This is a genomic window from Paracoccus sphaerophysae, assembly GCF_000763805.1.
GTDB classification, from domain to species: domain Bacteria; phylum Pseudomonadota; class Alphaproteobacteria; order Rhodobacterales; family Rhodobacteraceae; genus Paracoccus; species Paracoccus sphaerophysae.
This window is the reverse complement of record NZ_JRKS01000023.1, coordinates 1-41375: the sequence shown is the minus strand read 5'-3', so window position 1 is coordinate 41375 and position 41375 is coordinate 1. Positions and strand designations below refer to the sequence as shown.

Below are 41375 nucleotides of genomic sequence, written 5' to 3'. Positions count from 1 at the left end.
CATTGCGCCGGGCAAGCCGATGCAGAACGGGTTCGTCGAAAGCTTCAACGGCAGGATGCGGGACGAGCTTCTGAACGAGGCCCTGTTCCGCAACATCGCCCATGCCCGTGACCTGATCGCTGCCTGGTCACCGACCATAACACCGAAAGGCCCCACTCGGCCTTGATCGGGCTGAACAACTCCAAGGCCGCGATGGCCTATGGCGGGCTGATGGGCACCACGAGCGGCGTCGCCGGCGGTCTGGCCGCGACCGACAAGCGACTAGTGCCTTACGGAGCGATGACCGCGACATTCTATACCGGGCTGGGCTGCCTGCTGGGACCGTCGCTGATCTATATCATCATCCGCGCGATCATGGGGGGCTGAGGGGGCGGTGGTGCCTCCCAAGGCCATGGTCCGCCACCGGACCGAACACGGGGACCGCACGCGCGGGGGCCAAGGCGGCAGCCTTGGCCCCCGCTGCCTCAAACGGCGTCGGCAGGTCCAGACCTGCGCCTTCGCCCGCCCGCGCCTGTCGCGGCCAAGGCGAACGGCGTCACCGCGATCCGGTCCCGCTTAGCCAGCCACGTGTCCCCGGACCTTACCCCCCAAGAACGCCCGGCGAAATCTCGTCCCAGAATCCCGCGATCCGGTCGGCGTTCAGCGGCGACAGCCAGCCGTGTTTCTCGAAATCCGCCCGCAGCGCGCCGTCCGTCAGCTGCGACAGAAACAGCCGTCGGTCGGCGTCACGCTGCGTCGGCGTGCGCGATTTCACCGCCTCCAGCACCCGGCCCAGACGCGCCCCGCGGGGGGTGGGGGCGGTCGCCGCCTCCCCTGCCCCAGCTTCGGCAAACCCGCCCTCAAGTGCCGCAGCCAGATAGCCGACCTTGCTTTTGACGTTCTTGCGCCCCTCGACATAGTCCAACCTTGCGCGCACCTGATCCTCGCCATGAGAGGCCAGCCATTGCCGCGCCAGCCGGTCGCTGACCCCCAGATCGCGCAGCCGGGCATAGACCGGGCCGTGCCGCACGCCCTCGCCGTCATCCATGTCCAGGATCGCCAACTGCGGGTTTTCGCGAATGCGAAAGCGGATCTCGACCACGGCGCGGCCCTGCTTGCGCGTCTCGGGGGTCAGGATGATGTTGCTGGTCCGGTTGATCTCATCCACCGCGGGCTTGATGATCTTGGCGTTCAGATGCTTGAACGTCTCGTAATAGGCCGACTGATCGACCCCCATCAGCCGCCGGAACAGGTCCAGCGCCCACCACCCGGTCGATCCCGTCCGCACAAAGCGGTAACAATTTTCATAAAGCGCCAGCGCGTGACCCGAGGTGAACCGCCGCTGGATATTCAGGTTGATCAACGCGAAGACCTTGGGATCATGCAGTTTTTCCGCCAGCGCCGGGGAATAGGCGTATTCGCACACCCCGCCTTTCAGCTTGGCATAGCTCAGCAGGCTGCTGACGCCCCATTCCTGCTGGCCCTTTTCATCCAGCATGTCCCATTCGGCCACCGTCTCGGCCAGACCGCGCAGCGACTGCTTCAGCGTGTCCATGTCGTTCGAGTTATAGCCGATCATCATGCACAGCGTCCGCGCGTCGATCTGGTGACGCGACCGGCTGACAAGGGTGTCATACGCGTTCAGCAGCAGCACGTTCGACAGCTTGCGCTGCAACAGCGTCAGCTTGCCGGACACATGGATCGCGGCCACATGTTTTTTCACCGCGCCGCGTCGCAATGCGCCCGACAACTGGTCCTTGGGGATCACGTCCACTGTATGCCTGCTCTCGTTCTTCCGACGATGATTGGGCCAATTATCGTCCGAAAGGCACCCTCCCGCAATGTCTTTCAAGGTTCCGTTGACGGCCGCTCATCCCGCATTGCTGCGTCCCGCAAACGGGTTCCTTTGGCGGCAAGACCACCTGAAAGGTACCCCTTTACGGGAGTCGGAGTGCCGGGTTTGCAGGCACATCCCCCCTGCCCCACCCTTTCCGCCCCGATCCCGCACCCGGATACCCCAATTCCCGCGAATCGGCCCCCTTCGTCCCGAATCAGGGCACCCTTCATCCCGTAAACCGGCACCCTTCATCCCGCAGGTGGGTGCCAACGGCCTCCTACAGCATTGATATTGAATGACTAATCAGCGACAAAGATTCTAAAGACTCTTAAAGATTCTCAACTTGTTGCTGTCAGAAATCCGGCTTTTTGAGGGTTTCGCTGCGAAACGTCGCAAGGGTGATTCACAGACACTCTTTCATGTGCGATGATTCCGCCAAAAAACGCAGAGCAACAGCACATCCCAGAGATTGTGACATGTCATCAGGCAAGACCGATACCCCGCCCTATTTCAACATCGACCCCGCCCGCGCGGCCAAGCGCCTGCACCAGCCCGTCGATACCGCCCGATTCGCCAAGGCCGCCGCATTCGCTGCCCGCGGTCGGCAGGATCTGGCCGAACGCGGATATGCCCCCGACGGCCGCAAGAGGCTGCGCCGTTTTTCGACGTGGGAGGTCTGCCGCTATCTGATCCCCGTCGCGCCCGCCCATTTTCGCCGCGTCCTGCTGAAGAACCCCGACCTTCCCCAAGGGACCGGCGAAGGCAACAGCAAGTGGTTCAGTCTGGAAGACGTCCTTCGCCTGCGCGACCATTTCGCGACCGAAGGCGCCGCCGGGCGCGAATACCGCCCCTGGCGGCCCGAAGGCTTGCCCGCCAAGATCATCGCGGTCGCCAATTTCAAGGGCGGCGTCGGCAAGACATCGACCGCCGCGCATATCGCCATGTCGGCGGCACTGGACGGCTATAAAGTGCTGGTCGTCGATCTGGACAGTCAGGGCAGCATGACCTCGATCATGGGGGGGCAGGTCGCCGACGAATGGTCGACCGCCTTCCCGCTGCTGGCCAAGGATTACGCGCTGGCGCTGCAAGACGAAAACAGGGTGCGACAGGCAGGGGGTCAAGCCCCCCTGCCCTTCGACGAGACCCTGACCGAGGCGCTGAAGATCAACGCCCGCGATCTGATCCAGCCGACCCACTGGCCCAATATCGACCTGCTGGGCGCGCAGCTGAACCTGTACTGGGCCGAGTTTCAGATCCCTGTCTGGCGCATGGGCCTGCGCGGCTGGCCACTGTGGGATGCGCTGAACAATGGCTTTCAGGCCGACGGAATCACGGATAATTACGACATCATCATCCTCGATACCCCGCCGGCACTGGGGTATCTGACGATCAACGCCTTGGCCGCGGCCGATATTCTGCTGGTCCCCTTGGGCGCATCGTTCCTCGAGTTCGATTCGACCGGCCGCTTTTTCGATATGCTGTACTCGACCTTCGCCAGCATCGAGGACGGCGAAAACGCCGCCCGCCGGCGTGAGGGATTGCCCGAGATGCGTTTTGAATGGGACGCGGTCCGCGCCATCATCACCCGGTTCGATGCCGGCCAGCAGGCCGATCTGGCTAATGTCATTCAGGCTTATTTCGGCGATTTCATGACCACCTACCGGCAGGAACTGACCGCCATGATCGGGCAGGCCGGCGAACAGGTGAACGGCATCTACGAGGCCGATTATCGTGAATTCAACCGCGACACCTATGTCCGCGGGCGCGAGACCTTCGACCGGACGTGGGCCGAGGTCAAAGAGCTGGTTCTGGGGTCGTGGTGGCGCGATCTTGAAATGGACAAGGACGAAGAGGATCAGGAAAATGGCTAAGCGGCGGCGTCTGGAAACGCCCTCCAGCACCGATCTGAACCGGATCGAGGCCGAGTTTCGCAGCGAAACCGTTGGCCGCCCGCAGGCCGCCCGCGGCCTTGCGCCCATCGCCCAGATCGCCGCCGATGCGGCAACGCAGTCCGATCCGGGTGACGCCGCCACGCGAGAAGCGCGGGCCAGGGCAGATGCCGACGCCGCGCGGTTGCAGGAGGCTGATGCCCGCGGCCTGCTGATCGTCGAGATCCCCATCGATCAGATCGACGAAGGCGCCATGGTCCGCGATCGGATGGCCATGGACGAGGAGCAGATGCAGGAGCTGCGGCTCTCTATCGCGGCTCACGGCCTGCGGCTGCCGATCGAGGTCTTTCGAATGGACGAGCCCGAGGGGCAGGGGCCGCGCTTTGGGCTGTTGTCCGGCTATCGGCGGCTGCAGGCGGTGCGGGCGCTTTTCAACCTGACGCAGGCCGAGAAACACAGCCATATCCGCGCCCTGATCCGTCCCCAGACTACGGCCGACGCAGCCTTCGTCGCGATGATCGAGGAAAACGAGGTCCGCGAGGAGCTGAGCCATTTCGAGAGGGGCCGCATCGCCGTCATCGCCGCCGATCAGGGCGCGTTTACCAATACCGAGGAGGCCGTGAACACGCTGTTCGCCACCGGGTCGAAAGCTAAACGGTCCAAGGTGCGGTCCTTCGCCCTGATCTTCGAAGAGCTGGGCGATATGCTGATTTTCCCTCAGTCGTTGTCTGAACGGCGGGGCCTGCGGCTTGCGGGGGCGCTTCGCAACGGGGCCGAGGCCGCCTTGCGCGCGGCCTTGTCCGACATCCGCCCCGAAGATGCCGAGGAGGAGTGGGCGGCGATCGAGGCGGCGCTGACAGCCGTGGAATCGCAGCCTCGGGTGCCGTCCAGCCGTGGCGGGCGGCCCAGGATGAAGCCGGCCGTGGGGTGGCTGGATAACGACACTATTCGCACGTCCAGCGGGATCAGCATCCGGCGGGGCAGGGATGGTCGTGCCCATATCCTGCGGCTGGAGGGTGAGGCGCTGCATCCCGAACTGATGGACAGCCTGATGAGCCATATCCAGTCGCTTCTCGAACGCTGAGGTTTCGCAGCGAAACCGCCCGCGCGGGCGGCGGATATTGTCTCCCGTTGCCGCTGTTGAGGCGGGGCGTTTGTCTTGCGATTGCCGACGTATGGCGAAGAATGGACGTATATATAGTATGGAATATAATCAATTATACTATATATGGTTGTGCTGCCATTCTGTATTGCGCACTCTGGTTCGGCGAATCCTTCCACGAAGAAGCTGGGACCGCGTGAGATTCCGCATGTCGCACCGGCGGGACGTCTTGCGGCGCAACCCGTTGCTGCCGCGATTTCGCCCGCCTCACGCGTGGCCGCGAAGGCGAAAGCAGCATGATGATCGCCGCTGTCCGGGACGGTTTAGCATAGGCTGCGCGCGGCATCCGCGACATGGAGAGGGCAGGGGGTTCTGCGAAGAAGGCCCCGTTCGGCAGGACCAGCGATGGCCGGAATTTGACGGAAGGGCAGGGGGCCTTCCAAGCGCGGCCTCGATCCGCGCCAGACGGCGGCCGATGGTGGTTTCGTCCAGATGCAGCGCCTGCGCCGCGCGCGCGAAAGAGCCGGCTTTGTAGATCGCCGAAACCACGCGAAGATCATCCCAGTTCATCGTTCCCGTGGCCATGATGCGACCTTTTTCACCTTTCGGTCAGAACGTCGTCGAATGTTTCGATCACGATTTCCGCGCGGAGAACGCCATGCAGTCTGCGGTTGCGCGTGAGCCAGATGGGCGGTCCGGCGCTGATGGTGGCTGCGGCTACCACAGGAAGCGCAGCACCCGCAGCACCTCGAACCAGTCGTCGCGCTGAAAGCGCAGGCGGCGGGCCTCGGGATAATCCACGCCGGGGAAGAAGCTGCCGCGATAGGCCTCGACCGGGTTCGCAAACTCCAGCTCGACGTCCCAACTTTCGGCCAGGGGGGCATGCCGTGGGGTGCCGCCAAGCGCGCGTTCGACGCCCTCGCGGATCAGGGCGCGGGCCATCGCCGGGGCAAGCGCGGCGCTGGCCGGCCCGAACCCTTGGCTGACAGGCACCGCGGTGATCCCCGGCACCAGTTTCCCGGCCGCCGCGCAGATCCCCGCATCGCCCGAGATGAACGCGGCCGGCACCCCCAAAAAGGCGGCGGTGGTGGCGTTCACCGTGAATTCGGACGCCAGCGCCCCGTTGATCGTCAGCCGCATGATCCGGCCGGTAAAGCTGTGGGCCAGCGGGTTGCTGTCGGTGCCGGCCGCGTCGTGATAGCCGGTAAAGATCGCCGCCGCGCAGTCCGCGTCCAGTCCGAACATCGTCGAATGCGGGTGGCCCGACCAGTCGCGGATGATCCGGGCCTGCCGTGGCAGGCGGTCAACCAGCAGGTTGCGCCCGGTGTGATGCGCGTCCTTGATGACGATTTCCGTCGCGCCGGCCGCCAGGGCGCCGTCACAGGCGGCAACGACCTCGGCGGTCATAAGAGCCTGGAACTGGGCATAGTCGGGCTTGTCCTGTTCGGTTTCGGCCCAGGTGGTGACGCCGGCCGTGCCCTCCATATCGGCGCTGATGAAGATCTTCATGGATGTGATCGCCTTTTTCGCGTGTCCGGCGACGCTGGGCCGCGGCGGGCGCAAAGGCAAGAGAGGGGGGGTATGCCTTTGGCGCCCGCGGTGCGGGCAGCCGGGCAGGGCGGCAGCGGACGCGACAGGCGGGCAGATGAACGATAATTGCTGAGCCGGCGGGGCTGGGGCGGACTGGCAGCGGCCAGCCTTACCCCACCACTGCCACGCCCTCGGCCTTGGCCGCGGCGCGCAATTTGCCGTCGAGCGTCGCAAGCGTCGCGCCGTGGCGCAGCGCAAGCTCCAGATACAGCGCGTCATAGCCCGTCAGCCCGTGGCGGCGGGCGAGGTCCATCACCACCGGGCTCGAGGCGGCCGTATCCAGCGTCACCCCCAGCGCATCGACGCTGTCGGCGATCTGGTCGGCCATGCCCGCAGGCAGCCTGCCGCGGCGTTCGCTGACGATCAGGATGTTGCGCAGCTCGATCCACATCAGCCATGGCGCGAGCAACGGCTCGCCCCCCGCGATCACGGCGTCGAGGTCGATCCCGGTTTCGTCGGGCATGATCCAGCCCACGACCGCCGAGGCGTCCAGCACCATCATGCGGCGTGTCTTATGGTTTGGAGGTGTGATGCGTCTGGCGCAAAGCGGACGAGGCCCGGTTCAGATGCCGACATTCAGCGCCGCCCCTGATCGCGCGCGGACAGAATTTCGTCGCGGGTCAGGGTGGCGCGGCCGTCTGCCAGCCGGTCGCCCAGCCTGCGCCGCAGCGCGGCGATGCGGGTCAGCGCGGCGCTGCGGTCCTCGCGCTCCGCCGCAGGCACCAGCCGCGCCACGGGCGCGCCGCGGCGGGTGATGGTGATCGATTCCCCCGCCTCGGCCGCGGCGAGCAGCTCGGATAGGCGGGTCTTTGCCTCGAAGGCACCGATTTCGCGCATGGGGTTCCTCGTCAACTGGTTTGCAGACTAGTTGGGTCGAGGGCTGTGCGCAAGGGGGCAGGGGGCTCGGTGAGGCCAGGCGAGAGAACGGGCCGCAGCCTTATCCGCCCCCCACATCACCCCGAAACCAAAAACCGGAGGCCGCGGCGGCCTCCGGTCGTTGCCTGGACGTGTCCCCGATCAGAACGGGCTGTCGGGGAAGTAATACTGTTCCGCGTTTTCGGGCGTAATCAGCTGGCTGCCGATGATGTAACGCCCCGCCATCGGCGCGTTCGACACGAAGCGCAGCGCGGTCATCTCGATCGCGGACGAGATCAGCGCCGGCGGATAGGTCACGTTCACGGGCAGTTGCGGATCCTTGTCCATGATGCGCTTGATCATGTCTTTCATGCCCGCGCCGCCGACGACGATCATCTGGTCCTGACGGCCGGCCTGCGCGATGGCTTTCCAGCACGCCCACCGCCATGTCGTCATCGGCCGCCCAGACCGCGTCGATTTCCGGGTATTTCGCCAGATAATCCTGCATCACCTTGAAGGCGTCGTCGCGGTTCCAGTTGCCGTGCTGCATATCGAGGATTTCCTTGCCAGACCCCTCCAGCGCCTTCTGGAACGCCTCGACGCGTTCATTGTCCAGCGTCGTCGGGATGCCGCGCAGCACCACGATCTTGCCGCCGTCCTTCAGGTTGTCGCGGAAATATTCGCCCGCGACCCGCCCGAAGGCGGTGTTGTCGCCGGCGACATACAGATCCTCGATCCCTTCCTCGGACAGGCCGCGGTCCACGACGGTCACGAACTTGCCCGCCGCCTTGACCTGCTTGACGGGGTCGGTCAGCGGCTCGGATTCAAACGGCAGCACGACCAGCCCGTCGATGTTGCGGGTGGCCAGCATATCTTCGATGTCGGAGACCTGCTTGGCGGCGTCCGGCGCGGTCGCCAGCACGAATTCAAGGTTCGGATAGACCGTCCCCAGCCGGGTGATGGTGTCCTGCGCGTGCCAGTTCAGCCCGCCCATGAAACCGTGGGTGGCGGACGGGATCGACACCCCGATCACCTTCTTTTCAGCGTCCTGCGCCACGGCGACGCTGGCCACCAGCGACAGCGCAGCAGCGGCAAGCGGCAGTTTTAGCATGTTGCGACGTTTCATGGTTCTTCCTCCCCTATCGGCCGCTAGTCGGCGGCGCGTTTTTCCCGCTGCAAGACCACAGCAAGCACGATGATGACGCCCTGAATCGCCCCGTTCAGATAGGGGCTGACCAGATCCGCCAGATTCAGGATGTTGTCGATGAGGCTTAGGATCAGGACGCCGACGACCGTCCCCCAGACCCGGCCGCGACCGCCCTTCAGCGCGGTGCCGCCGATGATGACGGCGGCGATGGCCTCAAGCTCCCACAGAACGCCGGTGGACCCGGACGCCGACCCCAGCCGCGGGACGTAAAGGATCGTCGCAAGGCCGACCAGCGCGCCGAGCAGCACATAGGTCAGCAGGCGGGTCCGTTCGACATCGACGGCCGAATAGCGGGCGACCCGGTCGTTCGATCCGATCGCCTCGACATGGCGGCCGAAACGGGTGTGGCGCATCGCCCATTCGCCAAGGATCGCGGCGATGGCAAAGACGATGATCGGCCATGTCACCCAGCCGATGCCGCCGAAATAGACAGGGCGATAGATGGCCCGCAGCGAGGAATCGAGGCTGAGCGTCCCGCCATCGGCAAGCCACGTCACGAGGCTGCGGAAGATGCCCATCGTGCCCAGGGTGACGATAAAGGCCTCGATCCGCGCTTTCGTCACCAGCGCGCCGTTGACATAGCCCGAGGCGATGCCCCCCGCCAACGCCACGCTCATGCCCAAAAGGATCGTGCCCCAGTTGGCCCCGGTAATCGGCGCGAGCCAGTTCATCGCCATGATGGTGATGCCAGCCAGAAATGCGGCCATCGAGCCGACGGACAGGTCCAGCCCGCCTTGTGTGATCACAAACGTCATGCCAATGGCGATCAGCCCGATAAAGGCCGACCGGGCCAGCACGTTCGACAGGTTGGCGGGCGCAAGGAACGCGGGGTTCAGCAACGCGCCAAGGATGAACAGCCCGACCAGCGCGATCAGCGGCCCCAGAAGATGCAGATCGACGCGCTTCATGCCGGTTCCCTTTCCGCGCCCAGCCCCATGGCAAGGCGGACGATGTTTTCTTCGGTGACGCGGTCGCCCGCGACCGCGCCTGCGATGCGGCCCTGACGCATGACCAGGACGCGGTTGGCCAGCCCGATCAGCTCGGGCAGTTCGGACGAGATCACGATGACGCCGGTTCCTTCGTCGGCCAGACGGCGGACAAAGCGGTAGATCTGCTGCTTGGTGCCGATGTCGATGCCGCGGGTCGGTTCGTCGATGATGATGATCCGCGGCTCGGTCAGCATGGTTTTCGCCAGCAACAGCTTTTGCTGATTGCCGCCCGACAGCGCGCCGGCGGGCATCGCGGGTGAGGCAGCACGGATGTCGAAATCGCGCGTGGCGTCCGCCATCGCAATCGCCTCGCGCGTGCGGTCGATGCGAAAGCCAAAGCGGTCCAGCGCCGACAGCGTAAGGTTTTCGGTCAGGGACTTGGTCAACAGCAACCCGGCCTCTTTCCGGTCCTCGGTCAGATAGGCGATGCCGGCGGCCAGCGCGTCGGCGGGCGCGCGGATGGTCAAGGGCTGGCCCATCAGCGTGACGCGGCCATTATGGCTGCGCAGGCCCGCGATGGCCTCGGCCAACTCCGTGCGGCCTGATCCGACAAGACCGGCGATGCCCAGAACCTCGCCTCGGCGCAGGGTCAGGCTCGCGTTTTCGACGCGGCCCGGAACGGTGACGCCCTCGACCCGCAGCATCTCATCGCCCGCCGCGGACGGCTTGGGCGGAAAGATGTCGGCCAGTTGACGGCCGACCATCGCGGTCGCCATGCCGTCCTGCGTCATGCCGCCTCGGGTCGCGCGACCGACCACCGCGCCGTCGCGCAGGACGGTGATGCGGTCGGCCAGCCGTTCGACCTCGTCCAGCCGGTGCGAGCAGAACATCAGCGCCACGCCCTCGGCCCGCAGGCGGTCGACCTGCGCATACAGCGCGTCGACCTCGCGGTGGGTCAGGGCGGCCGAGGGTTCGTCCATGATCAGCACGCGGGCGCGGCGCGACAGGGCCTTGGCGATCTCGACCATCTGGCGGTCCGGCACCGACAGGTCGCGGATCAGCGCGTCGGGGCGGATCGTCGTGTCCAGCTGCGCCAGCAGATCGCCCGCGGCGGCCCGCATCGCGGCGTGGTCCAGGCGCAGGCCGCGGCTGATCTCGCGCCCCAGAAAGATGTTGGCCGCGACCGACAGATCGGGGGCAAGGTTGAATTCCTGATGAATCACGATCACGCCCGCCGCCTCGGCCTGCGGGCCGGTGCTGTAGGGGGCGGGCTGGCCGTCCAGCAGCACCCGGCCTGACGTGGGCGCAAGAAACCCGCCGAGGATCTTCATGATCGTGGACTTGCCCGCGCCGTTTTCGCCGATCAGGGCGTGAACCTCGCCCGCGTTCAGGGTCAGATCGACGCCGTGCAGCACCTCGACCTGGCCGAAGCTTTTGGTCACGGCGTCCAGCGAGAGGGTCGGTGTCACAGCGTCACCCATGCCCCGTCCTCGTCCGAGGACCGCAGTGCGGCGGCGATGAAGCCCATGCCCGACAGCCCGTCCTGCAGTCCGGGGATGCGGTCGGCATGGGTCATGTCGCCCCGGATCACGGCGGCGATGTCGCTGTAAAGATTGGCGAAGGCTTCGAGATACCCCTCGGGGTGGCCGGGCGGCGTGCGGAACGACCCCGAGCGGTCCTGCGCGCGCGTCAGGATGCGCGGCGGCTGGTCCTTGGGGGTGAAGATCATCCGCTCGGACTGTTCCTGCCGCCAGTCGAGCGCGCCTTTCGTCCCGAACACCCGCAGCGACAGCCCGTTTTCCTGCCCCACGGCGACCTGGCTGACCCAGATCCCGCCGCGCGCGCCGTTGCCATAACGTAGCGCGACGCGGGCATCGTCGTCGATCATGCGGCCGGGGACCATGCGCGAGACCTCGGCGGACAGGCTGTCGGGCGTCATCCCGGTCACGAACTGCGCCAGCTGCCACGCATGGGTGCCGATGTCGCCCAAGGCGCCCGCCCCCGCCTGTGCCGGATCGGTGCGCCAGTCGGCTTGCTTGGACTGGACCGGATCGGACAGCCACCCTTGCAGATATTCGGCCTGCACCAGCCGGATCTCGCCTAACGCGCCCTCGGCCACCAGCGCGCGGGCCTCGCGCACAAGTGGGTTGGCGCAGTAATTATGCGTGAGGAAAAAGCGGGCTGTGTTGCGGCGGGCGGCGTCGGCGATCTGCTGCGCCTGATGGGCCGACGCAGCCAGGGGCTTGTCGCAGATGACGTGGATACCCGCGCCAAGGAACGCGACGGCGGCAGCGGCGTGGACGTGGTTCGGGGTCACGATGGACACGGCCTTGATGCCATCGGGCCGGGCGGATTCGGCCTGCGCCATCTCGCGGAAATCGGCGTAGGAGCGGTCGAGGCCCAGAGCGCGCGCCGAGGCTTCGGCCCGTGCGGCATCCGACGACAGCGCGCCCGCGGTCAGCAGAAAATGCCCGTCCATCCGCGCGGCGATGCGGTGGAGCGCGCCGATAAACGCGCCCTCGCCGCCGCCGACCATGCCGAGGGGGATCGGGTCGGTCATAGCCCCAGCGCCTTGCGGTTCGCCGCCTCGTCCGTCCCTTGCGAGGCGAAATCGTCGAACGCGTGCGGCGTGGTGCGGATGATGTGGCGGCGGACGAACTCGGCCCCTTCGCGGGCGCCGTCCTCGGGGTGTTTCAGCGCGCATTCCCATTCGACGACCGCCCAGCCGTCAAAGCCGTACTGCGTCAGTTTGGAAAACACCGCCCCGAAATCCACCTGCCCGTCGCCAAGGCTGCGGAAGCGGCCCGCGCGGTCCGCCCAGCTTTGGAACCCGCCATAAACGCCCTGCCGGCCCGAGGGGCGGAACTCGGCATCCTTGACGTGAAACATCCGGATTCGGTCGTGGTAAATGTCGATATTTTGCACATAATCAAGCTGTTGCAGCAGGTAATGCGACGGGTCATACAGCATGTTCGCGCGCGGGTGGCTGTCCACGCGGTCAAGGAACATCTCGAAGGTCACGCCGTCATGCAGATCCTCGCCGGGGTGGATCTCATAACACATATCGACGCCGCTTTCGTCCGCGAGGTCCAGCAAGGGCCGCCAGCGCGCGGCCAGTTCGCCGAACGCCGTATCCACCAGACCCGGCGCCCGCTGCGGCCACGGATACAGATAGGGCCAGGCGAGCGCACCCGAAAACGTTGCCATTGCAGGCAGACGCATCGCCCCGCTGGCGCGGATCGCCTTGCCGACCTGATCCACCGCCCATGCCTGCCGCGCCGTGGGGTTGCCATGCAGCCGGGAGGGCGCGAACCCGTCGAACCCCGCATCGTAGGCCGGATGCACCGCGACCAGCTGGCCTTGCAGGTGGGTCGAGAGTTCCGTCACCTCGACCCCGTTCTGCCGTGCGATGCCCAAGAATTCGTCGCGGTAATCCTGCGAAGTCGCCGCCCGGTCCAGATCGATCAGCCGCGCGTCCCAGCTGGGCACCTGCACGCCCTTATACCCCAGCGAGGCCGCCCATCGGGTGATCCCCTCCCACGAATTGAACGGCGCGGCATCGCCCGCGAACTGTGCCAGAAACAGCGCCGGTCCCTTGATGGTCCGCATCCCGTCCTCCTCGTCCCCAGGTCAGCTAAGCCCGAGATGTAATCGTTTGCAAGCGCCGTTCTCAAATCTTGCGTCGGCTCCGTCGGGCCGCATAGTGCGGTGGATGGACGATGCGGAAATTCAGCTCAGGCAGAGCGCACCGGCGCGGCTGGCGGATGTGGCCCGCGTGGCGGGGGTGTCGGTCGCGACCGTCAGCCGGGCGCTCTCGCGGCCCGCCGTTGTGTCGCCCGACACCCGCGACGCCGTGGCCCGCGCCGTACGCGCGACCGGCTATCGGATGAACGTGGCGGCGCGGAATCTGCGGCAGGGGCGGACGGGCGCCGTCGTGGCGCTGGTGCCCAATCTGGGCAACCCGTTTTTTGCCAAGATCCTGGCCGGGATGGGGGCGGCGCTGAACGCGGCGGGGTATGACCTGCTGGTCGGCGACACGATGGAGCCGGGGGAGCCGGGCGGCCGTCACCGCGCTTTGCGGCGGTTTCTTGATCCCTCGCGCGCGGACGGGATCATCCTGCTGGACGGGCAGGTGACGGCCGACGATCTGGCCGTCATGCCCGGCGCGCCGCCCCTGGTCATGGCGTGCGAGTGGATCGACGGCGCCGATATCCCCCGCGTCGTGCTGGACAACGCCGCCGGAACCGAACTCGCGGCGCGGCATCTGTGGTCGCTGGGCCATCGCCGCATCGGCTGGATCGGCGGTCCCGAGAGCAATGTCCTGCACCGCGCCCGCGCCGACGGCCTGCGCCGCGTTCTGACCGACCCGCCCGGCTATCCCGGCGATTTCTCGCTGCAATCGGGGGCCGAGGCGGCGCTGCGCTGGCTGTCGCAGCCGCCCGAGACCCGCCCGACCGCCATCGTCGGCTTCAGCGACGAGGCGGCGGCGGGTTTCATGGGCGAGGTCCAGCGCCACGGCCTGTCGGTGCCGGGTGACGTGTCGGTGATCGGCTTTGACGCCATCGACTGGGTCGCGCATCTGCCGGTGCCGCTGACGACCATCCGCCAGCCCAAGCGCGATCTGGGCCGCCTCGCCGCGACCACGTTGCTGGAGCTGATCGGCGGCCATCGCCCGGCCGACCGGATCCTCACGCCCGAGCTGATCTGCCGTCAGTCAACCGCCGCACCGGTGTGAGGGTGGGGCTGCGTGACGTCGGGCAGAGTGGTCGAAAGACTCTGCCGAAAGCGGTCATCGCGTTGGCGGCCGGCAGAGCGTTTTCGGTGAGGTTGAATCGAGCGGCGCAACCGGAACGGCCTGAGCCGCATAACCGCCTTTCAGTCCGACAAGGCTGATCCCGCTGGGATCGAGGCTGTTCAGCTGCAGGTCCTCGCGCGTCTGATAATCGCGGATGAGGTTGGTGCCGCCGAGGATGCGGAAGGTGTCCTCACCCGCCGCGCCCGCTGTTCCGTCGCCGAAGATAATGCGCGACCCCCCCCGGTCTTCTTGAGAGAAGCTTCCTAGCTTGTGCCGTCCCTTTACTCATGCTCCGCGTGGCGGGCCCATCAAGACTCTGCGCGTGCCCTACTGCGGCAGCGGATGGTGACCACGAGCTTTGCTTGCAACCAAGCAGGCGTTCGAAACCTTGCCCTGCCTTATGTGGACAGCCGCCCCTCGACCTTTGGGAATATCGACCCACCGTCGTTGACAGAGGCGGTAACGTCAGGCTCTCTGCCTTCCTGATGAATGCTTGACATGAAAGGATGCCGCTATGTCCGAACGGACTGTTTATTCCGCAGACCACGACGGGGATGCCGCATCCGGGACTGCCGCAACGCTTGAGCATCCCGCCTCGCCGGCACGCCGAGCATTGCTGAAGACGACCGGGCTTTCTGCCTTGGGCGCGATGATCGGCATGGCAATCCCGTTCGAGCGCAACCTTCCTGCCGGGTTCGTCCCGGTGGCGCTCGCCCAGGATTCAGGCGAGGAACTGATGTCGGGCAAGTCCGGCCTGACGCTGCTGAGCGACAAGCCCCTGAACGCCGAAACGCCCGCCCATCTGCTGGACGACGACGTCACCCCGTATGAGCAGATGTTTGTGCGCATGAATGGGCTGGTGCCCCAGACCGCGCTGGACATGAACCCCGAGGGCTGGAAGGTGGTGATTGACGGCGAGGTCAAGACGCCTCTGGAACTGACGATCGACGACCTCAAATCACGCTTCGAGACCGTCACCCGACGGCTGGTGGTCGAATGCGGCGGCAATGGGCGCGCCTATTTCCACCCCGGCACCTCGGGCAACCAGTGGACCATGGGCGCGGTCGCCTGTCCGGAATGGACCGGCGTGCGCCTGAAGGACGTGCTGGAGGCGGCAGGCGTCAAGCCGAGCGCGGTCTACACCGGCCATTATGGCAACGACGTGCATCTTTCGGGCGATGACGAGAAGGAAGTGATCTCGCGCGGCGTCCCGATCGAAAAGGCGCTGGAGGAGGACGGCCTCATCGCCTGGGCCATGAACGGCCAGCCGATCCCGGCGCTGCACGGCTTTCCGCTGCGGCTGGTGATCCCCGGCTATCCTGGTTCGGTGTCGCAAAAGTATCTGACCCGGATCTGGGTGCGCGATCAGGTGCATGACGGCGCCAAGATGGGCGGCGATTCCTATCGCTTGCCGGCTTATCCAGTCGCGCCGGGGACCGAAGTGCCCGAGGAGGACATGCAGATCCTGACCGTGATGCCGGTGAAATCCCTTATCACCTTCCCGCAGACTGGCGCTCCGGCGCCCGTGGGGCAGCCCACCGAGGTGCGCGGCCATGCCTGGGCCGGCAATGGCGACGTCAAGGCGGTCCATGTGTCGACCGACTTCGGTCAGACCTGGATCGAGGCGCAGCTGGACCCTGCCCATAACCGGTTTGCCTGGCAGCGCTGGCGCGCGAACCTCACCCTACCGGAAAAGGGCTATTATGAGGTCTGGGCCCGGGCAACCGATATGAACGGCGTCAGTCAGCCGCCGGTGTCCCCCGGCTGGAACCCGCGTGGCTATGCCAACAACATCCAGCACCGCATCGCCTTGATCGCGGGCTGACCCCATCCCGCATGCGGCGGCCCTCTGCCGCTGCATCCGCATTCCTTTCCAGAGGGATATTCCATGCCACGTTTCCAGACGATTGCCGCCGGCCTGACCGCGGCTGCCCTGCTGACGGCCGGACCCGCGGCCGCTCAGGACGCACCTGACCCGATGGCCGCGCTGCGCGAGGCACCGCCGTTTGACGCGCTGCATCCGGTGGGCACGCCCCGAGCGGCTGAACCTGCCGCGGCGGCGCAGCCGAGCGCGGTGGTCGATCCCATGGCCTCTGCCGTCCAGCCGCAGGGTGGCGCGGCGCCCCCGACCGCCGCCCTTGCCCAAGGCGCTCCCAACCCAGAACTGGGCGACCTGCCTGACGGTCCCGGCGCCGAGGAAACCTATTACCAATGCGTCGCCTGCCATTCGACCGCGATCATCCGCCAGCAGCGCATCACCGACGCGCGGTGGGATTATCTGTGGCACTGGATGGTGGAGGCCCAAGGCATGGTCGAGCCGGACGAGGAGACCAAGGACGTGATCCTGGCCTACCTCAAGCAGCATTTCTCGTCGGAGCGCTGAGCGGCGCGGGCCTTTGCGGGGTCCCACTTGCAGGCCTCAGCCGGCCACCTGTCGCGCCGGGGCGACGGGCCGGTCCCGCCACCCGGTCAGGGCGTCCAGCAGCGCCACCGCGCCCGCGGCGGCGAAAGCACCGGCCAAGGTCAGCATGATCCGGGTGAAGGCGGCATAGCCTGCATCCTGGCATTGCCAACTTAACGGCACCGACCTTTGACGGTCCCTAGGGGTGATTTTCTCAGGCGGTCATTTCAAGCGCATACCCGTGCCACAGGTTGAAGGCATCGGACCTTGCGTGGCGGTATGAGACGGTTGAGAGGCGGTAGCGGCGGGGTCTGAAAATCGTGTTGATTTGATCGTGGGCCGCGAGGAACCTTTGCGTCTGTCGGATCGATTTGAACCGGCCCATGACCTTCTCCCGTTTGCGGGTCGGCCGATGCGAACCCTCGATGCGATTGTTGAGCCCTTTGTGTGCCCGATGATCAGCTTCAGGCGCAAGAGCCCGGATCGGTTTGATGTAACTGCGCAATTTGTCAGTCACGACGACACGAGGCTTGCCAAACCGGGCAATCAACCGAGCAAGGAAACGCTTGGCGGCTTTTGCATTTCGGCGCGGCTGCACAAGGATAGCCGAGCAGGCGCAGGGTGGTGTGGTGGCCGTTGACGGTCACCTCGGTCGCAAAGCGCTTCTCGCCGTCCTTGTCCCAGGAGCGGGTGCGGAGGATGCCGATGACGTAGATCATCATGCCCTTCTTCGCCCGATCCTGAAGCGTCTTGATCTGGTGATCGAAGACGACGACGGTGTGTCCTTCGGTCCGCTCGGTCCAGTCCGAGTCCCCTTGGCGCTTGAACACCTCGGAGGTGATCACGCGAAAACGCGCGATCTTGGTCCCGTCCTGGGCCGTACGGATCTCGGGATCGCCAACGAGACGACCCAGCAGTTCAACCTTGTTGATCATGGGTTTAACCTTCCATTGGAATGAACAAGGGAAGACCCATGCCCATACGGGAAGGGACTTCCCGAAGGGTGTAAGGATGCTGCATTGCAGACATACGTGTTGAGCCCGCGTCGGCCGAACCGACGCACCGGCCACCTGCCGCATGGTGCGGCGGTCCCGGCCCAGGGTCTTAGCCTGGGGCTCTAGTGGGGGAGTGGCCGGTCCTCACGCGCCAACCTAGCTCCGTAGAGCCTTCCCCTTATCCGACCTGACCCGGAGGTCAGAGACGGATGCCTCTTTCGAGGACTTGCTCGCCGTGCCCGACGCACGGATGGCTTTAGTCCCGAAGGACACCGACAGCACCGGATCGACCAAAGGTCAACGAAACAAGGATAGCACAACACCACCCGGCATCAAGGGGCATGACGAGGAGGAGCGGCGCAGAGAGGATGCTCAGCGTGGCCGCTGATCTGCCGGGACGAGTGCCCGAGCAAAGATATGTAATAATCAATCTTATGTAACATCGCTTTCCTTGGACGGTCAGCCAGTCTTCCGCGGTCACTTGCCATCTGAACCGCCAGTCGTCTATGTTCTTGGTCTGTTCTCTTGCGGGCTGGACGATGCGCGAGCTGCCGATCATGGAACCGCTGCCGCTGACGGGCGTGGCCCTGCCGCGGGGGTTGCGCGTGGTCAGCGCGGCCGCGGCCGGCTTCCCTTCACCGGCGCAGGATTGGGCTGACGATGCCATCGACATCATCGAGCTGCTGCGCCTGGACCGGCCAGCATCCTTCGTCTTTCGGATCTCGGGCGAGAGCATGATCGACGCCGGCATCCAGGACGACGATCTCGTGGTGGTCGATCGCGATGTGACCGCAAAGGACGGCCAAGTTGTGATCGCGGTCGTGGAAGGCGGATTTGTCTGCCGCGAGATCCGCTGGCATGAGGGCGTGCCCGTGCTGCGGGCCTGCAATCGCCAGATGCGATACCCCCTGACTGTGGCAGACCAGTCCGTCGAGATCTGGGGCGTGGTCCGAACGGTGGTCAGGGCGATGGGCCGCTAGAGGCGCCCGATGAGCTGGGCTATCGCCGACGTGGCAAATTTCTACGTTTCGGCCGAGCGCGTGTTCGATCCGAAGCTGCGTGACGTTCCCGTGATCGTGCTGTCGAACAATGACGGCTGTGCCATTGCGCGCAGCCAAGAGGCGAAGGCGCTTCACATCAAGATGGGCGATCCACTTTTCCAGATCCGGGACAAGGTGAAGCGGCACGGCATCGAGCTGCGGTCCTCGAACTATGCGCTCTATGCCGACATGAACCGGCGCTTCAACGCGGTCTTGGGCAAGCACAGCGATCAGGTCGAGGTGTACTCGATCGATGAGAGTTTCTTCCGGCTGCCCCCCCGGCGCCCGGGGTTGGGGGACGTCGAAGGGGCGCGGGCGATCATCGCGGCGGTCGCGCGCGAGACCGGGTTGCCGATCAGGATCGGCCTCGGGCCGACACGGACGCTTTCGAAGGTGGCGAACGCACTGGCGAAAGCGAGCGAGGCGATCTGGGGCGGCGTGATTGACCTGCACGACGAAGATCTGCGCGAAAGGCTGTTCCGCCAATGGCCGGTGGAGGAGGTCTGGGGCATCGGCCCTGCCAGGGCTGCCAAGCTGAAAGGTCTTGGCATCAAGACTGCCGGCGAGCTGGCCGGGATGGAGCCGGAGCTCGCCCGCAGGGTTGGAACCGTCGTCCTAGAGCGGCTGGTGCGCGAACTACGGGGTGTCTCCTGCACGGAGCTGGTGGTCGAGGAGCCGCCACTTAAGGCGACCGCGGTCACCCGGGCCTTCGGGGCCCCGGTCGAGTCATGCGCCGAACTTCGGGAGGCCATGTGCCGCCGTGCGCAGCGCGCCGCCGAGAAGATCCGGGCCCAGGGCCTTGAAGCGTCCCGGCTCATCGCGTTCGCGCATGGTAGCCGGTTCCGGGAGGGCAGCCCGAGCGCCGCGCGATCCGTTCGCCTCTCGCCAGCCACCCACGATCCGCGGGTTATCGATGTGCCTTCCGACATGCCGTGCTTGCGGCACAGATCTGCGCACTTCGCGCCGGCATCATGCTCCTGAAGGATACCGATAATCTGTTCCTCGGTCCGTCGTGCCTGCTTCATCTTCGTCCGTCCTCTCGTTGGGCCGGACTCTAGTCACAGATGGAGGAAAAAGCCCGTGGCAGGTCATGTCCCCTATCGGATGGCGCCACGCGTCAAGATTGCATTGACCGCCGCGCCAGCAGAGGGGGAGTGCCATAGGTCACTGCCTGGCACGCCCTGTCATCCCGAACACCTGCTGCTTGCCGCTGCCGAATCCTGTGGCCGCGATCCTGCACGGGAAGGCCGCTGCATTGATCGCAGCCGAGCCGGAGCGGGACAGAGCCCGCCGCCCATCTACCGCCCCCCACGGTCCTGCTGAGCCGAGCCGCCGCGCCGCAGGCGCGCACTTTCTCAGCTTTCAGAAGGACCGCCCAACATGATAACCCGACGCAACTTCGCCGTGGCTAGCGCTGCCGTGCTCCTGTCGGCCTGCACCCGCCCCGTCGCGAAACCTGCCACCCCGCCCCCGCATCCGCCCGTGAAACCGGCAGCGCCAGCCGTCCCTTTTCTGCCGATGCCGGACTTCTACGGCGCCATCACCGACGAACCCTATCCGATCCCGGCCGTGCCGCCTGGCGTGGTGCCACCGCATCTGTGGCGGCAGGAGGTCGTCAACCCTTTCCCCGACGAGCCACCCGGCACGATCATCGTCGATCCCGACGCGGGCATGCTGCATCTGCTCGAAACCAAGGACCGCGCAATGCGCTATGGCGCGGGAACGGGACGCGCTGCCTTCGCCTGGTCGGGCGACGCGCGCCTGCAGTTCCGCCGCAAGTGGCCGCGGTGGAAAGTGCCCGACGAGATGATCGCCCGCCGACCGGAGCTGGAGCCCTATTCGGTCGCCAATGGCGGGATGGAGCCGGGACCGGGCAATCCGCTCGGTGCGCGGGCGCTGTATCTGTTCCAGAACGGCGAGGATACGCTTTACCGGATACACGGCGCCTACGAACCGGAATACCTGGGCAAGGCGGTGTCCTCGGGTTGCGTCAGGCTTCTCGACCAGGACGCCATCGACCTGTATCGGCGCGCACGGCACGGGGCGACAGTGCGCGTGCTGCCCTCTACTCTGCCTGCAACACTTTCGGCGTGATCGGCAGGTGCTTGCAGCACCCATACCGGTTTCTTCCGCCCGCCGAAGCTCCAAGCTGCGGCGGGCGGTGACGCTGGCACGCGCCACTTGATTTCAAGCCGCCATTTTCCGGCAGCTTTCCGCGCAACGCCGGCAGGCGTCCACGCAGTCCTGCATGTCGCCGACCTGCTCGCAGCTTGCGGCGCATTGTTCGCAGATCTCGGCGCAGACGGCGCAGAGACGCTTGTGGATGTCGCTGCCGGTCAGCATCACGTTGGCCGAGGCCTGGCAGATTTCGGCGCAGGCGATCATCAGCCGGAAGTGCTCCGGTTCGAGATGTTTGCCGCCCGCTTCAAGGCAGTGGTTCATCGCCATGCCGAGGCAGGTCTTGTGGCAGTCCAGACAGGCCTCGATGCAGGCCTGCATGTCGGCGGATTGATGGTGCATGGAGTTCACCTTTCCTGTTTGCTGCGCCGGGGTTCATCCGCAAGGGGTGGCGCGACCTCCTCGCGAAGACGGGTGCGGGCGGATGCGCGGTGCCGGGTCACACCCGCACCGTTCTCAGCCGCAGGGCGTTCAGCACGACCGAGATCGAGGACGCGCTCATGGCGAAGGCCGCAAACATCGGGCTGATGAGGATGCCAAAGAAGGGATACAGCAGCCCCGCGGCGATCGGCACCCCGGCGGCGTTGTAGATCAGGGCGAAGAACAGGTTCTGGCGGATGTTCCTCATCGTCGCCTGCGCCAGCCGCCGCGCCCGGACAATGCCGTCGAGGTTGCCCCTGACCAGCGTGATCCCGGCACTCTCGATCGCTACATCGGCCCCGGTTCCCATGGCGATGCCGACATCGGCCTGCGCCAGCGCAGGCGCATCGTTCACGCCGTCGCCCGCCATCGCCACCTTCCGGCCGGCGGCCTGCAGTTCGGCGATGATCCGCGCCTTGTCCTGGGGCAGCACATCGGCGCGGATCTCGTCGATGCCGAGGCGCGCGGCCACGGCACGGGCCGTGCGCTCGTTGTCGCCGGTCGCCATGATGATGCGGAAGCCAAGCGCGTGCAGCGCCTTCAGCGCCGAGGGCGTGGTATCCTTGACCGGGTCCGCGACCGCAACCATGCCGGCGACGGCGCCATCCACCACGACGAACATCACCGTCTCGCCTTCGTCGCGCCGCGCGTCGGCACGCGCGGTCAGGGCGCCGACATCCAGCCCCATGTCCGCCAGCAGCCGGATGTTGCCGAGCGCAACGGGCTGCCCGTCCACGGTGCCACGAACCCCTTGGCCGGTCACGGCCTCGAACTCTCCGGCCTCGACCATCTCGACGCCGCGTTCCTCGGCGCCGCGGACAATCGCCTCGGCCAGCGGATGCTCGGAGCCGCGTTCGAGCGAGGCGGCAAGGCGCAGGATCGCGTCCTCGTCATGCCCGGGCTCGGGCAGCACGGCGACGAGGCGCGGCTTGCCCTCGGTCAGCGTGCCGGTCTTGTCCACAATCAGGGTGTCGACCGTCTCGAAGCGCTCGAGCGCTTCGGCGTTCTTGATCAGCACCCCCGCCTGCGCGCCGCGTCCGGTTGCGGTCATGATTGACATGGGCGTGGCCAGCCCCAGGGCGCAGGGGCAGGCGATGATCAGCACCGCCACGGCGGCGACTAGGCCGTAGGACAGCGAGGGTGCCGGCCCCCAGATCGCCCAGGCGACGAAGGCCACGATCGCGACCCCGATCACCGCCGGCACGAACAGGCCAGCCACCTTGTCGGCATATTTCTGGATCGGCGCGCGCGAGCGTTGCGCATTGGAAACCATTTCCACAATCTGGCTCAGCATGGTGTCGGCGCCGACGCGGGTAGCCTCGATCACCAGCGATCCGGTGCCGTTGATCGTGGCCCCGGTGACCGGATCGCCCGACACCTTCTCGACGGGCAGCGGCTCGCCGGTGATCATGCTCTCGTCCACGGACGAGCGGCCCTCGGCCACCACGCCGTCCACGGGCACCTTGTCGCCGGGGCGCACCCGCAACCGGTCACCCACCTGCACCGCGTCGAGCTGTACTTCGGTGTCGGAGCCGTCGGGGCGGATGAGGCGCGCGGTCGCCGGCGCCAGATCGAGCAGGGCGCGGATGGCGCGGCCGGTGCCCTCGCGGGCGCGCAGCTCCATGATCTGGCCCAGCAGGACCAGCGTCACGATCACGGCCGCCGCCTCGAAATAAACGCCGACATGCCCCTCGGCGTCGCGAAAGCCCGCCGGGAAGATCTGCGGTGCCAGAACGGCGGCCACGCTGAACAGCCATGCCGCCATTACCCCCATGGCGATCAGGCTGAACATGTTCAGATTGCCGCTGCGGAAGGATCGCCAGCCCCGCACCAGGAACGGCCAGCCGCTCCACAGCACCACCGGCGTTCCCAGGATCAGCTCGATCCACAGCGTCGCGCGCTCGCCGAAGATGCTCCGGACCCCACCCAGTCCGACCAGCGGCCCCATGGTCAGCACCAGCAGCGGCACGGTCAGCGCGGCGCCGACCCAGAAGCGGCGGGTGAAATCGACAAGTTCCGGGTTGGGACCGTTGTCCACCATGGCGGCGGATTCGAGTTCCAGTCCCATGCCGCAGATCGGGCAGGAGCCGGCCTCGGTCTGCCGCACCTCGGGGTGCATGGGACAGGTATAGACCGCTCCCGTCCAGCCGGGCGGCACGTGATCATAGGTCTTTCCTGGCTCGGGACGGGCGGCCGTGTCGTGGCCGTCCGCGTGGTGTGCGGATGCGCCATGGCCATGATGTTCGTGCCCGTGACACGCGGGACCGGCGGCCGCCCCGGAGGCTTTCGCCTCGGGCACCAGATGCATCCCGCATTTCGGGCAGCGACCAGGGCCGGGCTGCCGGACCTCCGGGTGCATGGGGCAGACATGGACGCCCTCGGCTGTCGCGAGGGGGCGCTGGGAAACATCATGGGACATGGGCTGCTCCTTGAGGTGAGCCGGCTCGGCGAGGATCGGTGCACTCGCCGGGCCCGCACTGGCGCGGGCGCGCTCAGGCCGCTGCTGGCGCCGCAGGATAGCCTGCGGCCGCAAGCGCGGCGGCGATCTGCTGGCGAGGCAGATCGGTCGAGACCTCGACCTCCCGGCTGGCCTGGTCGATGGTGATGCGGGCCTTCGCATCGACGGACTCGATGGCGCGGGTGACGCCACGGGCGCAGCCGCCGCAGCTCATATTTGGAATGTGAAAACGCATGGGACCTTCCTCGGCTTGTCTTATGCCCTCCCATGTGGAAGGTTCCAGCGCGGGAAGGTCAAGACCGGGTGAGGAAATCCGCGCTCGGGTTGACCTCGGCGTCGGCGGCGGCACTCATGCACGCATGATCCCAGAGCCTCCCGTCCTCCTGCGCCGGTCCTTCGCCTGGCTGATTGTCCTTGCCCTTGTGGTCCTGGTGATCGTCGCGGCCTGGGCTTACGGCAAGACCCCCGACCTGCGGCGCGGGGCCGCGCTCTATGCGCAGCACTGCGCCTCCTGCCACGGCGCGCGGCTGGAAGGGCAGCCGGACTGGCAGATCGCGGGCGCGGACGGGGTGCTGCCCGCCCCGCCCCATGACGAGACCGGCCACACCTGGCATCACGACGACGCCATGCTGACCGACTACGTCCGCCGCGGCGGGCAGGTGGTGCTGGACGACATGGGCGTCGCCATGACCTCGGGCATGCCGGGATTCGGCGACGTGCTGTCGGAGAACGACATCGCCGCCATCCTCGCCTTCATCAAATCGCGGTGGCCTCCGCGCATCCGCGCGATCCAGACCGAGCGGAGCGGCGGCTAGCGTCCGTTCGCGTCGGGGGGACCTCCCGTCAGCGCGTCGAGGATCGCACAATCCGGTCTCGCGTCACCCGCGCAGCTGTCGACAAGCTGCTGCAGGGCCTCACGCAACTGGCCGAGTTCCGCCAGACGCTCGTCCACCTGCGCGAGATGGCGCAGGGCGATCTCGCGCACGTCCGCGCTGCTGCGGCTGGTGTCTGCGCTCAGGGTCAGAAGCTCGCGGCAGTCCTGGAGCGGGAAATCCAGACGCCGCGCGCGGCCCAGGAAGGTCAGCCGCCGGACCTCCTCCGGGCCGAAGTAGCGGTAGCCGTTCCGTCCGCGCTGCGGGGACACGAGGCCGATCTCTTCATAATAGCGGATCGTCTTAGCGCTCAGGCCCGAAGCGCGGGCGGCCTCGGTGATGTTGATCCCTGTCCCGCCCCTCATGAGATGCCGTTGCCATGTGCTAGAATTGAATAGACCGCCGGTCGTGCGGCTTGACCAGGCAGGCATCCCGGGTCTTGTCCGCCCTATTACGGTTTTGGACTCCGTCAGCTACGATGGGCGATGTCTCATGCACTACGTGCCTTGCGGTGAGGATGCTGTCCGATTTCCGTTTCCGGGATCGAAGCAGGGGCCACGATCGTTACCCACCGAATAACGCAAATTTCATTCAGTAAACGGGAGGGGTCGGTGCGTAAGCGCAGTGTTTTGATCGGGATCGGAGTCCTTACAGTAGTGCTGGCGGGCGCCGCATATGCGCAGAACGGACGCAGCGCCGCGCTGACGCAGGTGGCGCAATTCGACCACCAGGTAACCGGCGTTGCCGTCACTGAGGATGGACGCCGCTTCGTCAGCTTTCCGCGCTGGACTGACGACGCGCCGATCTCGGTTGCCGAGGTGATGCCTGACGGATCGCTGTCGCCTTTTCCCGACGTTAAGTGGAACAGCTGGCGCAACGCCAAGGCGAACGAGATGCCGGTCGGCGAGCACTTTGTCTGCGTCCAGTCGATCGTTCCCGACGGCCACGGCAACCTGTGGGTGGTTGATCCCGGCGCGCCCGGCAACGAGAAGATCCTGGAGGGCGCGCCGAAGCTCGTCCGCATCGACCTGAAAACGAACAAGGTGACCAAGGTCATTGCGGTGCCAGGCGACGTGGCGCTACAGGGCACTTACCTCAATGATATCCGCTTCTCGCCAGATGGCCGGACCGGCTACATCACCGACAGCGGTACACGTGGCGCGATCATCGTCGTCGACCTGGACAACGGCAAGAGCTTCCGCGCCCTTGATGGTCATCCGTCTACCCAGATCGACAAGAGCGTCACCGTCGCGATCGAGGGCAAGCCGCTTGTTCGTCCCGACGGCCGTCAGCCCGCGTTCGCCTCCGACGGCATTGCGATCTCGAATGACGGGAAGACGCTCTACTGGCAGGCGCTGACCGGAAAGACGCTCTATTCGATCGCCACAGACAAGCTACGCGCGGACGTCAGCGAGCGCGACCGCGGTGCTGCGGTGAAGACCGTCGCCACCACGGGCGTCGCTGACGGCCTGTGGATGAGCAAAGCGGGGACGCTCTACATCACATCGCCCACCGATTACTCGATCAGGCGGCTCGTCGGGTCGGGCACCGAGATCGTCCTGACCGACAAGCGGTTGCGCTGGCCCGACACCTTCGCCGAAGGTCCCGACGGGACAATCTACGTCACCGCCAGCCACATTCAGGACACGCAATGGTTCACGCCCGGCGCGCCGCCATCGATCCGGACCGAGTTGTTCTCTTTCGCTCCAGCCCGCTGAGGTTCCTTCGCGGGGGGCCGGGCGAGACGCAGGGCGACCGGATATCGACGCACCGCAGCATGACGATCAAGGTTTTCGGCGTCGAAGGTCAGAAGCTGCCTGGGCATGATGCGCCAACGCACGATTTCGTCCTCGCCACGGGACGAACGTTCCCCTCCGGCACGGCGAGCGGCTTCCTGAGCGACGCGCAGGAGGTCTACAGCTCGGCGCGCGCCAGCTATTTCGACGAAGTGATGACCTTCCGCCCAACCCACAGCCTGGCCGCCCATCGGCTGCTTGGGTCGGTGATGCGCGCACGGCTTCAGGGCTGTCATGCGCTGTTCCCCTTTCGCCACCGCGAGAAGGGGGTTACTGAAGAAAACACCACAGCCATCCGGCCTATGCCGAAGCAAGAGGCACCGATCATGTCGACAGCCGTCAATTCCGCCACGTACGCCGCCATGCCGATCGGCACGGTGCCAACCACGCTGACGATCAACGGTCAGACACGCACCCGCGCGATCGAGCCTTGGACAACGCTGCTCGACCTGCTGCGGGAGGGCGAAGACCTGATCGGCACCAAGAAAGGCTGCGATCATGGCCAGTGCGGCGCGTGCACCGTGCTGGTCGACGGGCGCCGCATCAACTCGTGTCTCAAGCTGGCGGTGACGCTGGACGGGGCGGAAATCACGACGATCGAAGGGCTCGGTCAGCCGGGCAACCTCCATCCGCTGCAATCCGCTTTCTGCGACCACGACGCGTTCCAGTGCGGCTATTGCACGCCCGGCCAGATTTGTTCGGCGCAGGGCCTCATAAATGAAGGCAAGGCTAGGACCCGCGACGAGGTCCGCGAGCTGATGAGCGGAAACCTGTGCCGGTGCGGCGCCTATACCAACATCATCGATGCGGTGCTCGACGTGATCGGAGATCAGGCATGAACCGCTTCGACTATGCCCGTCCGGCCAGCGTTGCCGAAGCAGTACAGGCAGGCACGGGAGAGCAGGTCCGCTACCTGGCGGGCGGCACGAACCTGATCGACCTGATGAAGGAAAACGTCGATCGGCCGACGACGGTAATCGACATCAATCGACTGCCGCTGAACGTGATCGAGGAGCTGGACGGCGGAGGGCTGCGGTTGGGCGCGCTCGTGCCGAACTCCGATACGGCGTGGGACGCGCGGGTCGAGCAGCGCTATCCCTTGCTGTCTTCCGCGATCCTTGCCGGCGCCAGCCCCCAGTTGCGCAATGCCGCGACCAACGGCGGCAACCTCAACCAGCGCACGCGCTGCTATTACTTCTATGATGTCGCAACGCCGTGCAACAAGCGCAAGCCGGGCTCCGGCTGCGGTGCAATCGGCGGGGTCAATCGAATCCACGCCATCCTGGGCGCGAGTGACCAATGTATCGCCACACATCCCTCGGATATGTGCGTCGCTCTGGCAGTGCTCGACGCGATTGTTCAGGTGACCGGGCCGGAAGGTGACCGCGCGATCCCGATCGCCGATTATCATCGGCTGCCCGGCGACGAGCCGTGGCGCGACAACACGCTGAGACCAGGCGAGTTGGTGACGGGCATCGACCTACCCGCTGAGGACTTCACCAAGAACTACACTTACCTGAAGCTGCGCGATCGCCTGTCCTATGCCTTCGCGCTGGTGTCGATAGCCGTCGCGATGCGGATCGAAGGCAGCACGATCGCTGAAGCGCGGGTGGCGCTCGGCGGCGTGGCGCACAAGCCATGGCGCAGCACCGAAGCCGAGAAGCTGCTGAAAGGCCAGCAGCCGTCGCCGCAGACATTCGGCGCCTTCGCCGATGCCCTCCTCGCCGGAGCGGTCGGTCAGGGCAAGAACGACTTCAAAATCCCGCTCGCGCGCAAGGGGATCGTCCGTGCGCTGAAGCAGGCGGCCGAGGCCACCCCGCAATCGCAGACCGACAAGCGCATCGCTTAAGGAGCAGACATCATGGCTACCGCAGCGAAGATCGGAATCGGCAGCGCGATCAACCGCGTCGACGGCGTCGAGAAGGTCACCGGCACGGCGCGCTACGCCGCCGAGCATCCGGTGGAAAACCTGCTGTACGGCTACATCGTCGAGGCCGCGATCACCAAAGGCCGCGTGCTTAGCATCGATGAGGACGCGGCGCGCGCTGTTCCTGGCGTTGTCGAGGTCATCACACACCGCAACCGGCCGCACGTCGCCTGGACAGACCGCAGCTACCAGGACGAGATGAAGATTCCTGGCTCGCCGTTCCGGCCACTCTACGATGACCGCATCCATTTCAGCCAGCAACCGATCGCGCTGGTGATGGCCGAGACGTTCGAGGCAGCGCGCTACGCCGCCAGCCTGATCGAGGTCGCCTACGAGGCGGAGGCGCATAACACCGACTTCGACGTCGCACTCGACGAGAAGTATGTGCCGAAGAAAAAGCGCAGCGGCTACACGCCGCCCAAGAACCGTGGCGACGCGGCGCAGGCGTTCGCGGACGCCCCGCTCACGGTGGCGGGCGATTACCGGCTCGCGCCGGAACACCACAATCCCATGGAGATGTTCGGCTCCACCGTCGAATGGCACGGCGACGGCAGCATCACCGTTTGGGATAAGACCCAGGGTTCGCAGGGGGTGCATGCCTACCTTGCCAGCGTCTTCGGCTTTTCGAAAAAGAAGGTACGCGTGCTCAACCCTTATGTCGGCGGCGCCTTCGGCTCCGGACTCCGACCGCAGCATCAGGTGTTTCTCGCGGTGCTCGCCGCGAAGATGCTTGAACGCTCCGTAAGGGTGACGATGACACGCCAGCAGATGTTCAGCCACGCCTATCGCCCGCAGGCGGTTCAAAGTATCGCCTTGGGCGCGGAGACGACCGGCAAACTCACCGCGATCCGGAACGCGGCGACCACCTCCACCTCGCGTTACGAGGACAATATGGAGAATGTCGTCACGTGGGGATTGATGAATTACGACTGCCCGAACGCCGACGCTGAATACACTGTCGCTCAGATCGACACACCAACATCAGCGGACATGCGCGCGCCGGGGGCGGCAACCGGCATGACGCTGTTCGAGATGGCAATCGACGAGATGGCCTATGCCGCCAAGGTCGACCCGCTCGAGTTTCGGCTCATCAATTACTCACCCATCGATGCAATGAACGGCACGCCCTACACCAGCAAGGCGCTGCGGGAGGCGTTCCGCGAGGGGGCAGAGGCATTCAAATGGAGTGAGCGGTCGGCCGAACCGCGGTCGATGCGCGAAGGCAACGAGCTGATCGGCTGGGGCTGCGCGACCGGCATGTGGGACGCACAATTCTCCAAGACGTCCGCCAGCGCCAAACTCAGCGCCAACGGCCATCTGGAAGTAGCATGCGCGACTTCAGACATCGGCACCGGCAGCTACACTGTTATGACCTTGGTCGCCGCCGACACGCTCGGCCTGCCCCCTGAGCAGATCACTGCCAAGCTGGGCGACTCCGACCTCCCGGCTGCCCCGGTCGAAGGCGGGTCATGGGGGGCGGCATCGTCTGGGGCGGCGGTCCAGCTCGCGTGCCAAGCGGTCGGCAAGAAGCTCCTGAAGGCGGCCGGGAAGATCGCCGGCGAGCCGCTGGGTGGAGCGAAAATAGACGATGTGCTGTTTGAGGACGGCTGCATCGTGTTGAAGGACACGCCGACGGTCCGCGTGCCATTCGGCGATGCGATGCGTGCCGCCGATCTGACGGAGATCGAAGAGGAAGCAACCGCTGCTCCCGGACTCCGCGACATGTGGAAAGGCCTCCACAAGTCAAAGAACACCCATAGCGCAATCTTCGCGGAAGTGAGGGTGGATGAGGAGTTGGGCGTTGTACGCGTCACCCGCATCGTCGACGCCGTCGCTGCTGGCCGCATCATCAACCCGAAGACCGCGCGCAGCCAGATCCTCGGTGGCGTGGTGATGGGCATCGGTATGGCGCTTCACGAAGAGACGTTCCCCGATCACCGGCTGGGTCGCTGGATGAACCACAATTTCGCCGAATATCATGTACCCGTACACGCCGACATCCATGACATTCAAGTCATCTTCGTCGATGAACCCGATCCTGAGGTGACTCCGCTCGGAGTGAAGGGCTTGGGCGAGATTGGCATTGTCGGCACCGCTGCGGCGATCGCCAACGCGATCTATCATGCAACTGGCAAGCGGGTCCGGTCCCTGCCGATCACGATCGACAAGATTCTGGAATGATGCACTGTTCCACGCGGGCAGCTAGCTGCCTTCGCTACACTATTGCGTCTTCCACCGCGGCGTTATCGAGCGCGTGACCGCTGGCAACGTTTCCACCCTCTCGTTCGTTATCGGCAAACTAAGACTTGGTCATTTATCTGGAGGAGTTGATCATGCCCAAACTTGCGCTGTACGTGCCACTGAAGGCCAAGGCCGGAAAAGAGAGCGATGTCGCAGATTTCCTGACTTCGGCGCTAACGCTCGTTCAAGCCGAGCCCGGTACCCTGACCTGGTATGCGATCCAGGAAGGCCCGGGTGCGTACGCGATCTTCGATACGTTCGACACAGAGGAAGATCGGCAGGCGCATCTTGACGGCAAGGTTGCCGCCGCACTGATGGACAAGGCGGATGAGCTGTTTTCCGAACCGCCGCAGATCCATAAGTTCACCCTACTGGCAGCTAAATAGCGGAGTGCTCGGCACCATTCCGTCGGGCTTGGGCGAACGGCAGATCGGGACTTCATACGTGTCACATCCCGCGTGATTATACGGCCGCTTCGTGAACAGCTCGGGCCTTTTGCGATGCCAGTCATTCGGTGCATTGGTGGGCGTTCAGCCTTTGATTGCGGCAGCTGCTCGATGTGGAGGTAGCCGGGCGCGTAGGCCTCGAGGGGCTTGTGCGGGCCGAGGCGTGGCGGGCTTCAGGTCGCAGGTTGCCCGCACCATGCCGCCGCAGGCAGCGATCGAGCCCCGAGCGCGAGACGTCGGGGTTGAGGAACTCGCGCACCACCGATAGCAGGCCGTCCAGCGACAACAGCAGCGACTTGCGCAGTGCCACTGCCACCGCCTCCTGCGCCGGCGTGAGGGTGGTCTGAAGCCGGTGCGCCGTGTGGCTCCCGGTCTTGGACGCTGTCGCGCTTGCGCCATTTCCAGACCGTCTGGTCGGAGATGCCGTAGCGCTCGGCAATCCTCCAGGCCGGCTCCCTGCTCGCCTGGATCGCCGCCCGGATCTTCGGTGTCGTCGTCGCCTGCTTGTGCAGAGAGATCAGCATGCTCGGCTCACTTCCCGGACCTCGCGCAGAATCGATCTTGCCGTGAAAAGGCGGTCCGGCGAGGGTCTGTGTGATCATCCGGGATGCGACACGTAGATATTAAACCGCCTCAAAAACGGCCGTTTGGTGCAGGCATCCCGGCTGACTGTCGGATACGCACTTGCCCGGGCAGCGTGCCCTAATTTTGCGCGCGCAGGATAACGGCGGCCGTTTTCGCCGCGTGGCAGCGTAATTCGCTTGGCCGGCCGCGATCGCCTGCTCAGGCTGCGGGGTAAGAGCCGCCGGGAGACGTGCGGCGGCCCACCGCAAAGGAACCGACAGTTGAAGCGCAAACTCGTTGTCATCGGCGCCGGCATGGCCTCGGGGCGGATGCTGGAACATCTCACCGCTGCCGCGCCGGACGCCTTTGACGTCACCCTGTTCAATGGCGAGCCGCGTGGCAATTACGACCGGCTGATGCTGTCCCCGGTGCTGTCGGGCGAAAAGACCTACGATCAGATCGTCACGCACGACGCCGGCTGGTACGCGGCCCGCGGCATCGACTGCCGCTTCGGAGAGCCGGTGGTCCGGATCGACCGCGCGACCCGGCAGGTTCACTCGAACCGGTCCAGTGCCGCATACGACGCCCTGGTGATCGCGACGGGGTCGGCCCCCTTCATCCTTCCGGTGCCCGGTCACGACCTGCCCGGCGTCGTCACCTATCGCGACCTCGAGGACACCAACGCCATGATCGAGGCGGGCGTGGCCGGCAGGGACGCGGTGGTGATCGGCGGTGGCCTCCTGGGGCTCGAGGCGGCGGCCGGGATGGCCGCGCGCGCCGCCAGGGTCACGGTGATCCACCTGATGGGTCACCTGATGGAACGCCAGCTCGACCCTGCGGCCGGCTATCTTCTGCAGCGCGACCTGGAACGGCGCGGGATCACCGTTCACTGCAAGGGCGCGACCAAGGCGATCCTCGGCGGGGACCGGGTCGAGGCCGTGCTGCTGGAGGATGGCACGGTCTTTCCGGCCGATCTGGTCTGCATGGCGGTCGGGATCCGCCCCGAGACCCGGCTTGCCAACGATGCGGGGCTCGAGGTCGAGCGCGGCATCACGGTCGATGACCAGCTGCGGACCTCGGACCCGCAGATCTTTGCGCTGGGGGAATGCGTCGAGCATGACGGGCAGCTCTTCGGCCTGGTCGCGCCGCTTTACGATCAGGCGCGGGTGCTGGCGAAGACGCTGCTGGGCGAGGCCGCCGCATTCCGCCCGGTGCAGACCGCGACCAAGCTGAAGGTCACCGGCTGCGACCTCTACAGCGCCGGCGAGCTTGCCGAGGGCGAGGGCCGCGAGGACATCGTCTTCCGCGATCCGGGGCGCGGCATCTACAAGCGCCTGGTCCTTGGCGACAACCGCATCATCGGCACGGTGATGTACGGGGATACGGCCGACGGCGCGTGGTTCCACGGGCTGATGAAGGACGGCACCGACATCTCGGCCATGCGCGAGACCCTGATCTTCGGCCCGGCCTTCCAGGGCGGCGCTGCCGCCGATCCGCTGGCCGCCGTCGCCGCCTTGCCGGCCGAGGCCGAGATCTGCGGCTGCAACGGCGTCTGCAAGGGCACGATCCTGTCGGCCGTGGCCGGCGGCGCGGTGACGCTGGACGCGGTCCGGTCGGCCACCAAGGCGTCGGCGTCGTGCGGCACCTGCACGGGGCTCGTCCAGCAGGTCATGGCGCTGTCGCTGGGCGGCGCGGTGGCCGAGGCGCCGCAGGGCATGTGCAAGTGCACCGATCACACCCATGAGGACGTGCGGCGCCTTATCCGCGTTCTGTCGCTGAAATCGATCCCCGCCATCATGCAGGAGCTGGGCTGGTCCACGGTCGGCGGCTGCGCCGCGTGCCGGCCGGCGCTGAACTACTACCTGCTGGCCGAATGGCCGCTGGACTATCGCGACGACCGCCAGTCCCGGTTCGTGAACGAACGCAACCACGCCAACATCCAGAAGGACGGCACCTATTCGGTCGTCCCGCGCATGTGGGGCGGTGTCACCACCCCGGCCGAGCTGCGCGCCATCGCCGACGCGGCCGAGAAATACGACGTCCCGATGGTCAAGGTCACCGGCGGCCAGCGCATCGACCTGCTGGGCGTCCGCAAGGAGGATCTGCCCCACATGTGGGCCGACCTGAACGCCGCCGGCATGGTCTCAGGGCACGCCTATTCCAAGGGGTTGCGGACGGTCAAAACCTGCGTCGGCACCGAGTTCTGCCGCTTCGGCACCCAGGATTCCACGGGGCTGGGCATCCGGCTGGAAAAGCTGATGTGGGGGTCGTGGACACCGCACAAGGTCAAGCTGGGCGTGTCGGGCTGTCCGCGCAACTGCGCCGAGGCGACGTGCAAGGACATCGGCATCGTCTGCGTGGATTCGGGATACCGGATCAGCGTCGGCGGCGCCGCCGGGATGGAGGTCAGGGAGACCGAGCATCTGGCCGACGCCGCGACCGAGGACGAGGCGGTCGAGATCGTCGCCGCCTTCACCCAGCTTTACCGCGAGAATGCCCGCTATCTGGACCGGGCCTGGAAATGGATCGGCCAGGTCGGGCTGGACTGGGTCAGGGCGCGGGTCGTCGACGATCCGGACAGCCGCCGCGCGCTGTTCGACCGGTTCGAGCTGAGCCAGTCGGTCTACCGGGCCGATCCCTGGGCCGCCCTGTCGACGGCCGTCGAGACGCCCCGCTGGGGCCCCCTTGCCGATCTCACCCTGGAGGCCGCGGAATGACGGTCTATGTCGACATCGGCGCGCTGGACGACATTCCCGCGCAGGGCGCGCGGCTGGTCCGCACGCCGCAGGGCTGCGTGGCGGTGTTCCGCACCCTCGACGACCAGGTCTTTGCGCTGGACGACCGCTGCCCGCACAAGGGCGGTCCCCTGTCCGAGGGGATCGTGCACGGAACCTCGGTCACCTGCCCGCTGCACGGCTGGGTGTTCGACCTGGCGACCGGCCTGGCGACCGGCGCCGACGCGGGCGCCGTCCGCACCTTTGCCACCCGTGTCCAGAACCGACGTATCCTCATCGATGCCGCGCTGATCGCGCGCATGAACGCCGCCTGAAGGGAGCCTGCGATGAACAAGATGACCCCGATCGCCGCCGCCGAGATGTCCCGCGACGACCTGACCGCCCTGATCCTGTCGGCCAAGAAGGCCGCGGGGCTGAGCTGGCAGGAGATCGCCGACGGGATCGGCATGTCCCCGGTCTGGCTGCATTCGGCCGCCACCGGCATGAACGCCTTCCCCGAGGACAAGGCGCGGGCGTTCGTCGCCCTGCTCGACCTGCCCGACGCGGCCGTCGCGGCGCTGACCGAAAGCCCCCTCAAGGTCTGGAGCCAGGCCGTCCCGACCGATCCCTGCGTCTATCGGCTGTACGAGATCGTCGGCGTCTATGGCCCGACCATCAAGGCGATGATCAACGAGAAGTTCGGCAACGGCATCATGTCCGCGATCGACTTCTCGATGGAGGTCGATCGCGAGGCGAACCCCAAGGGCGACCGCGTGCGGCTGACCATCTCGGGAAAATACCTCGCCTATTCGAACTGGTAGACCCGTCCCCGTTCCGCCGCAGAAAGGCACCGCGCATGTCCTATGTTTCCCCCGCCGATTTCGCCCGGAAGATGGTCGATGCCGGCGAAGCCAAGGTCTTCATGTCCACCCGCGACACGCTGATCCGTGCCTATATGGCGGGCGCCATCCTGGCGCTGGCCGCCGCGTTCGCCGTCACTGTCACCGTCAACACCGGCAACCCGCTGATCGGCGCCCTGCTGTTTCCCGTCGGGTTCTGCATGCTGTATCTGCTGGGCTTCGACCTGCTGACCGGGGTGTTCACCCTGGTGCCGCTGGCGTTGCTGGACCGCCGCCCCGGCGTCACCCTGCGCGGGCTGTGGCGCAACTGGGCGCTGGTTTTCGCGGGCAATTTCGCCGGCGCCTTCACCGTCGCGGTGTTCATGTCGATCATCGTCACCTTCGGCTTCACCGCGGCCCCGAACGAGATCGGCCAGAAGCTGGGCCATATCGGCGAGGGACGGACGCTGGGCTATGCGGCACATGGGGCGGGCGGGATGCTGACGCTGTTTGTGCGCGCGGTGATGTGCAACTGGATGGTCTCGACCGGGGTCGTCGCGGCGATGATGTCGACCAGCGTGTCGGGCAAGATCATGGCGATGTGGATGCCGATCCTGATCTTCTTCTACATGGGGTTCGAACATTCCATCGTGAACATGTTCCTGTTCCCGGCAGGTCTGATGCTGGGCGGACAGTTCACGATTGCGGACTACCTGATCTGGAACGAGATCCCGACCGTTCTGGGCAACCTCGTCGGAGGGCTGACCTTCGTCGGCGCGATGATCTATGCCACCCATCACCGCACCGGCCCCGAGCGGGCCCGCAGGGACACGGCGCATCAAGGCGTCGTCCCCACCGCGGCCGTCCCGGCCGAATGACCGGGACCGCGCACGGGTCCGGGATAAGGTGAATGGCAGCGGCCGGGGGTCTGTCCCCGGCCGTCGCCGGATCGACAGCCGGCGGCGTCCTGCCCGCGGGTCGGGCCGGCCGCGCCTCGACCCGCACGGCAGCCGGGCGCGGCCCCCTGTCGGGGGCCCCCGGTCGGGTCGGGCGGTCCGTCCGCGGTCAGCAGACGCAGTCGTAGTCCAGCGCCTCCCACGGCATGGCGATGATGAACGGCTGGGTGCTGCCATTCGCCGCCTCGGCGTCGGTGGGGTCCAGGATCAGGCCGACCAGGTCGCCCTCGCCGGCGACGAAGCCCTCGCCGTTGGCCAGCGCCAGGTCATAGATCTCCTGCGCGTTCTGGGTGGTGGCATAGTTGAAATACGGCGCCACGAAGATCCGCCCGTCGGTCAGGCCCCAGATGGCACCCTGGATCTCGGCCTCGGTATAGGTCCGGCCGTTGCCGTCGCCGTTGTCCACCCGGGTGAAGTCCTGGTTCAGGATCCAGTTGATCACATCCAGGTTCTGCGGGTTCGGCACGACGCCCGCCGGCACGTGCGCCGCGTCGGCAAGATACATGTCGAACGCGATCGGCACGCCGGTCCCGATCGGGTCGTCGATCGACACGCAATAGGCGTTGCCCACGGACACCCCGTCGAAGCGGGCGTCCCCCGTGCCCGACAGGGTCGCGGTGAAGAACGACCCGTTCGGCGCGCTGCTGAAATCGATGACCATCGACCCGCCGGCCGGCAGGCTGTCGGCGATGGTGTCCAGCGTGTTGACCGTGCCGCAGAACCTCATCGACACGTCCGCGGCGGCCGTGCTGCCCTGGCCGTCGGCGACGGTATAGCCGTAGTTGGCGGTGACCGAGGTATGCACCAGGCCGTCGGCATAGGTGGTGCCCGAGGCGTCGAACACCAGCCGGCCGCCCGTCAGGGTGATCAGCACCCCGTCCGAGGCGGTGATCGTCTGGCCTTCCGAGATCGCCTTTCCATCGACCGAGGTGATGGTCAGCGCGTCGCCGTCCGGATCCTGGTTATTGGCTAGCACGTCCACCGCCTTGGGGGTGTCGGCGCAGGTGCGGCCCTGATCGTCCACGGCCACGGGGGCGGCGTTCTCGCGCACCAGGCCGGCGTCGACGGTGGTGTTGGTCTCGCCGATCGACAGGGTCACGGAGCCGGTGCGGCCGGTGGTCTGGTTGGCATCGCTGTCCCGCGCATCGTTGCCGCCGGCGTCACGGGTGGTGAAGTCGAAGCCGTCGGCCTCCTGGAAGCCGACGCTGTAGGTGCCGGCCTTGAGATCATCGAACAGGTAGTTCCCGTTGGCGTCGGTGACGGTCGAGCCGATGGCCTGGCCCGCGGCATCGTAGAGCGTGACGGCCACGCCCGCGACGCCGGCCTCGCCCGCGTCCTGCACGCCGTTGCGGTTGGTGTCGTGGAACACCCGGTCACCCAGCGCGGCGGTGCCGGGGTCCACCGGCTCGGACGGGCACAGCCGGATGCTGTCGAGGATGGCGTATTCGCACCCCGTGCCGCTGCCTTTCAGCGTGATCACGTCGCCGGGCTTCAGCTGCAGGTCGGCGATGACGGTGTCGTGCCACCGGTTGTCGTCGGCGTTCAGCGACACCGTGCGGACCACCTGGCCGTTGATCATGATCTGGACCTGGCCCGCGCCGGACTGGTCGTAATGGCGCAGGGTCAGGTCGTATTCGCCGGCGGTGCTGTTGAACATCGTCCGGGCCGTGCCCGAATAGCAGGCCAGCGTCGCATATTCCCCGCCCGAGGCCGAGCTCGCCCCCCGCACGTTGTAGCCGCACAGGGTCATGTCCTCGACCTCGATCACCGTGCACTGGCCGGGCGTGGTCGGCTCGTTCACGTCGCAGACGTTGACGGTCAGGCACTTGTTGACGACGCGGCAACGGGCGAGGACACGGCCCGCCTGGACGACGATGCCCAACGGGCGGCGCTTGCCCCTTGACCGGCTCGGGCGGGGATGCGTGGCGGACAGGAAAACAAAAAGGCTGCGGACGGGGGTGAGCGGGCGATAGCCCGTCGATCCTCTGGTCCGACAAATGGATCATCCTGGCCCGCGCAGCGCGCGGGCATCTCCCGGATCTTCTTCCTGCCGCAGCAGTCAGACAGGAAGGCAGCTATCTCTGGGCATCACCGGCAGCCTGCAACTGCCCGCCCGGTTGACCACAGGCCGTTTGCTCGATCCCTGTGGTCTCGCTTACAGCCTGCTTCGGCCTCCCGCCTCCACTCCCAAGGTCGTTCTGGCGCGAGGCTGGACAACCGGGCTCACGGCCCGCGTCAGCGGTCCCGCCCGCAGGGACGAGATGGGCAGGGCAGGGCGACCAGGACCGGCGGGCGAGGGACTGGCTCGGGACGAGACAGGCATCCGCACGCCGCAGTCGGGAGCATCGCCCTGACCAGCTCGGGTGGAGGCCGGCTTGCCGGCCGGAACCGGGGACGCGACCCGAAGGGGGACGCCCTACTTGTTTAGTCCCGGCATCTGGTGGATCGGGTCGAGGATGAATCGATCTGGTTCTGATGTCCAGATTCTGCAGATGTATTCGTAGGGCGTGAGCCCGCTGAGCGTCTTTAGTCGGCGTGCGAAGTTGTAAGCTGCCAGGAAGTCCGCGAGGGCAACCGGGGCGTCCAGGACGTCCTGATCGCCGTCGTGGACGGACTGAAGGGCTTCCCGGAAGCAATCACCGCGGCCTTTCCCGAGACCACGGTCCAGGCCTGCATCGTCCACCTGATCCGCCATTCGATGAACTTCTGCAGCTGGAAGGACCGCAAGGCGGTGGCCGCCGACCTGCGCCCGATCTACGAGGCCCCGACCGCCGATGAAGCCGCCCGCCAGCTCGATGGCTTCGAGGAGAAATGGGGTGGAAAATACCCATCCATCGCCCCGGCATGGCGCCGAGCTTGGGCCGAGGTGATCCCGTTCTTTGCCTTCAGCGCCGCGATCCGGAAGATCATCTACACCACGAACGCCGTGGAGCCGCTCAACCGGGTGCTGCGGAAGACACTGAAGACGAAAGGCTCATTCCCCACCGAGGAGGCCGCGACCAAGCTGATCTTCCTGGCCATCCGCAATTTCGAGAAGGGCGGCCGCGCTGTCCGGGAGTGGGTTGCCGCCCGCAATCAGCTGGCCATAATGTTCGCCGGGCGCTTTGACGCCTGACCGTATCTGAAAACCGCATGGGCCAGGTCAAATACACAGAGTTCAGGACACTCCCGTCGCGGCTGCCCTGGCAGGTCACGCAGGTGCGCACCCCGGGTATGGCGCGGCGGCGACCCTCGGGGATGTCGTCGCCGCAGATTGCACAATATGGCTCACTCGCTCCGCTGGGCATGCTTGCCCGGGCGGCCAGCACCGCGTCCGCCACCGTATCGTCGATCTGATCCTGAACCGCGCCATCGCGCGTCCAACCGCCGGCCATCTGCCTCTCCTTATCTGCGTAATATGGGATGCAGGCGACGTCGGTGCCATCGCGAATGCGCTATCGGATGTCCGCTTCTGGATAGCCGTTCACGTTGCGCGGACGACCGCTCAGCGTCAGACTACTTAGGCGATTGTCCGGAGGCCGGCTCGATCGGGCTGCTGGCCACCGGGACGACGTGCAGGCCGAGCGCCTGCTCCAGCCAAGAAGGCATCACGGGCTACAGCATGGGGAGCCGGCGCGGCCGGGGGCCGAGCGGAAACGCCGCGTCGATCCGGGCGAGCTCGGCGTCCGTCAGCCGCAGTGCGCCGGCGGCCGCGTTGTCGGCGGCGTGCTCGGCGCTGGTCGCCTTGGGGATGGCGAGCAGCGACGGTCGCCGTACCAGGAAGCGGAGCACCACCTGGCGCGCGGTCGCGCCGTGGCTCGCCGCGATCTCCTCCAACACTCGTCCGCCCGGCGTGCGTGGGCCGGGAAAGTCGCCATGGCCGAACGGGCTGTAGGCGACGACGGCGACGCCGTGCTTCTCGCACCAGGGCAGCACGGCGTGCTCGATCGCGCGCTCGCCCAGGTGGTAGAGCACCTGGTTGCACGCGATCCGGCCCTCGCCGCCCGCCTTCCACGCGGCATCGAGGTCGGGCACGTCGAAGTTGCTCAAGCCCCAGGAAAGGATCTTGCCCTGCTCGCGGAGCCGCTCGAAACCGGCGAAGGTCTCCTCGAGCGGGTGCGAGCCGGGCCAGTGCAGGAGGTAGCAGTCGAGCCGGTCGGTGCGCAGGCGCGCAAGCGAGCGCTCGCAGGCCGCCACGGTCCCGGCACGAGAGGCGTTGGTCGGCAAAACCTTGGAGACGAGAAAGACCTCGTCGCGCCGCCCGGCGATCGCCTCGCCGACCACGATCTCGGCGTCGCCGTACATCTCGGCGGTGTCGATGTGAGTCATGCCGAGATCGAGGCCGCGGCGCAGCGCGGCGACCGCGGTGGGCCGGTGCGCGTCGTCGATGTACCAAGTGCCCTGGCCGATCACCGGGACTTCGCGCGGCACGGGGCCGAATGGGCGCCGCTCCATAGTCTCCGGTCCCGGCGAAGACGGCCCCTGCTGCGCGGCGGCGGGTGTCACGCGGTCACCGCCTGCGGCGACACCTGCTCGAATCCGTCCGTCACTAGGATCGCAACCTTCAGGCCGATGAGAGTCTCATTCGCCATCTCTCCATCTCCTACGACAAGTTGTCGCTTCGAAATTCGCTTCGTCTACCCCGAACGCTTCAACCAACTAACCGTCTGACCCGCGGCACGCCCTTGTCCGACCGGCGACGCGGACCGTGCCTTCCCACTCAAACTTGCGCTTCGTGCAGCCCCTGGGCTGATCCGCACCGCCCCGCGGGCGCCACCTGCTCTACGCGGGCTGCTTCTCCGCGACGACGTCGAGCTGCTCGATCGTGGGCTTCTCGAAGAGCACGCCCGTGTTCTCGCCGAGCGCTTTCGCGACCTCACCCGACAGGTGCGCCTGGCGCCCGTCTTCGTCGGGAAAGGCGTCGAAGATCCCGAACGACGAGGGTCCGAACTGGATTCCGAACCACCTGACGGTCTTGGGCTCCCCTTCGACGATCGACAGCCCCTGGTTCAAGAAGCCGCGGACGTCGTCCTCCCTGCCGGGTAGTGCTTCGAGGCGTACCAGAAGCGCTTTGCTGACCTGAAGCCCAGGTTGATCAGACTGAAAACATGATCGCTCTCCGAATATCTGCGCGTACCGATGGCCGATGTCGGGCCGATCAAGATCCCGGACAATATCGCTGAACCTGACACCAATCCTACTCAGACCTTACTCAGAACCGTATCCTACTCTGAACCATATCCTACTCAGGCACAGACCCGGCTGCGGCGGGGGTGCGCCCGCACCCGTCTCTTTTACACCTCTTACGCCGCCGACGGAGAGGGTAGGGTGGGTCCTGGGGGTGGCCGTGGCGGTCAAAAAACAAA

Annotated in this window: 35 protein-coding genes and 9 pseudogenes; 20 read left to right on the top strand and 24 right to left on the bottom strand. The window is 66.3% G+C overall.

From position 1 onward, the window contains the following. Positions 1-366: pseudogene (locus tag IC63_RS19235) on the top strand (integrase core domain-containing protein); the annotation flags it as partial. Positions 367-580: 214 nt separating this feature from the next. Here the strand turns inward: IC63_RS19235 and IC63_RS08770 are convergent. Further along, positions 581-1753 carry a replication initiation protein gene (locus IC63_RS08770; RefSeq protein ID WP_036719202.1) on the bottom strand — a complete coding sequence of 391 codons (1173 nt, stop codon included), beginning with the start codon at positions 1751-1753 and terminating at the stop codon, positions 581-583. Positions 1754-2292: 539 nt separating this feature from the next. Here IC63_RS08770 and IC63_RS08765 point away from each other — a divergent pair. Both IC63_RS08765 and IC63_RS08760 read left to right on the top strand, forming a co-directional pair. Further along, complete coding sequence (locus IC63_RS08765; protein ID WP_036719198.1) at positions 2293-3687, top strand: AAA family ATPase; 1395 nt, start codon at positions 2293-2295, stop codon at positions 3685-3687. Then, positions 3680-4789 carry a ParB/RepB/Spo0J family partition protein gene (locus IC63_RS08760; RefSeq protein ID WP_036719194.1) on the top strand — a complete coding sequence of 370 codons (1110 nt, stop codon included), beginning with the start codon at positions 3680-3682 and terminating at the stop codon, positions 4787-4789. The genes IC63_RS08765 and IC63_RS08760 overlap by 8 nt, the downstream gene beginning before the upstream one ends. A 285-nt stretch (positions 4790-5074) precedes the next feature. On the opposite strand, the gene IC63_RS19090 is transcribed toward IC63_RS08760, so the two are convergent. The 9 genes and pseudogenes from IC63_RS19090 to IC63_RS08720 all read right to left on the bottom strand — a co-directional run bounded on the left by IC63_RS19090 (position 5075) and on the right by IC63_RS08720 (position 12997). Next, positions 5075-5377, bottom strand: a complete 303-nt coding sequence (locus tag IC63_RS19090) for a helix-turn-helix domain-containing protein (RefSeq protein ID WP_084115677.1) — start codon at positions 5375-5377, stop codon at positions 5075-5077. Between the two features lie 147 nt (positions 5378-5524). Further along, on the bottom strand, positions 5525-6316 hold the full coding sequence (locus IC63_RS08755) for a M55 family metallopeptidase (RefSeq protein WP_036719191.1): 792 nt from the start codon (positions 6314-6316) through the stop codon (positions 5525-5527). Between the two features lie 190 nt (positions 6317-6506). Next, positions 6507-6899 carry a type II toxin-antitoxin system VapC family toxin gene (locus IC63_RS08750; RefSeq protein ID WP_036719188.1) on the bottom strand — a complete coding sequence of 131 codons (393 nt, stop codon included), beginning with the start codon at positions 6897-6899 and terminating at the stop codon, positions 6507-6509. A 74-nt stretch (positions 6900-6973) separates the two neighbouring features. Next, positions 6974-7234, bottom strand: coding sequence for a type II toxin-antitoxin system Phd/YefM family antitoxin (locus tag IC63_RS08745; RefSeq protein ID WP_036719185.1), 261 nt, complete (start codon positions 7232-7234; stop codon positions 6974-6976). 180 nt (positions 7235-7414) lie between these two features. Continuing rightward, positions 7415-8378, bottom strand: a pseudogene (locus IC63_RS08740) (ABC transporter substrate-binding protein). A gap of 23 nt (positions 8379-8401) precedes the next feature. Beyond that, on the bottom strand, positions 8402-9367 hold the full coding sequence (locus IC63_RS08735) for an ABC transporter permease (RefSeq protein WP_036719183.1): 966 nt from the start codon (positions 9365-9367) through the stop codon (positions 8402-8404). Then, the gene (locus IC63_RS08730) at positions 9364-10869 is read right to left on the bottom strand and encodes a sugar ABC transporter ATP-binding protein (RefSeq protein WP_036719181.1); all 1506 of its coding nucleotides are present in this window, start codon (positions 10867-10869) and stop codon (positions 9364-9366) included. The genes IC63_RS08735 and IC63_RS08730 overlap by 4 nt, the downstream gene beginning before the upstream one ends. Beyond that, positions 10854-11948, bottom strand: a complete 1095-nt coding sequence (locus IC63_RS08725; protein ID WP_036719243.1) for a Gfo/Idh/MocA family protein — start codon at positions 11946-11948, stop codon at positions 10854-10856. The genes IC63_RS08730 and IC63_RS08725 overlap by 16 nt, the downstream gene beginning before the upstream one ends. Continuing rightward, positions 11945-12997 (bottom strand): sugar phosphate isomerase/epimerase family protein, encoded by a 1053-nt coding sequence (locus IC63_RS08720; RefSeq protein WP_036719179.1) that lies wholly within the window; start codon positions 12995-12997, stop codon positions 11945-11947. Before IC63_RS08720 ends, IC63_RS08725 begins: the two co-directional genes overlap by 4 nt. 103 nt (positions 12998-13100) lie before the next feature. On the opposite strand from IC63_RS08720, the gene IC63_RS08715 reads away from it, so the two are divergent. From IC63_RS08715 to IC63_RS18460, 3 genes are all read left to right on the top strand, one after another. After that, positions 13101-14123 (top strand): LacI family DNA-binding transcriptional regulator, encoded by a 1023-nt coding sequence (locus IC63_RS08715; protein ID WP_052042037.1) that lies wholly within the window; start codon positions 13101-13103, stop codon positions 14121-14123. A gap of 718 nt (positions 14124-14841) precedes the next feature. Next, positions 14842-16008, top strand: a complete 1167-nt coding sequence (locus IC63_RS08710; protein ID WP_232222560.1) for a sulfite oxidase — start codon at positions 14842-14844, stop codon at positions 16006-16008. Positions 16009-16071: 63 nt separating this feature from the next. Further along, positions 16072-16566 carry a cytochrome C-552 gene (locus IC63_RS18460; RefSeq protein ID WP_198026286.1) on the top strand — a complete coding sequence of 165 codons (495 nt, stop codon included), beginning with the start codon at positions 16072-16074 and terminating at the stop codon, positions 16564-16566. Positions 16567-16602: 36 nt separating this feature from the next. Here IC63_RS18460 and IC63_RS18075 read toward each other — a convergent pair whose 3' ends face one another. From IC63_RS18075 to IC63_RS08700, 3 genes and pseudogenes are all read right to left on the bottom strand, one after another. Further along, positions 16603-16767, bottom strand: a complete 165-nt coding sequence (locus IC63_RS18075) for a hypothetical protein (protein ID WP_156965419.1) — start codon at positions 16765-16767, stop codon at positions 16603-16605. Positions 16768-16798: 31 nt separating this feature from the next. After that, positions 16799-17188: pseudogene (locus IC63_RS17440) on the bottom strand (IS6 family transposase); the annotation flags it as partial. After that, positions 17094-17519: a single-stranded DNA-binding protein gene (locus tag IC63_RS08700; protein ID WP_052042035.1), complete on the bottom strand. Its 426-nt coding sequence runs from the start codon at positions 17517-17519 to the stop codon at positions 17094-17096. The pseudogene IC63_RS17440 and the gene IC63_RS08700, both read right to left, overlap by 95 nt. 599 nt (positions 17520-18118) lie before the next feature. Between IC63_RS08700 and IC63_RS08695 the strand changes: the two genes are divergently transcribed. Continuing rightward, entirely contained in the window at positions 18119-18559 is a 441-nt protein-coding gene (locus IC63_RS08695; protein ID WP_036702919.1) for a LexA family protein, read from the top strand. Positions 18560-18568: 9 nt separating this feature from the next. Then, positions 18569-19519 (top strand): annotated as a pseudogene (locus IC63_RS19185) (Y-family DNA polymerase); the annotation flags it as partial. A 14-nt stretch (positions 19520-19533) separates the two neighbouring features. On the opposite strand, the pseudogene IC63_RS18455 reads toward IC63_RS19185, so the two are convergent. Next, positions 19534-19644 (bottom strand): annotated as a pseudogene (locus tag IC63_RS18455) (transposase); the annotation flags it as partial. 457 nt (positions 19645-20101) lie between these two features. Between IC63_RS18455 and IC63_RS08685 the strand changes: the two are divergent. After that, positions 20102-20713 (top strand): L,D-transpeptidase, encoded by a 612-nt coding sequence (locus IC63_RS08685; RefSeq protein ID WP_232222559.1) that lies wholly within the window; start codon positions 20102-20104, stop codon positions 20711-20713. Positions 20714-20806: 93 nt separating this feature from the next. Here IC63_RS08685 and IC63_RS08680 read toward each other — a convergent pair whose 3' ends face one another. The 3 genes from IC63_RS08680 to IC63_RS08670 form a co-directional block, all read right to left on the bottom strand. Next, positions 20807-21139, bottom strand: a complete 333-nt coding sequence (locus tag IC63_RS08680) for a four-helix bundle copper-binding protein (RefSeq protein WP_036719174.1) — start codon at positions 21137-21139, stop codon at positions 20807-20809. Positions 21140-21236: 97 nt separating this feature from the next. Beyond that, the gene (locus IC63_RS08675; protein WP_231572823.1) at positions 21237-23576 is read right to left on the bottom strand and encodes a copper-transporting P-type ATPase; all 2340 of its coding nucleotides are present in this window, start codon (positions 23574-23576) and stop codon (positions 21237-21239) included. A 133-nt stretch (positions 23577-23709) separates the two neighbouring features. Continuing rightward, positions 23710-23910 carry a heavy-metal-associated domain-containing protein gene (locus IC63_RS08670; protein WP_036719171.1) on the bottom strand — a complete coding sequence of 67 codons (201 nt, stop codon included), beginning with the start codon at positions 23908-23910 and terminating at the stop codon, positions 23710-23712. Positions 23911-24034: 124 nt separating this feature from the next. On the opposite strand from IC63_RS08670, the gene IC63_RS08665 reads away from it, so the two are divergent. Further along, a complete protein-coding gene (locus IC63_RS08665; protein ID WP_074827077.1) occupies positions 24035-24490 on the top strand; it encodes a c-type cytochrome in 456 nt (151 codons plus the stop codon). Here IC63_RS08665 and IC63_RS08660 read toward each other — a convergent pair. Next, positions 24487-24912 (bottom strand): MerR family DNA-binding protein, encoded by a 426-nt coding sequence (locus tag IC63_RS08660; protein ID WP_456299425.1) that lies wholly within the window; start codon positions 24910-24912, stop codon positions 24487-24489. The two genes, IC63_RS08665 and IC63_RS08660, sit on opposite strands and share 4 nt — an antisense overlap. Positions 24913-25158: 246 nt before the next feature. Between IC63_RS08660 and IC63_RS08655 the strand changes: the two genes are divergently transcribed. The 5 genes from IC63_RS08655 to IC63_RS08635 all read left to right on the top strand — a co-directional run bounded on the left by IC63_RS08655 (position 25159) and on the right by IC63_RS08635 (position 30897). Continuing rightward, complete coding sequence (locus IC63_RS08655) at positions 25159-26265, top strand: L-dopachrome tautomerase-related protein (RefSeq protein ID WP_084115667.1); 1107 nt, start codon at positions 25159-25161, stop codon at positions 26263-26265. Between the two features lie 59 nt (positions 26266-26324). Continuing rightward, positions 26325-27182: a (2Fe-2S)-binding protein gene (locus IC63_RS19180; RefSeq protein WP_332257764.1), complete on the top strand. Its 858-nt coding sequence runs from the start codon at positions 26325-26327 to the stop codon at positions 27180-27182. Then, positions 27179-28192: an FAD binding domain-containing protein gene (locus tag IC63_RS08645; protein ID WP_036719165.1), complete on the top strand. Its 1014-nt coding sequence runs from the start codon at positions 27179-27181 to the stop codon at positions 28190-28192. The genes IC63_RS19180 and IC63_RS08645 overlap by 4 nt, the downstream gene beginning before the upstream one ends. A 12-nt stretch (positions 28193-28204) precedes the next feature. Continuing rightward, positions 28205-30451 (top strand): xanthine dehydrogenase family protein molybdopterin-binding subunit, encoded by a 2247-nt coding sequence (locus tag IC63_RS08640; RefSeq protein ID WP_036719162.1) that lies wholly within the window; start codon positions 28205-28207, stop codon positions 30449-30451. 152 nt (positions 30452-30603) lie between these two features. After that, complete coding sequence (locus tag IC63_RS08635) at positions 30604-30897, top strand: putative quinol monooxygenase (protein WP_036719217.1); 294 nt, start codon at positions 30604-30606, stop codon at positions 30895-30897. A gap of 143 nt (positions 30898-31040) precedes the next feature. Here the strand turns inward: IC63_RS08635 and IC63_RS18770 are convergent. Next, positions 31041-31481 (bottom strand): annotated as a pseudogene (locus IC63_RS18770) (helix-turn-helix domain-containing protein); the annotation flags it as partial. 321 nt (positions 31482-31802) lie between these two features. On the opposite strand from IC63_RS18770, the gene nirB reads away from it, so the two are divergent. Genes nirB through IC63_RS08615 form a run of 4 tightly spaced genes read left to right on the top strand, consistent with a single transcriptional unit; the run spans position 31803 to position 35952 of the window. Beyond that, positions 31803-34238 carry a nitrite reductase large subunit NirB gene (nirB, locus tag IC63_RS08630; protein ID WP_084115665.1) on the top strand — a complete coding sequence of 812 codons (2436 nt, stop codon included), beginning with the start codon at positions 31803-31805 and terminating at the stop codon, positions 34236-34238. Further along, the gene (nirD, locus tag IC63_RS08625) at positions 34235-34570 is read left to right on the top strand and encodes a nitrite reductase small subunit NirD (protein WP_036719157.1); all 336 of its coding nucleotides are present in this window, start codon (positions 34235-34237) and stop codon (positions 34568-34570) included. The genes nirB and nirD overlap by 4 nt, the downstream gene beginning before the upstream one ends. Before the next feature lie 12 nt (positions 34571-34582). Next, the gene (gene cynS, locus IC63_RS08620; RefSeq protein WP_232222557.1) at positions 34583-35056 is read left to right on the top strand and encodes a cyanase; all 474 of its coding nucleotides are present in this window, start codon (positions 34583-34585) and stop codon (positions 35054-35056) included. A gap of 35 nt (positions 35057-35091) precedes the next feature. Beyond that, positions 35092-35952, top strand: coding sequence for a formate/nitrite transporter family protein (locus IC63_RS08615; protein ID WP_036719154.1), 861 nt, complete (start codon positions 35092-35094; stop codon positions 35950-35952). 187 nt (positions 35953-36139) lie between these two features. Here the strand turns inward: IC63_RS08615 and IC63_RS08610 are convergent, their stop codons facing one another. Beyond that, positions 36140-37912: an SdrD B-like domain-containing protein gene (locus IC63_RS08610; RefSeq protein ID WP_036719152.1), complete on the bottom strand. Its 1773-nt coding sequence runs from the start codon at positions 37910-37912 to the stop codon at positions 36140-36142. Positions 37913-38446: 534 nt separating this feature from the next. After that, positions 38447-38599, bottom strand: a pseudogene (locus tag IC63_RS18070) (IS481 family transposase); the annotation flags it as partial. 6 nt (positions 38600-38605) lie between these two features. Here IC63_RS18070 and IC63_RS08605 point away from each other — a divergent pair. After that, positions 38606-39145: pseudogene (locus IC63_RS08605) on the top strand (IS256 family transposase); the annotation flags it as partial. Positions 39146-39215: 70 nt separating this feature from the next. Here the strand turns inward: IC63_RS08605 and IC63_RS18765 are convergent. From IC63_RS18765 to IC63_RS08590, 3 genes and pseudogenes are all read right to left on the bottom strand, one after another. Continuing rightward, positions 39216-39317 (bottom strand): annotated as a pseudogene (locus tag IC63_RS18765) (TraR/DksA C4-type zinc finger protein); the annotation flags it as partial. 307 nt (positions 39318-39624) lie between these two features. Beyond that, positions 39625-40464, bottom strand: coding sequence for an aldo/keto reductase (locus tag IC63_RS08595; protein WP_036719150.1), 840 nt, complete (start codon positions 40462-40464; stop codon positions 39625-39627). 327 nt (positions 40465-40791) lie between these two features. Next, positions 40792-41022: an antibiotic biosynthesis monooxygenase gene (locus tag IC63_RS08590; RefSeq protein ID WP_232222556.1), complete on the bottom strand. Its 231-nt coding sequence runs from the start codon at positions 41020-41022 to the stop codon at positions 40792-40794. Positions 41023-41375: the final 353 nt, after the last annotated feature.

What these genes read in the sequence shown, in the direction of transcription:
- IC63_RS08765 (WP_036719198.1), top strand. Translation starts at nt 2,293, where the DNA reads ATGTCATCAGGCAAGACCGATACCCCGCCCTATTTCAACATCGACCCC.
- IC63_RS08760 (WP_036719194.1), top strand. Translation starts at nt 3,680, where the DNA reads ATGGCTAAGCGGCGGCGTCTGGAAACGCCCTCCAGCACCGATCTGAAC.
- IC63_RS19090 (WP_084115677.1), bottom strand. Translation starts at nt 5,377, where the DNA reads ATGAACTGGGATGATCTTCGCGTGGTTTCGGCGATCTACAAAGCCGGC.
- IC63_RS08755 (WP_036719191.1), bottom strand. Translation starts at nt 6,316, where the DNA reads ATGAAGATCTTCATCAGCGCCGATATGGAGGGCACGGCCGGCGTCACC.
- IC63_RS08750 (WP_036719188.1), bottom strand. Translation starts at nt 6,899, where the DNA reads ATGATGGTGCTGGACGCCTCGGCGGTCGTGGGCTGGATCATGCCCGAC.
- IC63_RS08745 (WP_036719185.1), bottom strand. Translation starts at nt 7,234, where the DNA reads ATGCGCGAAATCGGTGCCTTCGAGGCAAAGACCCGCCTATCCGAGCTG.
- IC63_RS08735 (WP_036719183.1), bottom strand. Translation starts at nt 9,367, where the DNA reads ATGAAGCGCGTCGATCTGCATCTTCTGGGGCCGCTGATCGCGCTGGTC.
- IC63_RS08730 (WP_036719181.1), bottom strand. Translation starts at nt 10,869, where the DNA reads ATGGGTGACGCTGTGACACCGACCCTCTCGCTGGACGCCGTGACCAAA.
- IC63_RS08725 (WP_036719243.1), bottom strand. Translation starts at nt 11,948, where the DNA reads ATGACCGACCCGATCCCCCTCGGCATGGTCGGCGGCGGCGAGGGCGCG.
- IC63_RS08720 (WP_036719179.1), bottom strand. Translation starts at nt 12,997, where the DNA reads ATGCGGACCATCAAGGGACCGGCGCTGTTTCTGGCACAGTTCGCGGGC.
- IC63_RS08715 (WP_052042037.1), top strand. Translation starts at nt 13,101, where the DNA reads ATGGACGATGCGGAAATTCAGCTCAGGCAGAGCGCACCGGCGCGGCTG.
- IC63_RS08710 (WP_232222560.1), top strand. Translation starts at nt 14,842, where the DNA reads ATGGCAATCCCGTTCGAGCGCAACCTTCCTGCCGGGTTCGTCCCGGTG.
- IC63_RS18460 (WP_198026286.1), top strand. Translation starts at nt 16,072, where the DNA reads ATGCCACGTTTCCAGACGATTGCCGCCGGCCTGACCGCGGCTGCCCTG.
- IC63_RS08700 (WP_052042035.1), bottom strand. Translation starts at nt 17,519, where the DNA reads ATGATCAACAAGGTTGAACTGCTGGGTCGTCTCGTTGGCGATCCCGAG.
- IC63_RS08695 (WP_036702919.1), top strand. Translation starts at nt 18,119, where the DNA reads ATGCGCGAGCTGCCGATCATGGAACCGCTGCCGCTGACGGGCGTGGCC.
- IC63_RS08680 (WP_036719174.1), bottom strand. Translation starts at nt 21,139, where the DNA reads ATGCACCATCAATCCGCCGACATGCAGGCCTGCATCGAGGCCTGTCTG.
- IC63_RS08675 (WP_231572823.1), bottom strand. Translation starts at nt 23,576, where the DNA reads ATGCACCCGGAGGTCCGGCAGCCCGGCCCTGGTCGCTGCCCGAAATGC.
- IC63_RS08670 (WP_036719171.1), bottom strand. Translation starts at nt 23,910, where the DNA reads ATGCGTTTTCACATTCCAAATATGAGCTGCGGCGGCTGCGCCCGTGGC.
- IC63_RS08665 (WP_074827077.1), top strand. Translation starts at nt 24,035, where the DNA reads ATGATCCCAGAGCCTCCCGTCCTCCTGCGCCGGTCCTTCGCCTGGCTG.
- IC63_RS08660 (WP_456299425.1), bottom strand. Translation starts at nt 24,912, where the DNA reads ATGAGGGGCGGGACAGGGATCAACATCACCGAGGCCGCCCGCGCTTCG.
- IC63_RS19180 (WP_332257764.1), top strand. Translation starts at nt 26,325, where the DNA reads ATGACGATCAAGGTTTTCGGCGTCGAAGGTCAGAAGCTGCCTGGGCAT.
- IC63_RS08645 (WP_036719165.1), top strand. Translation starts at nt 27,179, where the DNA reads ATGAACCGCTTCGACTATGCCCGTCCGGCCAGCGTTGCCGAAGCAGTA.
- IC63_RS08640 (WP_036719162.1), top strand. Translation starts at nt 28,205, where the DNA reads ATGGCTACCGCAGCGAAGATCGGAATCGGCAGCGCGATCAACCGCGTC.
- IC63_RS08635 (WP_036719217.1), top strand. Translation starts at nt 30,604, where the DNA reads ATGCCCAAACTTGCGCTGTACGTGCCACTGAAGGCCAAGGCCGGAAAA.
- nirD (WP_036719157.1), top strand. Translation starts at nt 34,235, where the DNA reads ATGACGGTCTATGTCGACATCGGCGCGCTGGACGACATTCCCGCGCAG.
- cynS (WP_232222557.1), top strand. Translation starts at nt 34,583, where the DNA reads ATGAACAAGATGACCCCGATCGCCGCCGCCGAGATGTCCCGCGACGAC.
- IC63_RS08615 (WP_036719154.1), top strand. Translation starts at nt 35,092, where the DNA reads ATGTCCTATGTTTCCCCCGCCGATTTCGCCCGGAAGATGGTCGATGCC.
- IC63_RS08595 (WP_036719150.1), bottom strand. Translation starts at nt 40,464, where the DNA reads ATGGAGCGGCGCCCATTCGGCCCCGTGCCGCGCGAAGTCCCGGTGATC.